The organism is Trichocoleus sp. DQ-U1 (assembly GCF_039961925.1).
In the GTDB taxonomy this organism is placed as follows: domain Bacteria; phylum Cyanobacteriota; class Cyanobacteriia; order Cyanobacteriales; family FACHB-T130; genus FACHB-T130.
In genome coordinates this window covers 1-47063 of sequence record NZ_JAMPKB010000045.1, presented here as the reverse complement: position 1 = coordinate 47063, position 47063 = coordinate 1, and the positions used below count along the sequence as shown (strand labels likewise).

General features: G+C 47.4%; 41 protein-coding genes and 1 pseudogene. 25 read left to right on the top strand and 17 right to left on the bottom strand.

From position 1 onward, the window contains the following. On the bottom strand, positions 1-655 hold a 655-nt coding region (locus NDI34_RS18335), incomplete at its 3' end, for a calcium-binding protein (protein ID WP_348233408.1). 433 nt (positions 656-1088) lie between these two features. Then, positions 1089-1790, bottom strand: a complete 702-nt coding sequence (locus NDI34_RS18330; protein WP_190434981.1) for a calcium-binding protein — start codon at positions 1788-1790, stop codon at positions 1089-1091. Positions 1791-1833: 43 nt separating this feature from the next. On the opposite strand from NDI34_RS18330, the gene NDI34_RS18325 reads away from it, so the two are divergent. The 11 genes from NDI34_RS18325 to NDI34_RS18275 all read left to right on the top strand — a co-directional run bounded on the left by NDI34_RS18325 (position 1834) and on the right by NDI34_RS18275 (position 19403). Further along, positions 1834-1983: a hypothetical protein gene (locus NDI34_RS18325; protein ID WP_190529744.1), complete on the top strand. Its 150-nt coding sequence runs from the start codon at positions 1834-1836 to the stop codon at positions 1981-1983. Positions 1984-2506: 523 nt separating this feature from the next. After that, positions 2507-3157 (top strand): sigma-70 family RNA polymerase sigma factor, encoded by a 651-nt coding sequence (locus NDI34_RS18320; RefSeq protein ID WP_190426806.1) that lies wholly within the window; start codon positions 2507-2509, stop codon positions 3155-3157. A gap of 23 nt (positions 3158-3180) precedes the next feature. Beyond that, positions 3181-4176: a DUF1822 family protein gene (locus tag NDI34_RS18315; protein ID WP_348233407.1), complete on the top strand. Its 996-nt coding sequence runs from the start codon at positions 3181-3183 to the stop codon at positions 4174-4176. A gap of 221 nt (positions 4177-4397) precedes the next feature. Beyond that, positions 4398-6659, top strand: a complete 2262-nt coding sequence (locus NDI34_RS18310; RefSeq protein WP_348233406.1) for a CHASE2 domain-containing protein — start codon at positions 4398-4400, stop codon at positions 6657-6659. Between the two features lie 32 nt (positions 6660-6691). Then, positions 6692-7750, top strand: a complete 1059-nt coding sequence (locus NDI34_RS18305) for a DUF928 domain-containing protein (protein ID WP_348233405.1) — start codon at positions 6692-6694, stop codon at positions 7748-7750. A 374-nt stretch (positions 7751-8124) separates the two neighbouring features. After that, positions 8125-8661, top strand: a complete 537-nt coding sequence (locus tag NDI34_RS18300; protein ID WP_348233404.1) for a hypothetical protein — start codon at positions 8125-8127, stop codon at positions 8659-8661. Positions 8662-9107: 446 nt separating this feature from the next. Further along, positions 9108-9635 carry a calcium-binding protein gene (locus tag NDI34_RS18295; RefSeq protein ID WP_348233403.1) on the top strand — a complete coding sequence of 176 codons (528 nt, stop codon included), beginning with the start codon at positions 9108-9110 and terminating at the stop codon, positions 9633-9635. 161 nt (positions 9636-9796) lie between these two features. Beyond that, the gene (locus tag NDI34_RS18290) at positions 9797-12427 is read left to right on the top strand and encodes an S-layer family protein (protein ID WP_348233402.1); all 2631 of its coding nucleotides are present in this window, start codon (positions 9797-9799) and stop codon (positions 12425-12427) included. A gap of 148 nt (positions 12428-12575) precedes the next feature. After that, the gene (locus NDI34_RS18285; protein ID WP_348233401.1) at positions 12576-14981 is read left to right on the top strand and encodes a filamentous hemagglutinin N-terminal domain-containing protein; all 2406 of its coding nucleotides are present in this window, start codon (positions 12576-12578) and stop codon (positions 14979-14981) included. Then, the gene (locus NDI34_RS18280; protein ID WP_348233400.1) at positions 14971-16743 is read left to right on the top strand and encodes a ShlB/FhaC/HecB family hemolysin secretion/activation protein; all 1773 of its coding nucleotides are present in this window, start codon (positions 14971-14973) and stop codon (positions 16741-16743) included. The genes NDI34_RS18285 and NDI34_RS18280 overlap by 11 nt, the downstream gene beginning before the upstream one ends. 23 nt (positions 16744-16766) lie before the next feature. Continuing rightward, positions 16767-19403 carry a CHAT domain-containing protein gene (locus NDI34_RS18275; RefSeq protein WP_242030370.1) on the top strand — a complete coding sequence of 879 codons (2637 nt, stop codon included), beginning with the start codon at positions 16767-16769 and terminating at the stop codon, positions 19401-19403. Between the two features lie 84 nt (positions 19404-19487). Here the strand turns inward: NDI34_RS18275 and NDI34_RS18270 are convergent, their stop codons facing one another. The 6 genes from NDI34_RS18270 to NDI34_RS18245 all read right to left on the bottom strand — a co-directional run bounded on the left by NDI34_RS18270 (position 19488) and on the right by NDI34_RS18245 (position 23684). Then, positions 19488-20273, bottom strand: a complete 786-nt coding sequence (locus NDI34_RS18270) for an ATP-binding cassette domain-containing protein (protein ID WP_190434952.1) — start codon at positions 20271-20273, stop codon at positions 19488-19490. Between the two features lie 25 nt (positions 20274-20298). Next, positions 20299-21072 (bottom strand): cobalt ECF transporter T component CbiQ, encoded by a 774-nt coding sequence (cbiQ, locus tag NDI34_RS18265; RefSeq protein WP_190529765.1) that lies wholly within the window; start codon positions 21070-21072, stop codon positions 20299-20301. A 19-nt stretch (positions 21073-21091) separates the two neighbouring features. Beyond that, positions 21092-21481 (bottom strand): PDGLE domain-containing protein, encoded by a 390-nt coding sequence (locus NDI34_RS18260; RefSeq protein ID WP_190529767.1) that lies wholly within the window; start codon positions 21479-21481, stop codon positions 21092-21094. A 43-nt stretch (positions 21482-21524) separates the two neighbouring features. Next, positions 21525-22280: an energy-coupling factor ABC transporter permease gene (locus NDI34_RS18255; protein ID WP_190434947.1), complete on the bottom strand. Its 756-nt coding sequence runs from the start codon at positions 22278-22280 to the stop codon at positions 21525-21527. Between the two features lie 305 nt (positions 22281-22585). Continuing rightward, entirely contained in the window at positions 22586-23038 is a 453-nt protein-coding gene (locus NDI34_RS18250) for a VOC family protein (protein ID WP_190411033.1), read from the bottom strand. 136 nt (positions 23039-23174) lie between these two features. Next, positions 23175-23684, bottom strand: coding sequence for a TIGR02652 family protein (locus NDI34_RS18245; protein ID WP_190411032.1), 510 nt, complete (start codon positions 23682-23684; stop codon positions 23175-23177). A gap of 126 nt (positions 23685-23810) precedes the next feature. On the opposite strand from NDI34_RS18245, the gene NDI34_RS18240 reads away from it, so the two are divergent. Together NDI34_RS18240 and NDI34_RS18235 are read left to right on the top strand one after the other, a co-directional pair. Further along, positions 23811-24365 carry a gamma carbonic anhydrase family protein gene (locus tag NDI34_RS18240; protein WP_190986457.1) on the top strand — a complete coding sequence of 185 codons (555 nt, stop codon included), beginning with the start codon at positions 23811-23813 and terminating at the stop codon, positions 24363-24365. Positions 24366-24486: 121 nt separating this feature from the next. Beyond that, entirely contained in the window at positions 24487-24609 is a 123-nt protein-coding gene (locus tag NDI34_RS18235; protein WP_190411030.1) for a photosystem II protein Y, read from the top strand. A gap of 303 nt (positions 24610-24912) precedes the next feature. Here NDI34_RS18235 and NDI34_RS18230 read toward each other — a convergent pair whose 3' ends face one another. Together NDI34_RS18230 and NDI34_RS18225 are read right to left on the bottom strand one after the other, a co-directional pair. Continuing rightward, positions 24913-26733 carry a right-handed parallel beta-helix repeat-containing protein gene (locus NDI34_RS18230; protein WP_190986459.1) on the bottom strand — a complete coding sequence of 607 codons (1821 nt, stop codon included), beginning with the start codon at positions 26731-26733 and terminating at the stop codon, positions 24913-24915. Positions 26734-27424: 691 nt separating this feature from the next. Next, entirely contained in the window at positions 27425-27640 is a 216-nt protein-coding gene (locus tag NDI34_RS18225) for an NAD(P)H-quinone oxidoreductase subunit O (protein WP_190411028.1), read from the bottom strand. A gap of 535 nt (positions 27641-28175) precedes the next feature. Between NDI34_RS18225 and NDI34_RS18220 the strand changes: the two genes are divergently transcribed. Next, entirely contained in the window at positions 28176-29618 is a 1443-nt protein-coding gene (locus tag NDI34_RS18220) for a methyl-accepting chemotaxis protein (protein WP_348233399.1), read from the top strand. Positions 29619-29677: 59 nt separating this feature from the next. Here NDI34_RS18220 and NDI34_RS18215 read toward each other — a convergent pair whose 3' ends face one another. The 6 genes from NDI34_RS18215 to NDI34_RS18190 form a co-directional block, all read right to left on the bottom strand. After that, positions 29678-30523: a DNA-formamidopyrimidine glycosylase gene (locus NDI34_RS18215; RefSeq protein ID WP_348233398.1), complete on the bottom strand. Its 846-nt coding sequence runs from the start codon at positions 30521-30523 to the stop codon at positions 29678-29680. 3 nt (positions 30524-30526) lie between these two features. Further along, entirely contained in the window at positions 30527-30904 is a 378-nt protein-coding gene (locus NDI34_RS18210) for a photosystem I reaction center subunit IV (protein ID WP_190684087.1), read from the bottom strand. 81 nt (positions 30905-30985) lie between these two features. After that, positions 30986-31645 carry a DUF6391 domain-containing protein gene (locus NDI34_RS18205; protein WP_190666869.1) on the bottom strand — a complete coding sequence of 220 codons (660 nt, stop codon included), beginning with the start codon at positions 31643-31645 and terminating at the stop codon, positions 30986-30988. 161 nt (positions 31646-31806) lie between these two features. After that, positions 31807-33273, bottom strand: coding sequence for an ATP-binding protein (locus NDI34_RS18200; protein ID WP_348233397.1), 1467 nt, complete (start codon positions 33271-33273; stop codon positions 31807-31809). Between the two features lie 385 nt (positions 33274-33658). Beyond that, on the bottom strand, positions 33659-34252 hold the full coding sequence (locus NDI34_RS18195; RefSeq protein ID WP_348233396.1) for a biopolymer transporter: 594 nt from the start codon (positions 34250-34252) through the stop codon (positions 33659-33661). A 387-nt stretch (positions 34253-34639) separates the two neighbouring features. After that, positions 34640-34915: a LuxR C-terminal-related transcriptional regulator gene (locus NDI34_RS18190; protein WP_190411022.1), complete on the bottom strand. Its 276-nt coding sequence runs from the start codon at positions 34913-34915 to the stop codon at positions 34640-34642. A gap of 212 nt (positions 34916-35127) precedes the next feature. Here NDI34_RS18190 and NDI34_RS18185 point away from each other — a divergent pair, with 212 nt between their 5' ends. Then, positions 35128-36135, top strand: a complete 1008-nt coding sequence (locus NDI34_RS18185) for a carbohydrate kinase (RefSeq protein WP_348233395.1) — start codon at positions 35128-35130, stop codon at positions 36133-36135. An 11-nt stretch (positions 36136-36146) separates the two neighbouring features. After that, entirely contained in the window at positions 36147-37355 is a 1209-nt protein-coding gene (locus tag NDI34_RS18180) for a class I SAM-dependent methyltransferase (RefSeq protein WP_348233394.1), read from the top strand. Positions 37356-37360: 5 nt separating this feature from the next. Here NDI34_RS18180 and dndE read toward each other — a convergent pair whose 3' ends face one another. After that, complete coding sequence (gene dndE, locus NDI34_RS18175; protein WP_190666860.1) at positions 37361-37768, bottom strand: DNA sulfur modification protein DndE; 408 nt, start codon at positions 37766-37768, stop codon at positions 37361-37363. A gap of 215 nt (positions 37769-37983) precedes the next feature. Here dndE and NDI34_RS18170 point away from each other — a divergent pair, with 215 nt between their 5' ends. The 9 genes and pseudogenes from NDI34_RS18170 to NDI34_RS18130 all read left to right on the top strand — a co-directional run bounded on the left by NDI34_RS18170 (position 37984) and on the right by NDI34_RS18130 (position 46973). After that, positions 37984-38157, top strand: coding sequence for a hypothetical protein (locus NDI34_RS18170; protein ID WP_190434928.1), 174 nt, complete (start codon positions 37984-37986; stop codon positions 38155-38157). Beyond that, positions 38154-40220 carry an AAA family ATPase gene (locus NDI34_RS18165; protein ID WP_348233393.1) on the top strand — a complete coding sequence of 689 codons (2067 nt, stop codon included), beginning with the start codon at positions 38154-38156 and terminating at the stop codon, positions 40218-40220. Before NDI34_RS18170 ends, NDI34_RS18165 begins: the two co-directional genes overlap by 4 nt. Further along, complete coding sequence (locus tag NDI34_RS18160) at positions 40210-40863, top strand: Uma2 family endonuclease (protein ID WP_348233392.1); 654 nt, start codon at positions 40210-40212, stop codon at positions 40861-40863. Before NDI34_RS18165 ends, NDI34_RS18160 begins: the two co-directional genes overlap by 11 nt. A 72-nt stretch (positions 40864-40935) precedes the next feature. Next, positions 40936-41682 (top strand): SAM-dependent methyltransferase, encoded by a 747-nt coding sequence (locus NDI34_RS18155; protein WP_348233391.1) that lies wholly within the window; start codon positions 40936-40938, stop codon positions 41680-41682. Positions 41683-41932: 250 nt separating this feature from the next. Next, positions 41933-43879 carry a DUF3370 family protein gene (locus NDI34_RS18150; RefSeq protein ID WP_348233390.1) on the top strand — a complete coding sequence of 649 codons (1947 nt, stop codon included), beginning with the start codon at positions 41933-41935 and terminating at the stop codon, positions 43877-43879. A gap of 6 nt (positions 43880-43885) precedes the next feature. Then, complete coding sequence (locus NDI34_RS18145; protein ID WP_348233389.1) at positions 43886-44437, top strand: Uma2 family endonuclease; 552 nt, start codon at positions 43886-43888, stop codon at positions 44435-44437. 51 nt (positions 44438-44488) lie between these two features. Next, a pseudogene (locus NDI34_RS18140) lies at positions 44489-45042 on the top strand (Uma2 family endonuclease). Between the two features lie 370 nt (positions 45043-45412). After that, on the top strand, positions 45413-45880 hold the full coding sequence (locus NDI34_RS18135; protein WP_348233388.1) for a DNA phosphorothioation-associated protein 4: 468 nt from the start codon (positions 45413-45415) through the stop codon (positions 45878-45880). Between the two features lie 181 nt (positions 45881-46061). Continuing rightward, on the top strand, positions 46062-46973 hold the full coding sequence (locus NDI34_RS18130) for a DEAD/DEAH box helicase family protein (RefSeq protein WP_348233387.1): 912 nt from the start codon (positions 46062-46064) through the stop codon (positions 46971-46973). The last annotated feature ends 90 nt before the right edge of the window (positions 46974-47063 follow it).

Sequence of the window (47063 nt, the reverse complement as noted above, 5' to 3'; positions counted from 1 at the left end):
CCGTGGTGCCTCCGAAGTCATAGCTCTTACTCAGGGTGTAGTCAGTGTAGCTGCCCTTGACCTGAATCTTGTCGCCCTCATTCCACTTGAAGTCAGTGATGGTTGCGTAGCCACCACCCAGGTAAGAGACGCCACCGTAAGCGGTACCTAGTACGAAGGTGTCACCTTCGCTGCCACCACTGAGGGTGTCGTACTCACCAACCGTGCCGCCATAACCATTCAGGTAGTCCTTACCGGCTTCGCCATAGAGTTTGTCACTGCCAGTGCCGCCATACAGGCTGTCGTTGCCATAGTAGCCCAGCATCGTGTCGTTGCCTGCACCACCGGATAGGTAGTCATCCCCATACCAGCCATCCATGTGGTCGTTGCCTGCTTCACCATAGAGGCTGTCGTTGCCGTAGCCGCCATTGATGTAGTCATCGCCGTCATAGCCGAGGATAGTGTCATTACCATCTTCACCATAGAGGCTGTCGTTGCCAGTCCAACCATCTACGTAGTCATTGCCTGCGCCAGCTTTCACAATATCGTCACCGGCTCCAGCATAGATAGAATCGTCGTAGGCAGTGCCGATGATCTGACCGTGATAGTTGAAAGGATAGCCGGGGCCGTTGTAGGTGTTGTTGTCGTTGTAAGCGGTGCCGTTAATAATCGCCATAATCTTTGCTCTTTAGGATTGCTTAGGATTGGTGTTGGTCGGGGTGTTGGAATCAATCGCTTGAATCGGTTGATTGGTGGTCAGTGATGTCCAAAAGGTTTGTATTCTCAGGAAATGTTATTGTTCGCCGTTGCACTTCTAGAGAGCTTTTGGATCTTGCTGGTTGCTCTATCGACTGGAGGCGGTTGATGCTGCTGGGAAAACCAGAATTTACTTTGTTTTTTCCCTGGTGCATTTTGTTGACCTCTATGCACTTGTCAGCCTGAGTAGCGCTAGTTATGCAAGTTGTTACAAACGTTTACATGAAATTGTGCAACCATACAGTTTAAGTAAGGGTAGCGATCGCGTAAACAGAAAAGAAAAAAGCCCCCCAGAGATTCATGTCTCTGAGGGGAGGTGAAGTTATCGAGTCAAGTTATCCCGATGTGTCAACCTAGACGCTGACAAAGTCAGCAGAAGCGTAAACATTGGTCGTATCCTGAACCACCGCAATCAAGTCATTGCCCTTATAGATTGCTGTATCCAGCGCCGTGGTGCCTCCGAAGTCATAGCTCTTACTCAGGGTGTAGTCAGTGTAGCTGCCCTTGACCTGAATCTTGTCGCCCTCATTCCACTTGAAGTCAGTGATGGTTGCGTAGCCAGTACCTAGGTAGGAGACACTACTAGCGGTACCCAGAACGAAGGTGTCACCTTCGCTGCCACCACTCAAGGTATCGTATTCACCAACCGTGCCGCCATAACCATTCAGGTAGTCCTTACCGGCTTCGCCATAGAGTTTGTCACTGCCAGTGCCACCATACAGGCTGTCGTTGCCATAGTAGCCCAGCATCGTGTCGTTGCCTGCACCACCGGATAGGTAGTCATCCCCATACCAGCCATCCATGTGGTCGTTGCCTACTTCGCCATAGAGACTGTCGTTGCCGTAGCCGCCATTGATGTAGTCATCGCCGTAGTAGCCGAGGATGGTGTCATTGCCATCTTGACCATAGAGGTTGTCGTTGCCATACCAGCCATCAATGTAGTCATTGCCACTTCCGCCATAAACTGTATCGTTCCCGTCTTTGGCGTAAATGGAATCATTGTAAGCGGTGCCGTTGAGTGTGTCGTTGTAAATGGTGCCGTTGATAATCGCCATAATCTTTGCTCTTTAGTAAGGATGAGAATTGGTGTTGTTTGGTGTGTTGGAATCAATCAATCGCTTGAATCGGTTGATTGGTGGTGGCGGATGTCCGAAAGGTTTGTATGTTCAAGAAGTGTTATTGTTCGCCGTTGCACTTCTAGAGAGCTTTCGGACATCGCTCGTTGCTCTGTTGACTGGAGGCTGGTGATGATGCGTGGGAAACCAGAAGTTGGGTTGTTAATCTCCCCGTTGCATTTCGTTGACCTCTATGCACTTGTCAGCCTGAGTAGAGCCAATTATGCAGGTCGTTACAAACGTTTACATAAAATTGGCAAATATGGGTGGTTGTGCCTCAGATCAGTGGGGAGATAGGAAATGAAAACCCTTCCTACATAGGCTTTTCAGCTTTGGCACTGTAGATAAATGTTGTTCAAAGCGGCGTTAACAATTGCTTTTGACGTTGAAACATATCTTGGATCGCTCAAATGAGTGTCACTGAATCGTGCGACAGTTGGGCTATTTACTTTCAACCAGAGCGATCGCTATCCTTGAAGAACGCATAATTACGCGCCTAGTTCTTCCTTGCCACCTGCCGGAATCCTCACTCATCAGCCATCGAGAATCCGTAATCTCTAACTGTATGGAGTAGACATCAAGAGGAAAGTTATCTTAAATAGATAGGCTTCCAGACAAAATTGGCGCTGTATCAACCGAAGGGGCGATCGCAAATTATGGATGGACTAGAGTCAAAGCTTCGCTATCTGGTGAAAGAAGCCTGTATGCACCCGCATGGAAGTGCCCAGCGCCAGAAAAACTTAACTAGGGTGATCCGCTTAATCGCACACAAGCTTTGGAAAGAATATACGCCTTACTATGAAGATGCACTGCAACAGACCTGGGTGTATTTCTGTCAAAACATCTGTGAAGGGAATACCGGCGAAGCTTATGACCCGAATCGCAGCAGTGTCATCACCTGGCTGAATACCTACCTGAAACGGCGGCTTCAAGATTTCTATATTGACGGTAAAAAACAAGAATCGAGAACCGTTACGGGTCAAGCCAAAAGGTCAAAGTCGGGCGATATCGGTGAAACGACTGACCCGGTGGATAGTCTGGAAGCCACTCCGGATGTTCCCCCCTTGTTGGACGACATCATAAAGTGGGTGGAAGCCGATTCTCAAGGTGAGTTGCGCCGCACGCACATTGCCGGTCGTCCCGAAGTGAATGCTCAAGCGTTAATTTTGCGGCGCTTACCCCCAGAAGCTGGTTGGAAAGAGCTTTCAGCGGAATTTAACCTCCCCATTTCCACATTGAGCAGTTTTTATCAGCGCCAATGTATCCCTCGCTTGCGTAAATTTGGTGAATCGGAGGGATATCTATAAATAAAGAACGGAGCCTCCCAACAATGACTTTTAACCCCCACGAACTAGAAGATTTTGCCCTACCGTTACCGATTACCCAAGCCGCACGCACAATAGCACAGCAGTTTGCCACTCAGCAGCCGACGCCGCACAAAGCAGAGCAAGTTCTGTTGAATACCCTATCTGTCTGTGTGGTCAATGATTACTTGCAGATGATGGGGATTCCCACCAATCTTGCAGCCAGTGATAGCTGGAATCCCATCGTGCGCTTATGTTCTGATGTAGCTGACCTGGAAGTGCGGGGAATTGGTCGCTTAGAATGTCGTCCGTTGAGAAGCACCGAACAAATCTGCCACATTCCCCCCGAAGTTTGGTCAGATCGAATTGGCTATGTGATGGTTCAAATCGATGAATCGATGCGAGAGGCAAGTGTGTTGGGATTTACCCCCAGCGTCACTACCTCAGAGTTGTCGATCGGTCAATTGCGATCGCCTGAAGATTTACTCGATCGCTTGCAGGAATTAATGCATCCGATTACAGCGGCTGCATCGTCCCTCACCCCTGCCTTCCGCAGAACCCAAGCCAACTTGAGCCAGTGGTTCAACAATGTTTTTGAAGCCGGTTGGCAAACCGTTGAAACCTTGCTAACTCCACCTGAATCAAATCTAGCCTTTAGTTTTAGAGGCGATGTACTTGCTCCCAGTTTGGAACAGCCAGAAGCTGCCGTTCGCAAAGCAAAATTGATAGACTTAGGGGTAGAGATTGCCGACCTTTCTGTTGCTTTAGTTGTTGAAATCAATCCAGAATCTGAGGAGAAAATGAATATTCTTCTTCAGGTGCATCCTAGGGGTAATCAAGCTTATCTACCCCCTTCTCTCCAATTGATTGTCCTTGATGAATCTGGCTCTAATTTTCTAGAAGCTGAGTCAAGAGATGCAGATGATTACATTCAATTAGAGTTTAGTGGCAATTCTGGAGAACAGTTTAGCGTTAGAGTCGCTTTGGGGAATGCCAGCATTCAAGAAGACTTTGTTATTTAGCGATTATTTGTAAACTTGAGACACCTCTTGTAATCCAAGAGCAATTTTTCCAGTTATCTGGAAACAACCCTTACATTTAATTGCTGAAAACTAATCGTCCTACCGTCAAAATGGTTAAATTAGTTGTTATAAAACTATGGAGTGGTTCTTTTGAAGAAGGTTTCCCAGTCTCATTACAAATTGGGAACGATGGTGAACGCCCTTCGATAGAAAGCGTTGGAATGTTACCTCCCGCTCCAGAAATTCCCCAACACTACACCATCTGGACAACCGCTTATCGTCGCTTGGGAGTGCCCTACAGACTAGAAGCAAAAATTAGTCAACCGACTAATGTTGCCAAGATGGATGACTGTAGTTTGGCAGCCAATGTATTGCGCGATCGCTTAAATGTTTGGCTGAATTCAGAACCGTTTCGGGCAATTCGAGAAAAACTATTAGAACAATTAGTTCCTGCCGATGAAATTCGGTTCATTATCCAAACCGAGGACGTTCAGCTACGGAAATTACCTTGGCATCTTTGGGAATTATGCGATCGCTACCCAAAAGCCGAAATTGCTTTAAGCGCTCCAGTCTACGAACGTGTAGAACAACTCTCATCGCCTATCGAGAAGGTGAGAATTTTAGCAATTTTGGGGAATAGTACGGGAATTAATACCCAAGCCGATCGGATTTTATTAGAGCAATTACCCAACGCAGAAATCAGATTTCTGGTAGAACCACAACGGGAAGAATTAACCGAACAGCTTTGGAAACAAGGCTGGGATATTTTATTTTTTGCGGGTCATAGTTCCAGCCAGAAGAATGGCGGGACGGGACAAATTTATATTAATCAAACAGAAAGTTTATCAATAGAAGAACTTAAATATGGATTAAAAAAAGCGGTTGAACGCGGGTTGAAAATCGCGATTTTTAACTCTTGCGATGGGTTAGGTTTGGCAAAAGATTTGGCTTCTTTACATATTCCGCAAATTATTGTGATGCGGGAACCCGTACCGGATAAGGTTGCACAAGAATTTTTGAAGTCTTTTCTCGAAGCCTTTGCTCGTGGTGAGTCGTTTTATTTAGCAGTACGGGAAGCACGGGAAAGATTGCAAGGACTAGAAGCTAAATTTCCTTGCGCGACTTGGTTGCCAATCGTTTGCCAAAATCCGGCTGTGTTGCCACCGACTTGGCAAGGAATTGTTGGAAAAAGGAAAGAAGAATTCCCGATTCTCGATTCCCCACTACCATCCCCCTCCCGAACCTCCCAGACTCAACCTCAAACCTGGCGGGGACGACTGCGGGCAGCGTTGCTTGCCAGCGTAGCGATCGCATCATTGATTGCGGGGGTGCGGCATCAGGGAATGCTGCAATCAATAGAACTAAAAGCTTTTGACCAAATACTGACCAGGCGACCCGATGAAAAGCCAGATCCGCGCCTTTTGGTGATTACCATTACTGAAGCAGATGTTCAAGCTCAGAATCCAGAACAGAGGCGTGGGTCGTTGTCAGATCCGGCACTCAATCAACTGTTGCAGAAACTAGAGCAGTATAAACCGCGAGCGATTGGCTTAGATATTTATCGAGATTTTCCAGCATTACCCAGTCAGAAAGATTTAGCCAATCGGTTACGCCAAAGCGATCGCTTAATTGGTATTTGCAAAGTCAGCGATCCGCAGGCGGAGGAACCGGGGATTCCACCACCACCAGAAATCCCGCCAGAACGCTTAGGGTTTAGTGATTTCATGGTCGATTCCGATGGAGTGGTTCGTCGCCATCTGTTATCGCTGAAACCAGATCCCGCCTCTCCCTGTACGGCTTACTACGCCTTCAGCGCCCAATTAGCATTCCGTTATTTAGCGGCAGAAGGCATTGTACCGACAATTAATTCAGAGGGGTTCTTGCAACTGGGTAAGGTGGTTTTTAAGCCTTTGGAGAGTTTTACAGGTGGCTACCAAGGAACCGATGCCTGGGGTCATCAAGTGCTGCTGAATTATCGCTCCCACCGCTCCCCGGAAAATATTGCGGATCGAGTGACCCTCAGAGAAGTTCTCAACGGTCAGATCGATCCCAATTCCATCAAGGATCGGATTGTTTTGATCGGCACGAGTGCTAACAGTTTTCATGACTATTGGCTCACACCCTACAGTCAAGGTCAGTGGGCTGAAAAGCAAATGCCGGGAGTATTTGTGCAAGCGCAAATGGTGAGTCAAATGATTAGTGCAGTGAAAGATGGGCGATCGCTATTATGGGTGTGGCCTCAGTGGGGCGAAGTTTTTTGGATTTGGGGCTGGTCTTTACTGGGAGGCTTGTTCGTCTGCTATCTGAAGTCTCCGCTACACTTGGGAATCGCGATCGCCGCCGCACAAATCTTGTTATATGGTTTATGCTTGGCACTGTTAATACAAAGCGGTTGTTGGGTGCCTTTGGTTCCACCAGCGCTAGCCTTGGTAGCGAGCAGCACCAGCGTAGCCGTGTATGCAACCTTTCGAGCTAGACGATAGTCACTCACCTTAAAATTCCTTCGACTAGCTATATGAAGTTCCCTTTTAAACAGATAATCCTTGCCAGAGCGATCGCGCAGCGTGCCAAACCTTATATCTTGCACCTGAAAAACCTAAGCCCCCCTTCGCCTTCCCTGCAAGGCAAGACTGAGTCGGACTCCCCTCGCCTTGCAGGAGAGGGGTTGGGTCAGAGGTCTCCTAATACAAGCGGTGCCAAATGGCCTACCCTCTTCCTAGTTGCTTTTATCGGCAGTTTGACGCAAATCCCCGTAAAACCTGCTTTCGCAGAAGTCTTAACCGTACAGTCCAACGCGCCACCACCACCAGCAGACCGTAGCGCCCCCACTGGACGACGGCAAGGAGGCGCTAGCCGTAGCCCTGGCACCCTTCTGTTCAAGGCACCCCCACCACCAGCAGACCGCAGCGCCCCCGCTGGACGACAGCGAGGAGGGGCTAGCCGTGGTACGTGTCCAGCCGCGATCGGCGAGGAGCCTCTGACTGCCTTGGTGCCTGCGACTCAGACAAGTTTGAATGAAGGACAATCTGGGAACTTACCCTTAAAAACCTTTGAGTCCGTATGGGCATTAACGGCTGCTGAGGCTCCTACCTTTTGGTATTACATTCCTTATGCGCTCACACCCGACCTGCCTGTGGAATTCATCCTACAGGATGACCAAGGTAACAATGTCTATCAAACCAAGTTCATCGCATCCCAAAAGCAGCCTGGTGTAGTCAAAGTGCGTCTTCCGGCTACAATAGCGCCCCTAAAAGTGGGCAAGATGTACCGTTGGTTTTTCATGATTGATTGCGATCCGGATGCTCCACCCTTGGTTGAAGGATCGGTTCAACGGATTGCACCTTCTGCCACTTTGATGAGTCAGTTACAGAAAGCAACCCCACGGGAACGTGTGGTTCTTTATGCCAAACAAGGAATCTGGCATGATGCCCTCACTGCTCTTGCTGAACTCCGGAGTGCGAATCCCAACGATGCTGCCCTCACGAATGATTGGGTAAGTTTATTAAACTCTGGTGGCTTGGAAGCGATCGCTCAAGAACCTGTAATTGATTGCTGCACCGCTCAACAACAGTAAACAAACAAGTCTAATTTGGCCTCAAGGCTTTGGCAGGCGATCGCGGATTATGCGGTAATTCACCGGATTTGACATCGAAGCGATCGCACTCCTCAATGATTCGTGAAGGCGAGATACCCGACTTCAAGAGAGAAGCCGGGTATCTGAAGGGCTAGCTCACCATTAAAACAAGATTCCTATCAATCGATGCTGTTAGCTTCCGCCCTGCTTACATAACTAAATTGCACTTTTGTTCAAAAAATACTAAAGAATCCGGAAGCTAAAAATTCGGTTTGTAGATAAATGTGTTCCTAAAAAAGTAGAAAACTTCAGTGTTGTATATTTCAACACTAAAATCACAGCCAAACCACTAATTTTTTCAAGGACTAATTAATATGGCACTTATCAATGGCACTTTGGGAAACGACCCTAATTTGACGGGAGGCACAGAAAATGACACCATCAATGGTTTTGCCGGAAACGATAACCTCTATGGCGGCAATGGCATAGATACCCTCAACGGTGGAGAAGGCAATGATACCTTAGTTGGAGGTGCTGGCTTTGACACTCTCACGGGCGGTCCTGGCGCTGATATCTTTGTATTTAAAGGCTATATTAACCACACTCCACCGTCGGGCGGCGTTGTCCATGTTCAGAGTGCGGATGGTTTTGACACCATTACAGACTTTAATCCAGATCAGGATGCTATCAAAGCATTTGTTTCTGAGCCTGGTATTCCTCCCCATTTTAAACACGTTACAGGCCCACCCATCATACCTCCAGGGGATGTTCTTGGCGCGCTGACAAATAGCGGCTTTGTCAGCACATTTCCAACGCTTGACGTTAGTAGTTTTTTGATCGATCGCATAAGTTATGTAAATCAATTTGAGTCGGGATTCAACGCGATTTTCACACAATCGTTGCTGTTTTAATTTTCCGAAATTTGAGCGCTAGACATGACCTAGTAAAAACGCTTAGCTGTCACTGTTCTAGCGCTCAGATAAATATGCCAGATAAGATTGAATTATCTCAGTTAAGTGTCACCTAATTGGGTGACACTTAAACGAGCTATCACAAATATGTTTTGCCAAAACAAGCGACTGGCAACAAGTCCTGAAAACAGTTAGACTTATAAAATAAAAGTTTAAAACTTGTCGCTCAAGAGATTAGTTTCAATCAGTTCTATGCCCTTAGTCTAATTCCAATGGCAAATTGTCACTCAATGCCTCCAACCCTTGAATTGCTATACAACTAATCTCGCATTTAGCCGCACAAGGATAGAGTTTTTAACTGAGTGAATTTGTACAAAAACGGGCGTTTATCATTGTATTTTTTTACACTAAACTACCAACAAAAATATTAATGAAGAGGAATTAACATGGCAATTATCAACGGCACTTCTGGAAATGACCCGAATTTAAAGGGGGGTGTAGAAAATGACACCATTACTGGTTTTGAAGGAAAGGATGACCTTTATGGTTACAAGGGCATTGACGATCTCATCGGTGGCGCTGGCGATGATACCTTAGTTGGAGGTGCTGGCTTTGACACTCTCACGGGCGGTGCTGGCAGTGATATTTTTATCTTTACCAACGTTATTAGCTGGGGCATACAGCCGGGAGTTGGCTATTATGTCCAAAGTGCTGATGGTTTTGACATCATTAAAGACTTCAATCCAGCTCAGGATGGCATCAAAAGTTATGTGCCTGCTACTCCTAACGTTCCTGCCCACTTTAAACATATTCTAGGGGCAATGCTTAACGTGCGGCCTCAGGTCGGGCTAACTCTGGCAAATAGCAGTTTTGTCAGCCAAACGCTAAAGATTGACTCTAGTAGTTTGGTGAGCGATCGCGTAACTTTCGCAACTCAATTCGAGTCAAATTTGAACTTGAGCTTCACGGAATAGGTGCTATTGAAAATTTGGGTCAATCTAGGAGTATTTAAACGCTAAATTTCCCTTTTTAAGGTGGGTCAGGAAAGAGCGAAAACTTTCTAGACATCTTACAAGCTTTGTTGCAGTGAAATACCCAACTCAGTTTTTCACTTACCTGAATGGAGACAAATCCCGTGAACCCTAAACGCTGGCTCCAGCAGACTTTGCAGTTGGGGCTGGTATGCTCGTTGATTATAATAGGGGCTTTTTTCAAAGCTAGCCGTGTAGGTGCCCAGATCGTACCCGATGAAACTTTAGGAACCGAAAGTTCTGTAGTGGTGCCTTTTGCTCCTGGCTTCCCAGTTGAATTCATTTTTGGCGGAGCAACGCGGGGTTCCAATTTGTTCCACAGTTTTAAACAATTCGATATTGGAGAAATCCGAGCCGCCTATTTTCTCTCTCCTCCAGAGATTAAAAACATACTGAGTCGGGTGACAGGAGGGAGTCGTTCCGAGATTCTGGGGACGCTGGGAGTAATTGGCGATGCCAATCTATTTTTAATGAACCCCAATGGGATTCTCTTTGGATCAAAAGCTTCTCTGGATATCAGTGGTTCGTTTGTAGCAACGACAGCGAATGCAATTGCGTTTGACACTCAGGGTGTTTTCAGTGCTTCTGCGCCGAATGTTACCCCAATTCTGACGGTTAATCCTTCAGCTTTTTTATTTAATCAAATTGCCCCTCAGCCGATTGTCATTCAATCTGAGATAGGTTTACAAGTTCCTGATGGTCGGAGTTTGTTGTTAGTGGGTGGGGATATAGAGTTGCAAGCAGGGCAATTAAAAGCTCCCGGCGGTAGCGTCGAGTTGGGAGGAGTGGCGCAAGCAGCAACCGTAGAGCTAAATGTTGATGGTAACAATCTGCATTTGAATTTTCCGGCAGGGGTGCAACTAGCAGATATTTCCCTAACAGAAAAAGCGGTCATTGATACCAGTGGTGAGGGTAGCGGTGCTATCCAGCTTTCAGGCAAGCGGATTACGCTCACCGATGGCTCAAAAATTGAGGCGAACACCATCGGGTCAAAATCAGGAGGGAAGATTACAGTAACTGCACAGGAGTCCCTCGAACTCTTAGCAGGAAGCCGCTTGTTAACGCAGACTATCGGAGATGGAGCGGCTGGAGACGTAACAATTGAAACGGGACAGTTGATTGTCAAAGATGGGGCACAGATAGGAAGTGTTACTTTTAGCACGGGTCAGGGGGGAACGTTAAGCGTATCTGCGGCAAAGTTTGTGGAATTGATTGGTACTTCAGCAGATGGGGTAGATGTTAGCGGTTTGTTTACTCAAACTGAAGGTGCTGGAGCCGCCGGAAACTTGACGCTGAAAACGGGTCAGCTGACTCTCAAAGATGGGGCACAGGTCTCAGTTTCTACGGTTGATGCAGCAGGTCAGGGCGGGAAATTGAGTGTCACCGCACAAGAGTCCGTACAATTGATTGGCACCTCCGCAAAAGGGAATCCTAGCAGTTTGTTTGCGGTGACTCAAGGCGGCTCCGGAGCTGCTGGAGACTTGACCGTGAAAACCGGACAGTTGATTGTCCAGGATGGGGCAAAAGTTTCCGCTTCCACTTTTGGCGGCGCGACAGGTAAAGGCGGAACGGTGAGCGTCACCGCAGATTCGATACAACTCATTGGAACCTCCGCGAATAGTCTGTCTAGAAGCGGCTTGTTGGTGGGGACAACAGGTAGCGCCGCCGCGGGAGACTTGACGATTGAAACGGGACAGTTGACTGTCCAGAATGGAGCGCTGGTATCGGCGGGAACTTTAGGGGAGGGTCAGGGAGGAAAATTGACCATCACCGCTAAGAAGTCTGTGCAGTTGGTAGGAATATCGGCTCAGGGGCAAGCCAGCAGCTTGCTGACTCAAACATCAGGGGCTGGAACTGCGGGAGACTTAAAAATTACCACGGGGCAGTTAATTGTCCAAGATGGCGCTCAAGTCAATGTCAGCAGTCAAGGGACGGGGAATGCAGGCAATCTAGAAATCGAGGCAGGTTCAATTCTTTTAGACAACCAAGCCGCCCTGACTGCAACAACCAAATCGGGAAATGGCGGCAATATTACCCTACAGGTGCAGGAGTTATTGCAGTTGCGCCACGGTAGTAGCATTTCCACCACCGCAGGCACCGATAAGACAGGTGGAAACGGCGGCAATATGGACATCAATGCCAAATTTATCGTCGCCGTCCCTGAAGAAAATAGCGACATCACTGCGAATGCCTTTGAGGGCCGGGGAGGGAATATCAATATCACCACCTCTGGCATCTTTGGCACCCAGTTTCGCCCCCGCCTCACGCCAGAAAGTGACATCACCGCGAGTTCGGAATTCGGTGTAAATGGCGCAGTCAATATCAATACTTTGGATGTCGATCCCAGTCGTGGGTTAGCGACTTTACCCGCAGAGTTGGTTGATGCGTCTGGATTGGTGGCACAAACTTGTCCGACTGGTGGGGGGCTTGCACAAAGTGAATTAATCTTGACTGGGCGTGGTGGATTGCCGGACAATCCCAGCGAAACCCGAAGCAGCAGCGCCGTTTGGACAGATTGGCGCATTTCTCAAACAAGTCGTCCAAATCGGATCTCGCACGCTGCAAAAGCTTCCCCTCGTTCAACTGCGGTTGCTGAATCTCAGACTCATTCCCCGGCGATACCTTTCGTGGAAGCGACTGGATGGGGGAGAAATCATCAAGGTGAAGTCGTGCTGATGGCTGCTGTTTCTTCTTCCCCTAAGAGTTTAGCGTTAGCGTCCCAGTGTCCTCGCTAATTGCGATCGCGTCTTGATGACTCAGTGTCAGCAAGTTAGTTCAACTTTTATGGAAAAAGGTTAAACGTGAGCATCTAAATGGGTAGGCTGTGTTAGGCTATTGCGTGAATATACGGAAACCTTACCGTCAAGGTAATGCTAGCCAAGCGTGTTAATTCGCAGAGTGCTTCGATCGCTGCATTGCCACCCTTGTTGGATAAGAAGCGCGATCGCGCTGGGTACGATCGCCGCTGGGAGCGATCGCGCGATCGCCCAAAATATCACCCTTGATGGCAGCCTCGGCTTGGTAAAAACCTTAACGGGTCCTAATTACGTTATTCCTCAATCAGCGGGTCCAACCGTCGGCAGTAATCTGTTCCACAGCTTTGGAAAATTTAGCCTCAACGCAGGCGAGGTAGCGGGTTTTAGCAGCGCCGCCAATATCCAGAATATTCTATCCCGTGTTACAGGGGGTTCTCCCTCTTTGATTAACGGCTCAATTTTTACCGATCAGCCGGTCAACTTCTTCTTGATCAATCCCAGTGGCATTCACTTCGGGCCAAAGGCTCAACTCAATGTCGGCAGCACCACCAGAGGCTCTTTTGTTGCCACCACGCTGGATGCTTTGGTGTGGGCGGATGGTAGTCAGTTTAGCGCCACCAATCCAGAAGGAGCGAGTAGCTTACTGACGATGGTTGGCGATCCGAGTGGGTTCATCTCTTCACAACTGCCGAAACCAATCGTGGGTTCTGCTAGCACCCTGAAAGTCGCAGAAAATCAGACTTTGTTGTTATTAGGCGGTGATGTGAGTTGGAAGGGCGGGCTTTTACAAGCGCGGAGTGGTCGAGTCGAGTTGGCAGGAGTCGCAGAACCAGGAACCGTAAAGCTGAATGTCGAAGGCAATCGTTGGCGCTTGAAATTTCTAGATAGTGTCGTCCAAGCAGATATATCCCTCACGAATCAAGCAGCGATTGATGTCAGCAGTCAAGGTAGCGGGGCGATCCAGCTTTCCGGCAGACAGGTGACATTCAGCGATGAGTCAAAAGTGTCTGCAAATACGTTGGGGAATCGAAATGGGCAAGGAATCTTTATCCAAGCGGTGCGGCTAACGATTCAGGGGGGTTCTCAAGTATCTGCAACGACCTCCGGCAAGGGAAAAGGAGGGAGCATCGACATCAATGTCTCGGATTCGGTAGAACTGATCGGCACCTCAGCAGATGGTCAAAAACCCAGCAAACTCGCCAGTGATGTTAAAGATGCAGCAGGAGATGCGGGAAACGTGACAATTACGACCCGGCAATTGCTAGTTCGGGACGGGGCGCGGATATCAGCGAGTGGTTCCGGAACGGGGCAGGGCGGGAGTATCAACGTCTATGCCACCGATCGGGTGGAACTGAGTGGCACCGCACCGAGCGATCGCCGTCCCAGTGGATTGTCGGTTCAAACTTCTAGAGGCAATGGGAAAGCTGGAAACTTAACGATTACAACTCGGAAATTGACGATCCGAAATGGGGCAGAAGTCTCTGCGGCTACTTTTGGGGCAGGTTTCGGGGGAAATTTGGAGGTGAATGCCTCTGAGTTGGTAGAACTGGTTGGGACTTCAGGGAATGGAAAGCTTCGCAGCAGATTATTTGCTGGCACCGGCAACCCCGCCGATGTCATCCGAGACGGAGATGGTTCCCCCTCCGATAGCAGTAATCTTCCGGCATTTTCGACCGGAGATGGGGGAAGTCTGACGGTTAAAACTCAGTTGTTAACGGTTCGAGATCGGGGACAAATCTCTGTGGGCAGTCAAGGGTTAGGAAAAGCTGGGGAACTCGAAATTGACTCTGGCTCTATCCTGCTAGACAATGGGGCAACCCTCAACGCCCAAACTGTATCCGGTGACGGCGGGAATATTCGATTGCGAGTGCAAGACTTATTATTGCTGCGCCGCAATAGTAACCTTTCCACCACCGCAGGCACTGCAAAAGCGGGTGGAGATGGCGGGAATGTGGATATTAATGCCAAATTCATCGTCGCTGTCCCATCTGAAAATAGCGATATTACCGCTAATGCCTTCCAAGGTCGGGGAGGGAGTATCAACATCACCACTTCTAGTATCTTTGGTAGCCAGTTGCGATCGCGCCCAACCTCCCAAAGTGACATCACTGCGAGTTCGGAATTTGGGGTCGATGGCACCGTACAAATTAATACCCTGGATGTCGATCCCAGTCGCGGGTTAGCGACTTTACCAGCAGAATTGGTCGATGCTTCTGGATTGGTGGCGCAAACTTGTCCGGCGAGTGGCAGCAACGTTGCGAGTTCTTTCACCGTGACGGGAAGCGGAGGGTTGCCAGATAATCCTAGCGAAACCCGAACTAGCAACGCCGTTTGGACAGATTGGCGTCAGGTTGCACCAGCTTCCACTCACTCCCCAAAGGATGTTGCCATACAGTCAAACTTGACAAAAGAGCCGTTGGTAGAAGCACAAGGTTGGGTGAAAAACGATCGAGGCGAAGTCGTTCTCACGGCTGCTGTTCCGTACTACTCTCTTCATTCCGGGCTAACAACCGCTAAGTGCCATGTACCGTAATCTTTTTGGAGGCGATCGCTTATTGTATCTTCGGCTGGGTTTAGCAATCCTGAGTATCTGCTTGACGGCGCAAGCAGCGCGATCGCTTCCGGAAACGATTGACTCGGCTCAAGTTCCTCAACTCCCTCCGCCACAAGACATCATTCAACCGCCACCTCCCTCCCCTTCCCCGCTTCCGTCCCCAGAAACGCCTGCGCCACTACCGCCGCCAGAAGACTTACTCCAGTCCCCCACCCAGCCTTCCCCAGACGAGGAGACACCGGGGGAGACGGTTCCTGGCAACATTACGGTGGAAAAGTTTGAATTCATCGGCAATACAGCTTTCAGTTCCGAAAAGCTAGCGGAAATTACCAAGCCGTTTACCAATCGACCAATTTCCTTTGCCGAACTGCTGCAAGCTCGAACTGCTGTCACCGAGTTTTACGTCAACCAAGGGTATATTACGTCAGGTGCCCTGATTCCCGCCAACCAAACAATTCAGAACGGCGTCGTCACCATTCAGGTTGTCGAAGGCGGCTTAGAAGACATTAAAATTAGTGGCACGCGACGGTTAAATTCCAACTACGTGCGATCGCGTTTGGCTGTCGCCACATCAAAGCCTCTCAATCGAGAGCGTCTTCTCGAAGCATTACAACTGCTGCAACTCAATCCGCTGATTGCCAATTTATCTGCGGAACTCTCCGCTGGAACCCGTCCGGGATTCAGTTTGCTGGAAGTTCGGATAACAGAGGCGAAGACCTTTAGCACCCAAATCGGCATCGATAACGGTCGTTCTCCCAGCGTGGGCAGCTTCCGACGCCGCTTGCAAGTGAATGAAGCGAATTTATTCGGTTTGGGAGATGGTTTAAGCCTTGCCTACAGCAATACGGATGGCAGCGATAGCTTCGATACTTCCTACACACTGCCGATTAATCCTTACAATGGCACGTTCAGCGTCAGTTACGGCACCACATCCAGCGATGTGATTGAGCCACCCTTCGACCGTCTCGATATTTATGCCGCCTCGCGCTACTATGAATTGACGCTGCGCCAGCCAATTGTTCAAACCCCTACCCAACAATTCACCGTCGGTTTAACAGCATCTCGGAGGGAGAGCGAAACTTCTTTGCTAGAGATTCCGTTTCCCCTGTCGGCGGGTGCTGATGACGAGGGACGCACGCGGATATCCGCCTTGCGATTTTTTCAAGAATGGACGCAAACCGGGACTCGCCAAGTCATTGCCTTGCGATCGCAATTTAATATCGGACTCGGTGCCTTTGATGCAACTCTCAACGAATCTGGTCCCGATAGTCGCTTTTATTCATGGCAAGGGCAAGCCCAGTGGGTACGTCTCCTGGCTCCAGAAACGTTGCTATTGGTGCGTGGCAACGTGCAACTAGCAGATAGAACGCTAGTCCCTTTAGAACAATTTGGTTTAGGCGGCTTAGAAAGCATTCGGGGTTATCGTCAGGATGCTCTGCTGACGGATAACGGCGTCTTGCTAAGTGCAGAACTTCAGTACCCGGTGCTGCGCGTCCCCCAAGTGCAGGGTGTTCTCCAAATCATTCCGTTCGTCGATTTTGGCACCGCCTGGAACAGTTCGGGCAGAGAAGATCCTGAACCCAATAGACTTTTATCGGTTGGGTTAGGATTGCAGTGGCGGCAATCACCACGCTTCAGCGCCCGCCTGGACTGGGGAATTCCTTTAGTGAATCTCTCTTCGAGGGAAAGAACATGGCAAGAAAACGGTCTGTACTTTTCCGTGCAGTACAATCTTTTCTAAAGTACGGGCTTTTCGGATTAACGTTGACCCTTTTGCTTTTCTGGGGTCAAAAGGTACACTCTCATTCGCTGTTGTTGGATACCTCTCCCCCAACCCCTCTCCTAGTAGGAGAGGGACAAAGAGCGATTCCCCCGTCCCTTGTAGGGAAGGGGGTTAGGGGATTAGGTTTCCCCGATTCGAGGAGCATTGCATTAGACGTTACCGAACTAACTAATACAACTCAAGTACAACAGGGACGTGAATTTTATGAAACTGGGCAGTTTGTTGAGGCGGTAAGGATTTGGCAACAAGCGGCAAAAACTTTTCAAGCCCAAGGAGATATCCTCAATCAAGCTTCTACGTTGAGCTTCCTGTCCTTAGCTTACCAACAACTCGGACAGTGGACGGAGGCAACGGAAGCGATCGCAAACAGCCTGAAACTATTAGAAGCGAGAAATCCCAACAAAGACCACTTGCCGGTTCTCGCCCAAGCTTTCAACATCCAAGGGCAGCTGCAATTGGCACTCGGACAAGCGGAACAAGCTTTAACAACTTGGGAACAAGCGGCGGCTATTTATACGCAAGCAGGCGACAAGGCGGGAATTACGGGTAGCTTAATTAACCAAAGCTTAGCGCTGCAATCTTTAGGGCGTTATCGTCAAGCGGCGAAGGCATTGACTCAGGTAGAGGAGACGCTGGCGAATCAACCCAATCCGATGAAAGCGATCGCGCTGAGTTCTTTCGGTAACACCCTCCGCGTCGTTGGGGATTTAGAGAAGTCCCGGCAGGTTTTGCAGCAAAGTTTGGATGTCGCCCAGCAACTCAAGTCTCCCCCAGACATTAGTGCAGCGTTCCTGGGTTTAGGAAATACCGCGCGATCGCAACAGGATACGGAAGCAGCTTTAAAGTTTTATCAACAAGCTGAATCAACTGCTCCTTCACCAATGACCCGCAACCAAGCCAAACTCAATCAATTGAGCTTGTTGGTGGAAACGAAGCAATTGAGCGCTGCCAAGGCGTTGGGTTCCCAAATGCAAGCAGAAATTGCGAGTTTTCCCCCCAGTCGAACAGCAGTTTATGCCAAGATTAATTTTGCCCAAAGTTTGACGCGGATCAAACAAGCTGACACGGCAAATACTTCCTCCTGGACAGAAATCGGTCAGGTGTTGGCAAATGCAGTTCAACAAGCCAAAAGTATCCAAGATATCCGGGCAGAAGCTTATGCCTTGGGACATCTCGGCGGACTATACGAACAAACTCAGCAATTGCAGAATGCCCAAGACTTGACTCGGCAAGCTTTACTTCTCGCCCAATCAATTAACGCCTCAGATATTTCCTATCGTTGGCAATGGCAATTAGGACGCTTATTGAAAGCGCAGGGAAAAACCAAAGACGCGATCGCTGCTTACACGGAAGCGGTGAATATTCTCCAATCTCTCCGCAGCGATTTAGTCACCATTAATCCTGACGTTCAGTTTTCTTTTCGAGAGGAAGTTGAGCCTATCTATCGGCAACTGGTCGAGTTGCTATTGCAAACAGAGGGAACTTCACAGCCAAGCCAAGACAATCTCAAACTAGCCCGTAACACGATTGAATCGCTGCAACTTGCTGAACTCGATAATTTCTTTCGCACCGCCTGTTTGCAAGGCAAAACAGTCCAAATCGACCAAGTCATCGATAAAGACGATCCGACCGCCGCAGTCATCTATCCGATTATTTTGGCAGACCGATTAGAAGTCATTCTCAAGTTACCTCAACAACCACTACGCCACTACAAAACTGATATCAACCAGAGTGAAATAGAAAGAATTGTCGGAGAATTGCGAAAGCAACTGACCAAACCGTACACGCTGCGAGAAACTCAAGCTTTATCTAAGCAAGTCTATGATTGGTTGATTTTACCTGCATCGCAGGATCTCGCGAGCAACATTAAAACTTTGGTATTTGTCCTAGATGGTTCCTTGCGAAATATCCCGATGGCTGCACTCTACGACGGTCAACAATACCTTGTCCAAAAGTATGGCGTTGCATTAACTCCAGGGTTGCAGTTACTCGGCCCCAAATCTTTAGAACGGGGAAAAATCAAAGCTTTAACTGCCGGAATTACTGAATCTCGCCAAGGGTTTGCTGCGCTCAACAATGTAACCCTGGAATTAAATCAGATTAAATCTGTAGTGCCCACTACGGTACTGCTCAATCAGGAATTTACCAGTACCGCTTTCCAAAAAGAAATGAATGCGGTTTCCTTCCCAGTCGTACATCTTGCCACTCACGGTCAATTCAGTTCTAAAGCTGAGGAGACATTTATTCTGACTTGGGATAATCGGATTAATGTCAATCAGTTGGATAATTTACTCCGCATTAGAGATACGAACCGACCAACTGCGATCGAATTACTCGTCCTCAGTGCTTGCCAAACCGCTACCGGGGACAAACGGGCGGCTTTAGGACTGGCTGGGGTTGCGGTACGCGCTGGGGCGCGGAGTACCCTCGCGTCTCTATGGTCGCTGGACGATGAGAGTAGCGCCCTTCTGATGAGTCAGTTTTATCAAGAGTTAACCAATACAAAGGAGACGAAAGCGGAAGCACTCCGGTTTGCCCAGCTGTCTCTGTTGCAGAATCCGCGATACCAGCATCCCCGTTACTGGGCACCCTACGTGCTAGTGGGGAATTGGCTATAGTTGCGGGAAGATTTCAAATCTATAGCAATATCTCGTTTGAATGCAGTGGGGAACTATCGGTAATTCACCGAAAAGTATTAAATTTCAAACAAGAACGCGCTTTTTAACCGGCGCATCTTCAAGCTGGCAGTAAGGGCGACTGTAGCAGAGGGGCGACTCTAGAGAGTGCTGAACTAAGAAGTCAGGATCGCTCATCACCTGCTCAGTTGCACCATCGTAGACGACCTGACCCTGACTCAAGACTACCGTGCGATCGCATAACTCCAAGGCTAAATCTAAGTCGTGGGTGGCAATCAGTTGCGTCAGCGGCAAGCTTTTTAACAACTCGATCAACTGGCGACGAGAACGGGGATCTAGCTGAGCCGAGGGTTCGTCAAATACCAACACTTGGGGGTTCATTGCCAGCACGCCTGCGATCGCAATCCGCTTCTTTTCGCCTCCAGATAAATTATCTGTATTCCTCTGTCCATAGCGTTCTGGATCGATATCCACCGCTGCCATCGCCTGAAGCACTCGTGCGGTAAGTTCCTTGTCTCGCAAGCCTTGATTCATCGGACCAAAGGCAACGTCTTCCCAAACTGTGGGCATAAATAACTGATTATCTGGATTCTGAAATACCAGCCCCACAAAATTCCGAATTTTTTGCAAATTCTCCTTTCTGACAGGCCATTCTCCAATGATGATTTCTCCCGCTTCGGGTAAGAGAATCCCATTCAGATGTAACTGCAAAGTGGACTTTCCCGAACCATTGGCTCCGATTAATGCCACTCGTTCCGTTGCTTTAATCGATAAATTAATTCCCCTGAGTGCATGAGTTCCATCAGGGTAGATATAGCTAAGATTTTCGATAAATATTGGATTATGGTGCATAGCAACAATTAAAAATTAAAAATTTTTAGAATAAATAAACCACTTGTCCCAGCAATGCCAAAATTACGGTTAAGGTTAAAGCCACAATGTCGCGGCGTCCGCCCGACGGCACCTTCTCGACAGGCGGTAGTCCTTGATAACCCCGCGACAGCATTGCCTGATAAACCCGCTCCCCCCGCTCATAGGTACGGATAAATAGCGTTCCCATCATGTTGCCAATCACCTGGCGTTGCCAGTGGTTGCTGCCCATCAGGTTGCGAGAGGCTGCTGCCCGACGCATGGCGTTAACCTCCCCAATTAGGACGCTAATGTAGCGATACATGGATGCGAGAATCGCCACCAATAGGGGTGGGGTTCGCAAGGCGACTAATCCATTCAGGAGCGCTGCAACCGAAGTAGTTAAAGTCAGCACATTTAGCATCATCAGCGAAAGCAGCGCTTTGAGGGTCACGCTACCCAAAACCATCAGCCCGACGGTAGTAATCCGTAGCACTCCCCAAGACCACAACACCTCGCCGCCGTCCCGAAACAAAGTGCCTAGCAGTACAACGCCAATAAAAGCAAACTCAACGGCGATTCGCTTCAGCAGGATGCTCCATGTCACCCGACTCAGGAGAACAACGCCTAGCACGCCTAACCCATAGATTGCCCAAGTCCACCAGCGTCCGTTTGGCGTCAGGGCGATCGCAAATACAAGGAGTAGCGTACACAGGATTCGAGTCCGGGGTGCTAATGAGTGCCAGGGAGTTTTGCGATCGCTATCAGCATCTAGTTGAACGGCAATAATGTGCAGCAGCATTCGCTTTACGCTTTAGTTCTTATCTATCCAGGGGGCCATCTGGATTATCTGAGGACGAGGGGACTTCATAGTCTGAGGAAGATGAAACAGAATTGCGAACCACCAACTTCCCAATCCCCCAAGCCAAACCAAATGTTGTTAAGGTTCCAATCAAACCGGCTAAGGGTGTGGCGAGTCCTTCTGGTACGCCTCTGAGGGCATATTCTTCAAAAACAGCGTAAAAGGGGAGTTTTTGGGCGGGTGCTTCTTCGGCTGCTTTATCCTCAAACTTTAGATCCTGAGAAACTCGGTCTAATCCGTCTGGATCTGAGCTAGCGAATGGAGACAAAAAAATTGCAATCAGCAAGGCAACACCCAACCCAGTGATGACAAAAGCCCGGTTGCGTTCCCGCGAGAGGTTGCTACTCATAAACGTTTCATCCCTTCCCTATATAACTAGATGCACGCAGTGCTTAACGCTGTGACAACGAACGAGATGCAGTGGAAACAGCTCGGCGGGGTGGATCGAACAACAGATCGGGACGCGATCGCCATACATAACTCACTGCTACGACGGTAATCAGTGATTCTCCAATGCCGATTAGGACGTGCCAAAATGCCATTGCCCCTACGGCTACCCCAAAGGGCACTGTTCCGGACAAAGCTAGTTGTACTGCTGTCAAAATTGAGGCAATAAACACGCTTGCCCAAGCTGCAATTGCCGTACCCACTAACATTCCCCGCCAGTTATCCCGTCCTAAGGCAAACCGAATTGTTTTGTAGAGGTAGTAACCCGCAAAGGTGCCAATGAGACCCATATTGGTGATGTTGGCTCCTAGTACAGTCAGTCCACCATCTTGAAACAAGACTGCCTGGACGATGAAGACTGCCACCATGACGAGCGATCCCGCCCACGGGCCAAGTAAAACTCCCGCGAGCGTCCCACCCAGCAGGTGCCCGGAGGTGCCCCCTGGAATCGGGAAATTAATCATTTGGGCGGCAAAAATAAAGGCTCCACACACACCCATCAGCGGGACTGCCCGTTCCTGGTAGTCAGCCTGCACTCGATTGAGGGCGAGTGCAATCAGTCCGATGGCGAGTACCCATGTCACGAGGCTAACGGGCAAGCTCAAGAAGCCATCTGGAATGTGCAAGGCTAACTGCGGCTGTATTATCCAGTGCAGTAAGCCAGAGGAGACAATACTAGGGAGCGGGGCTGTAATTATCATTAAAAATTGTCCTTTACTGCCAGATTATTTAATAAATCCAACCCTCTAATAAAACATAAATTTTTCAAAAAAAGCAATGCGATAGGGGGGCATTGAGGATTTTTAAGTTAATCATTGTATGGTGAAGAAATCTGTTACTTTTGGCATAATTTGAAGGAATACTCCTCCTCTCTAAGACTGAGATTCAGAAAATCTGCGATCGCAAGGTGTATAAGCGATCGCATCTGCGCGTCAGGACATTACGAAATCAAAAAATAATGTTGCCGGGGCTACCCTACAACATCATTTCCCCTAATTAGTTCCGCTTAATTTGCCGAGTCTCTGCTGCCCAAAACGCGGATAAATTCCAGGGGTAAGCCGTCGGTATCAGCAATGAAAGCAACTTCGTAGACGCTTGAGCCGATCATTTGCTGAGTTGGCTCTAAAAGTACCTTCAGGGGAAAAAACTGCTCTGGAGAAGTCTGCGCTGCTTCATCAAAGCGTTCTTTTAAAGAATTTAACCAACTCGGCAAATCAGATGCCGTATCAGTGATATCAAAAGACAAATGGTAGTACCCGACGTAATGCTCATCTCCAAAAGCGTCGGGGGCGGGTTTCGGTTGCGGAATCTGGATTAATTCAATGCGTCCGAGACTCCCCTCCATCCAGCAGGCGAGGGTGATCCCGGCGGTGAAGCGTTCGCAGACAGTAAATCCCAGATGTTCATAGAAAGCGATCGCGCGATGAATATTTGCCGTGCGGATCGAAACATGATGCATGATTTTTGTCCTTTGTCATTCGTCTTTAGCCCTTAGTGTTTAGTCCTTCGCGATCGTCTGCCAGTCTTTACCCAATTGACAATAACTAATCACAAATGACCAATGACTAATCACAAATGACTAATCACGAACGAAATTATTCAAACAACCGAAAATAAGGATATCTCACAGGGATACCCGGTTCTTTTTCCAAATCGAAATTAATCACTTCCCAGCAGGGTTCTTCTTCCGGTTCCGGGCTAAATTCCACCGGCAATCCGTACAGCCTGGGTTTCGGCGGATCTGACTGCCCCCGCCAAGGGGTACTGCGTTCCAGATAAGCACTAATTAACTCCCGATAACGACTGGCAATAATGACTCGCGTCGCTCGGTAGCCTTGAGTATACAGCCGGTCTAGGGCTTCGTGAATCTCAAACCGAATCCCATCCGGATGGGTGTGCTGCCGGTACCATTCATCACTCCACCGACGCCAGTGACGCCCAGACTGTAAGTGAATCAGTTCACCAGTCTTCGGATCTGCCTCAAAGGCACCATGACGCGGACACAGATAAGTATCCGTTAGCGTCAAGGCCGGAATCGTTTGGCGGCAATGGGGGCAGTGAATCTCCGGCCCAAAGATCGGGTACTGTAAGCCTGGATTCATCATGGAGTGTGTATCGGCATTCTATGTATCTGTCCAACGGTGCCAGTGGCTTTATTATATCTGTGTAGGTGAAGCTTCGCCCTCACCATAAAGAGTGTGGTTATTTTGTGGAGTCACTGAGCGCATCGTGTGAGTAATTTAAACCCGTTTTACGGTTCCGATAATTCTTATTGGCCTAGCCCCGATCTCTCCTTAGCTGCCTTTGTCGCCCCGAATGCTGTTGTCATGGGTTGGGTAAAGATTGGTGCGGGGGTCAGCATCTGGTTCGGGGCTGTGGTGCGAGGAGATGTAGAACGCATTGAAATTGGAGAACGGACAAATATTCAGGATGGTGCGATTTTGCACGGCGATCCGGGCAAGCCAACCATTGTGGAAGATCATGTAACCATCGGGCATCGCGCTGTGATTCATTCGGCTCATATTGAACGCGGTTGCCTGATTGGCATTGGCGCAGTGGTGCTAGATGGCGTGCGCGTGGGTGCGGGGAGTCTTATCGGTGCTGGCTGTGTGGTGACGAAGGACGTGCCCCCTTTGTCGCTGATGGTGGGGATGCCTGCCAAGCGGGTGCGCGAACTTTCTGAGGCTGAGACGGCAGAACTGATCGAACACGCGAGGCGCTACGAGAAGCTAGCTTTGGTTCATGCAGGCAAGGGGACGGATCTGGGATTTACGACGCCCCATTGATGTCTGGGAAAGTTAGGGAGTTTGGATAAGTCAAGGGATTGTATCAAACTGTCCCCCGATGCCTAAAAATAAAATATGAGAATTGTTCAAAAATCTTTAAGCAATAAGAGAGGAAACTTCAATGGAGTTTGACTGGCGCGTGTTAATCGTTTTGCTGCCAATTATCGCAGCAGCAGGCTGGGCAGGGTTTAATATTCTTCCGTATGCTCTGAAACAAATTCAGGGTTTTCTCAACAGATCCTGAACGAGACGATACAAGTAATTAGCAGTAACCCCCTTGTTCCCCTTAGTCTGAGAGGATCGAGGGGGTTCTTGGTGGAGAAGACTGGACAAGGAGTACCACCTAACCCTACCCCTGCCCCTCCCCGCTCTTCTTGGAGGGTTTCAATATTCTATTCTCCCCTCTCCGTGGAGGTCGAGGGGCTGGGGGTTGAGGTTCCGAGGGATTTTAGCTCCGAATGCTCCGCTGACGCGCCGCTTCGCGAACAGGAGATTGGCAAGCCGAATCGTTGAACGAAGAATATCCGCCCTATCAGTGCGGAGAATGTTATTTCAGAGACAAATCTTCTTGAGCGATCGCGGCACCAGCGGTCCACGGTTTCTTATTGTATTCAAAAGCGCCAATATCTGGTTGCTTCCCTACAAATCCATTGGTGTAAGGAGAAGCGATCGCACCTTTATCTACAGCCGCAGAAGTAGCAGTGAGTTGATAGTCGTGGTTGCTTCTATTTACAAACTGTACATCGGGAACAGTGATTTGACCCGCCGCATCTTTTTCCATGACAATATTGTTTTCCACTGTCATCCCCCCTGCGGACTGGGTATCTTTAAATTCTTTAGCAATATTATTTTTGAGGATAGTGCCTTTCATATTAGATCGAGACGGTTCCCACCAAATCTCTCCATCTACAGTGTTGTTATACACTTGCCTATTTGTATTTAAACAGGGAGTGCCGTGACTGTTAATCGCAATCCCATGCTTGGGAATATTCCACAGAACATTGTGATGCACTACATAGTTAGAACTGTTGCCGTCTAAATAAATTCCCATGCTGCCAAAATAATGCAAACTGGGGTTGTATTCTGCTTGACTATCGTGAATTTTGTTATAGGCAATCTCAGTCCCTTTGCCATCGTGTCCCCATGCCTGCACCGTACCTCCGTCGCTATTTTGCCGCCCCATATTAAATGCTTCGTTGTACATCACCTTGCCCTGCGTCAATTCATTGATGTTGATCGCGCCCGGAGTTCCTAAATCAAATAAGGTGTTGTACATAATTGCATTGACTGCGCCTTTAATATGGATGGCGCTGCTAGTGCCGGAGTAATTTGTATCGTGGATAATAGAATTAGTAATTTTACTCGAATTGCCTTCAATTCTAATTCCCGCTCCTGCCGCATACCTAATTTCGCTATTTTTTACTTCGTTATTATTTCCTCCCAATAAAATAGCTGGCGCTCCTTGGTCGTACCAAAGATGGGGAATCACTGCGAAATTAGAACCATACAAAAGCTTGACTTTATTAATTAAAATATTTGAACTATTATTTGAGTGGATGCCTGCCGCGAAAATATTGATATTTTCTATGCTTATATTAGATTTATTATTAATCTCAAATGCCCATTGCCTTTTTTTGACTTCTACACGGTTGCTTGCAGGATTGCTTCCATCTATCGTCCATAAATATAAATTTCCCGAAGCATCTCTAAACCATTCTTTTGGTGCATCCAAAGCTTCATATTTACCCCAAATATAGTAGTAATTACCCGCTTTTGGAGCATAGCCTAGAGAGTTTGCATAATATTGATAGTCGCTAAAATTAATAGTTTTAGGGGTGTGACTGGTAATCGTGCTGGTATGGGGTGCCCAATTTGGACCAGGAACGTGATTGACTTTGGCGTTATTCCAAAAACTAGTAGGAAAGTCACTTAAAGCTTCATCTAAAATTGTGCCGCTGACTCGTGAATTGTCAGCAGCATTTGGGTTGCTAATTGAACCACCATCAGCGATCGCTTTGTCTTTACTGGTAATTTGTGCTGGGTTTTTGTTAATATTAGGCCATCTAGCCTCGACCATCATTTCATCATTTACAAAAACCTGGTTATTCCCTTCACCTAAATCCCAGTTCATTGTTGCTTTGTAGACTTTTCCACTGGGGTGATTGTGCAGAGTCCAATTAGAAACCGGATCTGCACCGCTAATTGTTACTTGTTCGTTTTGATAAGCTTTAAAAATAATGGGTTTTCCCGCAGTTCCAGAATTAGCGGGGATAACAGTTTCTCGATAAATCCCGCCTTGAATCAAACAGGTATATCCAGCCGTCGCTACACTGGCACACTTTTGGATATTTTGAAAGGGTTTAGACAAAGTTCCTGAATTAGAATCTGCGCCAGAGGGCGATACATAGTAAACTTTTGAGTCTTGTGCAGAAGCTGAACCAGGTAAATTGACTTTGCTACTTATCAAAACTAGGCAGAATACTGTAACAAAAATTGAAAATAACTTCCCAGTAATACAAAAGTTTTTATTTAAATAATTCATCGTGGAAATACCATTTATTGTTTAATAATTCAAGTATTTTTAGCCGAAAATTGTATCAATTTTCGGCTAAAAACTTAGGTCAAAAGCCAGAAAAAAGCAAACTGAACCAATCTCCTTTCTCCCGATAATCGCCTACTAAAAGTGCTTAAATAAACGATTCAGAATAGAGCCTAGTATGCGGTACATCATAGCCCTCTGGAGCTTTACTGAAATCCGTAAAAATTCGGACGATCAAAAAACTTCAGCGTCTCCGGAACGAGAATTTACTGAAGGGTTTTTCTCACTCATTGAAAGTTGGTGGACACGGTAGCGAAGCGGTGTTGCTCTTAGAAAATCGCTCTATTGCAATCATTAGCGAATTGTTAGCGTTGAGGGTAAGGGCGGGTGATAACTGCCTGTACAGCACGTCAGCTGTCAACAGGGACATTTTCAACCCGCCCACGGAAGTCGGCTCTCCCTAAGCTAAAACCTTACTTAGAGGTTCGTCTCCCTACAAGGTTGCAGCTACCCGTTGAGTTTACTTAAAGGGTTCCAGCTGATCAGCACGTAACCAGACATTTGGTGCTGGCACCTGACCAAATTTGACGAGTGCGTAGTCACCCCGCAATTGTACAACTTCACCCTTGGTTTCAAATATGTAGGAAGGGAAGCGCGAGTCGCTAGCTTGAGCTTCCACACTGTTTTCTAATTTTTCTCGCACAGCACGAACCAAATCGCCACTTTTGACTGCCATATTTTTGTTCTGCCCTTGTGTCTAGTTCATCACTATTTTAGTTTCTATGAGGGCGGGAAAATCATCTGAAAGCAAATTTACTTAGAGGATGCCTGAAAAAGTCCTAATTGAGACGCTTAGATGGTGGAGATCCCCCTTGAAAAGAAGGAATTTGAGCTGAATTATCCCCTTTCTAAGGCGGGATAAACAGATAATATCAACTTTTGATACTTTTCAAACATCGTCTAAACGCTCGCTCTTTCAAAGCCAGTTCACGAACGCGGACGTCTATTTGCTCTTTGCGGCTTGTGGTTCAATAACACCCCGAAGCTAGTTTCGTAAATCATTGAGAATTTTTGCACTAATCGAAATAAAATGAGCTAAGTTAATAAATATACTAATACTAAATATAGAAGTACATTTGGTTTGCAAGATTAAAAGTTTTTCTAACTAATTATTTTATTTTAAACTGAACCAAGTTATCTTGGATTATCTCAGTAATCAATAACACTCAAACAGGCAATTAGCAGCTAGTCGCCAGGAAAGGAGTAACTCGGTGAATAAGCCATTAAAACTGAAGTCCCGCATTTTGCTAGGATATTCTGTTCCAATTTTATTGGCAATGGGCGTGGCTGGAGTGGTGCATTACAACATTCACAAAGTCGCTAAAGTTGCGGAAGAGGTCAAATCCATACAAAACAATATTATACAAATAGATGAAATGATTCTTGGAATATCCGTAATGGTACGGAATACTAGAGGTCATGTGGTTTTCCCCAAGGAGAAAAGCTACGAGAAAACCTACGAAGAAGGAATTAAGTTATTTCGAGAAGCATCTAGATTTTTAGAGGGAGAGATTCAAGACCCTCAGCAACGAGAAAATTTGACTAAAATTATTGAGGCGGGTCAGAAAATTGATGAGGCGTCTAGAAAGATATTCAACTTGCTCGATAGCGGTAAGATTGCCGAGGCTGTTGAGTTAACGAAGTCTATACGAATGCTGGGAATTAATGACTGGCGTGAGGATATGCTTAAACAAGCAAATTATCAGTTAGCGGCACAAGCTAAACAACAAGATACTGCGATGTACTGGCTCACGATTGTAGTTTGGCTCGGTGCCGGATTATCCGCAATATTTGCTTTGGGAATTGGTTCGTTAATCGCTTCGCGCATCAGCCAGCAGATTAATGAGATCGTCGATGCGATCGCGCACTCTTCCAGAGCGATCGCTAGCACCGTTGAACAGCAAGAACGCATCGCTGTCTCTCAAGCCAGTTCGGTGAATCAAACCACGACAACGATGGATGAGTTGGGGACTTCTTCCCTGCAATCAGCGCAACAAGCCGCAGCAGCCTCTGCGGGGGCGCGTCAGGCTCTGATATTAGCAGAAGGGGGAACCGAAGCCGTGCAGCAAACTCTGGGAGGGATGGCGATGCTCAGCGAGAAAGTGGCAGCGATCGCAGCTCAAATTCTGCAACTGAACGAACAAACTCATCAAATTAGCAACATTACAAACTTGGTAAGCGATCTCGCGAACCAGACAAATATGCTAGCGCTGAATGCTGCTGTAGAGGCGGTTCGGGCTGGAGAACATGGTAAGGGATTTGCGGTGGTGGCGGGGGAAATTCGGAAACTCGCCGATCAAAGCAAGAAATCCGCGCAAGAAATCAACACCCTCGTCGTTGACATCCAACGCGCGATTAATTCAACCGTGAAAGTGACAGATGAGGGCACGAAGACGGTAGAAGAAGGGGTACAGTTTTCTTATCAGACGGCGGACGCTTTCAAGGGGATGACGAACGCCATCAACCATGTAGTTACAAACAGCCAACAAATTGCCTTGAGTGCCCAACAACAAGCGATCGCGATTCAACAAGTCGTTGATGCCATGAACGTCCTCAACCAGGGAGCAAAAGAAACGGCGAGTGGAATCGGTCAAACCAAAGCAGGCACCCAAAACCTCAACGAAGCAGCCCTAAACCTGAAGTCAATTGTCTAGCTAATTGATAACTCCTTCCCCTGCACCCCTGCCCATCTGCATTTTATAGGGCTGACATTCTAGCCCTGACACTTGGGACAAAAATGAGCGGAGCGTCCCGCTAATCTAATGCGCTCAATCGGTGTGCTACAAACTCGACAGGGGACACCCGTGCGGTTATAAACCCAGGCGACCCCGCCATAGTTGCCGTTAACGCCCTGCACGTTGAGAAAGTTACTAAAAGTCGTTCCCCCAGCCTCAATACTGGCTTGCAACACTTGAATAATTGCCCCTCTCAAACGCTCAATTTGCGCTAATTTTAGATCGGCACAAAGGGTTTTGGGTGGCACACCACTGAGAAACAACGCTTCATCAGCATAGATATTGCCGACTCCAGCGACCAGCGATTGATCTAGCAAGGCGGTTTTGATGGGACGGCGGCGATTTTGCAGTGCCAGCGCCAGGTACTCCACGGAAAACGCTGTGGAAAAGGGATCGGGGCCTAAAACCTGTAAACCAGTGATGATGCTTTCTGGCGGTGTTCCTGGCGGTACCCACCACATCTTGCCAAAGGTTCGCTGGTCAACAAAGCGCAACTCCTTCTCACTGGTCTTCTCACTGGTAAAGAACAGCCGCACTCGCGTATGTTTCTGTAATGGTTCCTGCGAGTCAAGCCACAGCATCTGACCCGTCATCCGCAGGTGAACGCCCAACCAGGCAGATGAGGAGAGTTCTGCCAGCAGGTATTTACCACGCCGGTGCCACTGAGTAATAACTGAACCGGCAAGCCCAGCCAAAAAATCTACAGAGGAAAGGGGGTGGGCAATTGTGCGTTCAAGCAACACATCGCCACCCCATATTTCCTGATTCAGGGTCAATTTATTTAGACCCTGGCGAACTGTTTCAACTTCAGGCAGTTCTGGCACAACTTAACGTGAGTCAGTTCCCTGGTTGGGAGCGCCTTGTACGACTGAGCTACCTTCTCCAGACTCTGGGGCAGCGCTGGCCTTCCCATCAAGAACTCGGTTGCCCTGACCTGTTCTGCGAGTCCGCTCGTCGATGGTGGTTTGTTTGCCACCGGAAGCGGCAGTAGTGGGTTTCTTCCCTGCTGCCTTGGGTGCTTCAACCTCTACCACTTCGTTCATGGCAAAGTTGTTGGTATTAACGCCAGCGTAGTTGACATTATTGAAACGGACAATCACTGGGTATTTGATGCCGCTCTGGTCTATGGAAGCAACAGTCCCAGTATCCTGAAACCAGAAAGATTCTTTGCGGAGAATCTGAACTTTTGAACCACGTTGAACCATAAGTGTTTTTTCCCTTACGTCATTAAGGTACAGCGTACTACTCGATCGGGAGCTGCTGAGCCTCCCAGTCTTTAAGTTTTATTACTGTTCGATCCAACGCAGTCGGACGAAGTGAGCGGGACGACCCCAGATGTCAGGCGTTGCCGAAATGTCTTCTATCGCCAAATTAAAGGGAATGGAGGTTGTAATGTATTGTTGGGCAAGACCGCCCAGATCGGGCGTTAATTGGGCAGCAGCGGTGGTAGCGATGCCTAAACCCAAAAGTTGCTCGATGGGGCCACGAGGCAGGACGAGATGGATACCCAAGGCGAGTCCGGCGGTGACAAGCATCCCGACTGACAAATTCGTGCCGCAACGCGGATGCACGGCGAGGTTCCATTCTCCACGGGTAATGCGCCGGAGGGCAGTGCGAACAGCACGATGCAAATCAGCGCTGTTGACTTGACCGTAGAGGTAAAATCCTTGGTCGGTGGAAAGACCTCCTAGAGTGTTGTTATCTAGTTGCCTGGAGGTTGATGTACCCCTGGCGTTCGGGGAGTTACAGGTGTCGCTCAAGACCCAAACCGTGGCGTGTTCTAAGGCATGAACCTGACGCAGCATCAGGATTTCCTTTAGCCCAGGAACAAAGTTCAGGGTTCTGAGGAGATCGGCATCTTGTGTCGGTTGAGGAGCTGGGGAGTCAAAGCTCCAGTCAAAGCTCCAGAAGTTGCCAGTCTGAGAAGAAGCAGAAGCAGTAGTCATAGAGTAGAACTACTCCAAAAGCAGATAGATTAACTGGGATGTTTTTCAACTTTAGCGTTTACGCCTTTGAGCCGTTGCAAATTTTTGTGAGATTGCCACTCGTGCTACTCGCGCTCAAAAGCCGGTCACGTTGGGGTTTCGTCGGTTGAGTTGTTGAAAGGCTACTCCAGCAAGGTAGATTGATGAGCAGGCTGCTGAATGGGAATTTGGATTGCGAATTCTGTTCCTTTTCCTGGCTCTGAGAAGCATTGCAAGCTGCCACCGTGCTTCTCAACGACAATTTGATAGCTGATGGCTAATCCCAGCCCTGTTTCTCTTTCCACATTTTTAGTGGTGAAAAAAGAATTAAAAATGCGTGACTTTACTTCGGAACCGATACCCGGCCCATTATCGATAATCCGAATCGCTACTTTATCAGCAACTAGGGGCACCGTTGTGCCGTGTGCGTCCTGTTGATTATTTTTTTGATTGTCAGTTGTGTGTTCGCTGACCGCCGAACCCTGAGTGCTGACAATTGAGGTTTGGATGACGATCCGGCTGGGATGGTTTCGGATTTCATCAGGCGATCGCTCTTTGTCATAATCATTCAAGGCATCAATCGCATTGCTGAGAATGTTCAAAAACACCTGATTGAGTTGTCCGGCATAACACTCTACCGGGGGTAATTTCCCATACTCTTTGAGGATCTGAATTCCCGAATGTTCTGTCTTGGCTTTCAGTCGATGCTGCAATATTAGTAAGGTACTCTCAATTCCTTCATGAATATTGACCGGCTTCATCGCTGATTCATCTAAGCGCGAGAAGTTACGCAAACTCGAAACAATCTGACAGATTCTGTCAGCGCCTACTTTCATGGAAGACAACATTCTGGGCAAGTCTTCAATTAGAAAATTTAGATCGATTTCTTCTGCCTGTTCCTGAATCCTTAAAGACGGCTGAGGATATTCTTGCTGATAAACTACCAACAAATCCAATAAAGCTTGAGTATATTCATCTAGATAAGTGAGGTTGCCGTAGATGAAATTAACTGGGTTGTTGATGGCGTGGACAACACCGGCAACCAGTTGGCCCAAACTCGCCATTTTTTCAGATTGAATGAGCCGAGCTTGAGTATTTTGCAGTTGTGTTAAGGCTTCAGTCAGTTGTCGAGATTTCTCGCTAAGCATCTCGACTTGTGCTTCTACTTGGGCGTGCAACCGAGCCTGTTTGATAAAGTTAATATAGGCTTTGGAGTGATAGCGGATACGAGCGATTAGCTCAATTTTGTCTGGCAGTTTTATCAAGTAGTCATTTACATCCAGAGCAAAGGCTTCCGCTTTGACTGCTGGATCTTCTTTCGCTGAAAGTACAATAATCGGAACATCTCGCGTTGCGGAATTAGCCCGAAAAAACCGCACCAACAGTAACCCGTTAATTTCGGGCATTACTAAATCTTGTAAGATGACTGTTGGAGCAATTTCTGTCGCCATTTGAATTGCTTGAGTCGGTTCACTACAATAGTGAAAAATGATATCTTCTTCAGTGGCAAGCATCCGACGTATTGCTACACCGACCAGAGCTTGATCGTCAACGAGTAAGACGGTTAATGGCTGTTCCAAAGAAGAAGCTGATTCTGTTTCCTTAAGCATTGCGAGCATTCATCAACAAGAACATTTCACTTTTTTAGGAAAAATTTCCCTAGTTACGTTGAAGTTTGGTTTGCGATAATTTATTTAATTAGATTGATCAAATAAAATTATTTTTATGATAAGTGATTTTTAATCAATATTCTGATTGTAAAAAATCGTCCGCGATCGCGATTGTTTTTTCGGACTTATGCCTAAAGCAATCGTCAGTGTTAAGTTGGAACGTAATCGCAGATACAAGAACTTCTAGAGCATCGGTTTATTTATCACAAACGAAGCGTAAAGTTACCGAGTCAGCCAAATTTAGAAGGGTTGCAGAAGACTCGCGGTTAATCATGTCTCTACAGCAGGTCAACCCCTGCTATTTAACTTTAGTGGGATGCGTCCATCAATTGGGAGCCGCTGGTGTGGTTGAGGCGGGGGCTTCAGGGCTGTTTAGAGGTGCCGAACGACTGGTAGGTAAGGATAATTCGACACTGGGGCCACGATCGTAAATTTCAATGTCCCACTGCCCGGAACGATTGGATTCAAAGGCAATAAATCGACCGTTCCCGCTAATGGTGGGACGGCGGACTTCACCGAGAATATTGTCGGTAATGACCTCAGATTGCAGGCTTTGGCGGTCATAAACGAAAACATCTGGTTTGCCCCGTTCCTCGGAGATGTAGACGATGTAGCGACCATCGGCACTGATATCTGGCTGTTCGTGGATGACACCCGATTGGTTGAGTCCGGGGAGAGGGATAAGGCGACGGCGCTGAACGTCGTAAAGATAGACGCCGCGATGGGCTTGGCGGCTTGAGGTAAAGACTAGGTAGCGACCATCGTAAGAAAATTGGGGTTCTTGTTCGGCGGCTAAGCTGTTGAGGGAGGCTCCCAGCAGTTGCGGAGGTGGAGTGAGTAAGCCGCGATCGCGACATCCACTCAAGGCGGCAAATAAACCAACTGCTAAAACTGGCAGATAACGTTTGTGTTTAGTCATTTGTCATTAGTTTTTCGGAATAGATATTAAATAACTTCAGTCTGGTCGGGGAAGTACGTCAAAAGGGCGGAGATTCCCCCCGCCCTTTCGATGTGGCGTTTGATGTTACGACCACCCAACCAGAGTGCTGAATGTAGCGTTGGGTAACGCGATCGCTTAACCCAATCTACGAGGTGAAGGGATGTAGGTTATTTAATCCGCGACCCTGATTGATTCGTTTGCTAGCGAATCAGCTATTGACGAATTGAAAAGCAGTTGACAATTCGCCATGAATTCGCTTATCCGTACAATTCGCAATAATTGACTGACCAACAACCCATAACCAACAACCCATGACCAATGACTAATGACGATTGTCTTTTTTCGCAGGGTTTCCCGGTTGCTCGCTTAGGAAATCACTTCATCCGCCGGTGTGGGCAAGGTACAGCAGTTGACTTCATTGATACAAACTTTGCCCCATTGCAAAGCCCAGCGTAGCAGCGCCACCCGATTGTCAGTCTTGGTTTTGGTCAATACATTGCTGATGTGGTTATCCACGGTTCGTTTGCTGATTTCCAGCTTTTGGGCGATGTCATGATTCGTTAAGCCAGCAGCAACTAGCTCAATGATTTGCAGTTCTCGCTCGGAGAGTGTCGCGGGGGTATAAGTCTCGCTACCAGCCATAAGTATTTTTTCCTTAGTTATATCTACTTACTATCTCTTTAATTTTAGAAGATCCTTTGGGGGTAAGCCCGTTCGTGACTGGGATTGAGACAATATCCCCCACATCTGGGAGTCGGAAAAAAGGCTGGGATCATCTTGAGCTTCTGTGAATATCCGGATCTAGGGGGTAGAGGCTCTGGTAGGCTGAGTTCATGTTGACAAGGAGTGCAGTTGTGACCCATCCCCGCGTTCTCTGCCTCGGAGAAATTTTGTTTGATTGTCTAGCCGATCAACTGGGGCGATCGCTTGAAGATGTCGAATCTTGGACGCCTTATCCGGGCGGCGCACCCGCAAATGTGGCGTGTGCTTTGGTCAAGTTGGGAACCCCTTCTGGATTTATCGGCTGTGTAGGTAAGGATCAGCCGGGAGATCGATTGGTGCAGTTGTTGCAGGAAGTGGGTGTGGATAGTACGGGCGTGCAGCGCCATGACACCGCACCGACGCGGCAAGTTTATGTAGTGCGATCGCTATCAGGCGAACGAGAGTTTGCCGCATTTGGCGTTAGTTCCACTTCTGCAAAAGAAACTCGTGACACGACAGAATTTTCCGATACGCACCTACAAGCGTCTGCATTGCCAGAAGCTTTGTTTGAAAACGCTGATTTTCTCGTCCTGGGAAGCCTGGAGTTAGCTTATCCTGATGCGCGAGCGGCAATTACGAAAGCCCTGGAACTGGCAGATCGGTACAATGTCAAAATTGTGCTAGATGTGAATCGGCGCGATATGTTCTGGCCCGATCCCAGCGATTCCAAGCCGATGATTCAGGAACTTATTAAGCACGTCGATTTCCTCAAAATCACTGACGAAGAAGCTGAATGGTTATTTGAAACCACCGATGCTGGCGCGATCGCTTACCGTCTGGATTCAGTAGAGGGCGTTTTAGTAACCGGCGGTGAAAAAGGCTGTGCTTACTGCTTGGGTGGGAATGAAGACAAGGTGCCAGCTTTTTCCGTCAAGGTGGTAGATACCACAGGCGCGGGGGATGGGTTCCTTGCCGGGTTCATCGATCAGTTGTGCAAACACGGCATTCAGTATCTCGCTGATGCTGAAATGGCAAAGCAGGTGGTAACTTATGCAAATGCAGTGGGTGGGATCACCGCAATGAAGCCAGGAGCGATCGCTGCACAGCCAACGGCGGCTGAAGTGGAAGACTTCCTCAAAACGGTAAAGGTTGAAGGTTGAAAGAATCGTTGATGCACGAGTCTGAATCGCTCTTGAGCTTGATTGGTGAGCGCATTGCCAACAGTCCCAACCAGCGGATTACCTTTGCTCAGTATATGGAGTGGGTGCTGTACGAGCCGGACTACGGCTACTATGCCACAAACGCCGTCAACATTGGGCCGGAAGGTGATTTTTTTACCGCTCCCAATCTGGGTGCCGACTTTGGCGAACTGCTGGCTGAGCAATTTGTCCAAATGTGGGACATTTTGGGACGTCCGGCGCAATTTACGCTTGTGGAAATGGGGGCGGGACAAGGACTCCTAGCAGCAGATATTCTGCTGCATTTACACCAGCATCATCCAGCGTTCTTTAATGCTTTAGAGTACCTGATCGTTGAAAAGGCAGCGGGGCTAATTTCTCAACAGCAGCAGGTGTTGCAAAAATTAGCCCCAATATTCGCCCAAACCCAAGGCGCTACACCCGTTAGGTGGTGTTCTCTGGAGGAGATACCCAGCGCTTCCATCACCGGGTGCTTTTTTTCTAACGAGTTGGTGGATGCATTGCCGGTGCATCAGTTTGCGATCGCGCAAGGGAAGCTCAAAGAAATTTATGTCACTACGCCAGATGGAACCCATTTTGAGGAAGTAACTGGCGAACTTTCGACGCCTCAACTGGCTGAGTATTTTGATTTAGTAGGGATTGAGTTGCCCTCTGCTGCCTATGCAGATGGCTATCGCAGCGAGATTAATCTAGCCGCTCAGGATTGGCTGAGTACAGTTGCCGACAAGCTCAATCGCGGGTATTTGTTGACGATTGACTATGGCTACCCAGCTGCTCGATATTACAATCCTCAGCGGAGTCAGGGGACGCTTCAATGTTATTACCAGCATCGGCACCATAACGATCCTTACGTGCAGATTGGGCAACAGGATATCACCGCTCATGTGGATTTTACCGCTTTGGAGCGTTGGGGCGATCGATGCGGCTTGGCATTGGTGGGTTTTACGAAACAGGCGTTGTTTCTGATGGCGCTGGGATTGGGCGATCGCATTGCTGCCCTTTCCCATAGCGATCGTCCGATTGCCGAGCAGCAAAGCATTATGGATGTACTGCGCCGTCGTGACGCCCTACACCAGCTCATCGATCCAACCGGATTGGGGGGTTTTGGCGTACTGGTGCAGTGCAAAGGGCTAAGCGAGGAAGAGAGAAAGCTAAAGCTCAAAGGTTTGACGATGCCATAAAACAATTAAAAATTTGCTTTTTCATTTTTAATTGTTTCAGCAACTTCAATTAAATTTTCAATTTTCTTGATATTCGGATCGCCTGCTAAATAACCAATCCCGCGATGCAAATGCAGGCGAAATTGAGTCGCCAAAGTCTCCCGATCGGTTCCTAATCTATCGTTGTAGCAGCGCTGCTTTAAGGCAATTAACAGAATATCAGACAATTCTCCCCCAAAGACGCGCCAAGTCATTTCGACATTACTATCTGCTGGAATTGGCACCGGCGAAGGGATTGTTGGCTCTGCCAAAGAGCGACAAAATGCCCAGCGGCAAAGAATATTCCACTGATCGATTTTAGTGTTGCGCTTGAGCTTACTTAACTGATCTTTGGCTGTTTGAGACAGGCGAATGCGGTCAATGGGTGGTTCCATCAGTCTTTAAATAGAGCCTTAAACGATAAAACGTGAGGCTTACTCACCCGAAAGCGATCGCTTCCAAGGAGTGCTAAGCACGGAGCCTCCTCTAATTCTTTACATTAAACCGCAATTCAGTAAAAATTCTCTAACAAAATATCTTTTAAAGTTAACCTTTGCATACCTTTGGTTTTGGAAATAAAATAGAATTTATTTGCAGGGTGATAAGCCAAATGACGAAAGAACCCTATTTAAATGATGTACAGGAGCCAATTACGACAGCTCCATCAGAAGTTTATCAAATCATTGAGCGAGTATTACAGGCGGAGAAAGATAAGCTCTACATGAAACAACCGCGCAATATCAATGATGATATTTTGACAATTGTGAAGGAAGTCGTGCGATGAAGCTAACTTCCATTAAATTATGCAATTTCCGGCAATTTTATGGTAAAACTCCTGAAATTTTGCTTTCCTGTGGAGAGGAAGAAAATACTACGATTATCCACGGCAATAATGGTGCGGGAAAAACAACGCTGTTAAATGCATTTACGTGGGTATTGTACGAGAAATTTAGTGCCGCTTTTGCTTCACAAGAGCAGCTGGTGAATAAGCGATCGCTTGCAGAAGCCAAACCAGGCTTTCCAGTAGAATGCTGGGTAGAAGTCACTTGGGAACATAACGATAAACGCTACCGAGCAAAACGCGAGTGTCGCGCTTATAAGGGTGCAACTATTGAGAAAGGCGAAAGCAAGTTGTATATGCAAATCGCCGGAGATGATGGAATTTGGAGATTGCCTACCCAGCATCCAGAAGATATCATTGGGCGAATCTTACCAGAAAGTTTGCATCAGTATTTCTTTTTTGATGGAGAGCGAATTGAGCAAATTGTACGCTCTGAAAAAAAAGAGGAAATTGCCGAAGCAACGAAAAAACTTTTGGGAGTCGAAGTTTTAAATCGTGCTATCAAGCATCTGAAGGATACGAAAAAAGCGCTAGAAGCTGAGTTAAAAGCAATTGGTGACTCTCAAACTCAGCAGTTATTAAAGAAAAAAGAGCAGCGAGAGAAAGAAAGCGATCGCTTATCTAATCGTCAAACTGAAATAGGGGAAGAGTTAGCCGCTCAACAAACGCTGAAAAAAGAAATTAGCGCCCATTTACGGGAACTCGATGCGGCTAAAAGTTTAGAAGAAGAACGAAAATCTCTGGAAGAACAGAAAGCTGTCAATCAACAAAATCTGAAAACAAGCCAGGAAGCCTTAAAACGGGCTATCTCAACCCAAGGTTACACCGTTTTATTATCAGAGACAACAGCAGCATTCCGAGCGATTATTGATAATTTACGACAGCGAGGCGAGCTACCCTCTGGCATCGATCGGCAATTTGTCACTAATTTATTATATCAGCACCGCTGTATTTGCGGTACAGAATTGCATGAGGGAACTGCTGCTTATGGAAGTGTTGAAACCTGGTTAGATAAAGCAGGAATTGCGGCTGTTGAGGAAACTGCGATTCGCATGAGTGCCCAAGTAGATGAAATTGATAAGCAAGCACCGGCATTTTGGGAAGAGGTGGATACAGAGCAAGCGAATATTACTCAGTGTAGACAAACCATTTCTCAAATAGAAACGCAACTAGATGAAATTCGGGATAAGTTAAGAAAAGATCCCAGTGAGGAAATTCGCAACTTTCAAAAGCGGTTAGATGAAATTGAAGCAAAAATTCGAGATTTAACTCTAGAAGAAGGGGAGAATCGCCAGAAAATTGCCGATATTCAAATTGAAGTTGAAAGCTTAGGGAAGCAAATTGCCAAACATGAGATGAATGAGGCAAAGCAAGCGCTAGCCCAGCGACGAATTGCTGCAACCCAGGATGCAATTGAGCGATTAACCGAAGTGCGATCGCGTTTGGATCAACAGTTTCGCGTGCAGCTAGAAAAGCGGGTACAAGAAATTTTTAGTGAGATTTCCTTTACCCCCTATATCCCCAAACTTAGTGAAAAGTATGAGCTAACATTAGTAGAAAATACCGCCGGTTCAGAGTCACCCGTCGCTGCTTCTACGGGAGAAAATCAAATTCTCAGCTTATCGTTTATCGGTAGCATTATCGATAGGGTTCGCGAGTGGAGTCATAAGGAAATGCTGATGGTACCAGATAGCAGCACGTTTCCAATTGTGATGGATTCTCCCTTCGGAAGTTTGGATGAAATTTATCGGCGGCAAATTGCGAAGACGATTCCCAGATTAGCAAATCAGTTAGTGGTTTTAGTCACTAAAACTCAATGGCGCGGTGAAGTAGCCGCAGAAATCGCTACTCGGATTGGTAGGCAATATGTATTGACTTATTACTCTTCTAAGCCGGAATGCGAAAAAGATTCGATTGAATTAAACGGAAACGATTACGATTTAGTTAGGCAAAGTCCTAACGAGTTTGAATATACCGAGATTGTAGAGGTGGATTATGATTTCTAGTTCATCATCGGCTGTACAACAGAATTTAGTGACAGATACCTGGATAAAAGCACCTTGGGAAGAATTTATTGCACTAGCTGATAATCCTGCTTATGAAAAGGGTAAATTTTTCTATCATCACGGCTACATGAGGATTGAAATGGCAGCAGTTGGACCACTTCATGCTAGGGAAAATTCTATTGTTTCTAGCGTAGTGAAGATGTTTGCTACACTTAGAAATATTAGAATTGTAGAGTTAAACAATGCCACTTTTCGCCAAAGAGGGGTAGGCGAATTTCAACCGGATTTGTCTTATTATATCGGCGCTGAGTTTCAATTACCACCACGAACAAACTCGCCAATCAATTTGAATGAGTTTCAATCCCCTGCCTTAGTGATTGAAATTGGGGCGTCATCGGTGAATGACGATTTGGGGATGAAGCGGTTAATTTATGAACGTGTAGGAGTGAGGGAATATTGGGTCGTTGATGCGAGTGCAGATGATGCGATCGCATTCTCGATTTCCGATGGGCGGAGTGGCGAAATCCAAGAGTCGTTGGTATTACCAGGATTGACGCTTTCTCTCGTTGAAGAAGCACTGCAACGCAGCCAATCTGAGGATGATGGGGCAATTACTCGCTGGCTGCTACAATCATTTAGCTAAAAATGCAGTCAAAAGAAAGAGGATAAAAAGAGCGATCGCTCTTTTTAAAATTTATCCGCGAAAGGAGTAGGAATGGAAGTTTCCCCCAACACAGCCCGGATGATTGATTATTGGCTTGGCGGTTCTCATTACTTCCCAATTGATGTGGAAGCAGCCAAAGTTTTTACCGGAGTATACCCTAATTTCCCAACCGTTTTTCGCAAGTTACGAGACTACATTGGTCAGGTATCCCGCTATATCGAATCGCAGGGAATTGACCAATTTATGGTGTTCGGTTCCGGATTACCAACTTGTGGGAATGTGCATGAAGTTGTACCGCAAGCAAAGGTTCTCTATACTGATATCGATCGAGCAAATATCAAACTGGGTCAAGAGATTTTAGCCGAGAACTCGAACGCTGACTACACTTTCTGCGATGCGACAAACCTTGATACGCTCGATCGAGCGGTTGTTGCACAAGTGCTGGGGTCAATTCGGCGTTTAGGTATGGTTTTTGTGGGTGTTGCAGCCTTTATCCCTGATGAAATTATGACCCAGATGCTCGATCAGCTCTATGATTGGGCACCGGCGGGTAGTTTCTTGGCGCTGGATTTTGATGGTGAAGCGGGAATACTATATCCGGAATTGCTAGAACTGTTGGACTCAATGGGGGCGCATGTTTATATGCGTAATCCCGAAACGATCCGATCGCTATTGGGACGCTGGCAATTAACCGAGCATGGTATCCTGCCAGTTGAGGCGTGGCAGGCTGACTTATCGGCAAAACCGATTGAGGCTAGCGAGCCGGTTTTTATGTATGGCTGCGTGGTTTATAAATAAATAAGATTGGTCGGCGCATCCCTACTGCAATGCTGCTGAAGCGTCGATTCAGTAATCAAAGACCTAGCCCCCAACCCTCTTCCCTACAAGGAACGGGGGAAAATTACTACCTTCCTATAGCAGGAAAGAGGTTCTCCCTTGGATTACTGAATCAGCTTTGTAGATACAGGGCGATCGCGCATCGCTTTCCGCTGGCAACAAATTTGTCTAAAAATACTTCAAAGACTCTCGTTGACATTCAAGCCTTTTAATGGTTAAAACTCTCAAATTCTTAACAAATCCTGCCGTTACTTCCGTTCTTTTTGTGTCTTTGTTGGGTTTATCAACACCCAGTACTGCCGCTTTTTCTGACATTCAAAGCCATTGGGCGAAAGATTGCATTACTCAGTTAGCCCAAAGAAAGTTAGTGACGGGCTACCCGGATAGCAGCTTTCGCCCAGAAGCAACGGTGACACGCGCTGAGGCGGCGGTGCTGATGTTGAATGCCTTCCCGAATGCGCCAGTAAAGCGTAGCAGCACAGCTTTTAGAGATGTGCCTGCTAGCCACTGGGCGAATAAAGCGATCGCTACCGCTTATCAAAAAGGCTTTTTTTCGGGTTATCCCGGCGGGATTTTTCAACCGAGTCAAGCCATTCCCAGAGTGCAAGCAATCGGCGTTATAGCAGGTGCGGCGAATTATCCCATCCCGGAAAATGTCAGTCAGACGCTGGGGCAGTATTTTAACGATGCGGCCCAGATTCCAAGTTATGCCCAAAATGCGATCGCTTCCGCCGCCGTGGGCACCCTTGTCGTCAATTATCCCAACGTCAAACAACTCAACCCCAATCGCAGCGCCACCAGAGGCGAAGTGGCAGCGTCCATGTGTCGGGCGTTAAACATTTATACGATTCCGCCGCAGTATATAGCCGGGGTGGAAGTGCAACCGATGGAGGTGCGGGCTTTACCGGGAAAACTGGATGCCGTTCCCACCTTTAACAGCAACAGTCCCGAACTCGTGACAACTGAAGGCATTCTGCTGTCCACCTTCCCCCCAGCAGGCAAACAGGTGCCGGAAGCGCATTTAAATTTCCCCTTCCAGGGACGATTTGATTTATTTTCTCACCACATCGCCAGGGCAGAAAATTCCTCGCAAACGCGCACCCTTTACCAAGGCGTGATTTTGCACAATCCCGGCGATCAACCTGCCACTGTCGAAGTGCTGCAAGCAGCAAGTTACCTTTCCACTCCCGATGCGCCGTTTATTTCCTTGCCAGATATTCAGGATAATCCTAACGGCACCGTCTACGCTGGCCCTGGCAGCCGGACAATGAATGATGTGCTGCGAGGGATTCGGCAGGAAAAATTCTCCCAAAAGGTGACAATTCCACCGGGGCAAAGCCAAATGCTGATGAATCAGCCAATTCCGGTGAAGGCTCCCTCATCGAATGGTCGCACCACGATGATGCGGTTGTCGAGCGATCGCCCAATTTATGTTGCCAATTTAGCCATGAATGCCCCCCGCAATGGCAATGGCAGTGAGAGGACACCCACCTTGGCTGAATGGCAAAAGCTGCTGAATACAGGCGGTTTGGCGGGGAAGCGCGATCCAATTCCCACACCGTTAGATCCTCCCAGAGAACCTACAGTTTTTAGCCGCGTGGCGGGTGTGTCCCAAGGGGCACAATGGCAAGCACAAATGACCGATGGTTCTAATTCCTCAGATTTAACGATTCCTCAGCCGGGGAAAGCGTTTTCTTATGTATTAGGCACTCTGCATCTCATTACCCTCGGCACAAAGCAAATTCAAAGTGCCCCGATGCTAGTTCGCTACCCCGATACGGCGTATTTTGCCCACAGTAACTACGGGGTGGAATACAATCTCACTTTGCCGCTGAAAAACTCTACTAATCAAACCCAAACTGTTACTGTATCCGTGCAAACACCCCTGAAGGATGAGGGAGGAACCGATAGACTTTTGTTCTTAAATCCCCTCACTAAGCAAGTGTTTTTTCGAGGCACAGTCAGGCTGCGTTACAACGATGATAATGGAGTGGAAAAGACGCGCTACGTGCATCTGGTACAGCGACGCGGACAACCGGGGGAACCATTGGTAACGCTGAAGATGCCGTCAGGTGACAAGAGAGTTGTACAGGTAGATTTTCTCTATCCTCCAGATTCCACTCCGCCGCAGGTTCTCACCATCAGCACAAATGGGTAACTCACAATGAATTTAAAAACAGAAACAACAATTGAAGCTTTATACCGCATACCGGAAAATGGCAAAGCGGAAATTGTAAACGGAGAATTGGTACTGATGGCGGCGACAGGTTTTCTGCCAGGACGTGCAGGAGGTGAAATATATGTTAGCCTGCGCGATTACGAACGCAGCACCAAAAGTGGTTATGCTTTGCCTGATAATGTCGGCTTTATTGTCAATCTTCCAAACCGCCGTTCTTTCAGCCCTGATGCTGCATTCTACATCGGCAATCCTAGCGACGGAAAGTTCTTAGAAGGGGCACCCGTTTTTGCTGCTGAAGTGAGAAGCGAGAATGATTACGGTGAGGCAGCAGAAGCGGAAATGGCAGCCAAGCGTCGGGATTACTTTGCGGCGGGTACGCTGGTGGTATGGGATGTAGATGTACTCAAGGCGGAAGTTGTCAAGGTGTATCGTGTTAGCCATCCCTCAAAGCCGCAAGTTTACCGTCGTGGTGAGGTGGCTGAAGCTGAACCCGCTGTGCCGGGATGGTTGATGGCAGTAGACGATTTGTTTGTTTAGACGCCCACTTTTAATAACACTCAATCAAGCTATTTTTACAGCTAAAAATCTATGACTGTAACTGGTAGACGCTTGTGGACTGTAGATGAGTACCACCGCATGATCGAGACAGAAATTCTGACAACTGACGAGCAAGTGGAACTCCTAGAAGGACAGATTCTAGAAATGAGTCCTCAACAACCTCCCCATGCTGCTACGATGCAACGGGCGTTCAACTATCTCAACAGTCTACTGACAAATCAAGCGTTCCTGCGGATGCAGTTACCAATTACGCTGCGCCCCAACTCAGAACCCGAACCCAATATTGCTGTTGTTCGTATCGATCCCCGCATCTTGAGCGTCACCCTACACCCGATGATATCTTCCTGTTAGTTGAAGTGGCAGATTCTACTCTAAATAGAGATTGCAAGCTGAAAGCACGCACTTATGCCAAAGCTGGGATTGCTGATTACTGGGTTCTGGATGTGAACACGCGACGAGTTTACGTTTTCCGCGAACCGGGAGAAGCGAATTATCAACAAGAAATTATTTTGGATGAAGATGCCACGCTTTCTCCGCTTGCCTTTCCAGAGATTGAAGTTCAAGTGAATCAACTGTTTCCCTAATTTGAGGATCGCTCTGTATCTGCATGGGTTCGGCAGATAATATAAAGAAAGTTCATTGTGCAAAGTCTTATTTTCTAATCAGACTATGACTCAAAAGCCTAAAGGATTTGACCCAGCGCCTCGTCAGCCCAAGAAAAAAGAAAAAGTGGATTTGCCTCAAGAAACCGAATTCAAAAAGCCGAAAGGTTTTCTTGAGCTTGGGGGAACAATTTTTAGGCTTGGCAAGGAGTTGGTTAGCTTGGGAAAAATATATCTGGAGCAAAGATTGAAACGTTCCCAAGGCAAAAAGTGAACATTTTAGCTTAGAAGATGAACAGAGCGATCGCTATTTCAATTCGTTATGAGTATTTAAGCAAAAAATATTAACACAATGGGCGCAAACAGAATCAGAATTGCGAAAGATAAAGCTGATTTGGTGCAAGGCTTAGTAGCATCTGATAGCACAACTGGCCCTTTCCAAACCTACGCTGATGCGATCGCGTTTGCAGCAGCCTTGGGGGCAAAGCGGAGAAAGCGATCGCCTTTAGGAGAAATCTCCAAAAGGGAACCGGGTGCGATCGCCCTAGAGGTTTTTGTATCTAGAGGCACCGATCGGGTGATTCAGTTATTATCGATCGCTGAAACTAAAGACATAAAAATTCTCTCTCCTACTGATGAAAATTCCGAAGAACAACGCATCCGGATTTTTGAAGAATATGCCAACGGAGGGTTAGAGATTATACAAGATGAGTTGCGGGGAACAGTAAACTATACAGAGCGACTACTCTTGATATTAATCTCTGATAAATTTAAGGAAGAATTAGGGGAGGACAGCTTTGATTTAAGGAAGTTTTTATGAAAAAAAATTATCAATTATGAGACCGAATAACACATTCAATTTAACAGGACTGTTACAAAATTATTGGTATTCCTACAGATTCACTAATATTAGTGCAATTTTTACCAGTAAAAACACTGAACAATAATAGCTATAAAAGGGACTAAAGTTAAAATACGGGTCGCCTAAAGGAATAACTGGGTTGAGTTTGAGAAATTTGACCGTTCAGGAAGAGTATCGGAGCGATGGGTGTGACCTAATCAGAAACTTCTACATCCCTTGCTTGGAAAACGCTACAGTTTACAAACGAGCGGTAGGATTTTTCTCTAGCACCTCAATGGCAGTTGCGGCTAAAGGACTAACCGCACTGATTCGCACTGGTGGCAAGATGCAGTTAGTTGCATCTCCTTGTTTGTCTCAGGAAGATGCAGAGGCGATCGCTACAGGACTGCGGCAGCGAGAGGAAGTCATTGTAGGTGCTATTCTGCGAGAGTTAGATCAAGAGTTTGAGCAAATTGTCAGAGATCGATTGGCATGTTTAGCTTGGTTGTTGGGGCAGGGGGTGCTGGAAATCAAGTTAGCGGTAGCTAACAACCTCCGCAAACAAGGCATCTATCATGAAAAGCTGGGCATATTTGCTGATGCTGCTGACAATATTGTTGCTTTCACAGGTTCAGCTAACGAGAGTTCAACTGCTCTGATTGATAATTTTGAATGTATTGATGTCTTCTGTTCTTGGCACCCTGGTGTAAGAGAACGGACACTGCGAAAAGCGGAAAACTTTCAGCGGTTGTGGGATAACACTACGCAAAATGTGGAAGTGATGGGTTTTCCGGAAGCGGCGACGCGATCGCTTCTGCGACTACGCCCGGATAAACCACCTGAATGGGAGCCAGGACTTCCATACGAGCCAAAATCACCATTTGCTTCTGAGCGTAAAGGCAGTTACAAAGCAAATTCCTCGAAGGAGAATGACCCTTGGAGACATCAAACCGAGGCAAGGGACGCCTTTTTAAAGCACCATTACGGCATTCTTGAAATGGCAACGGGTACAGGTAAAACACGTACTGCTTTAAGCATTCTAAAGGAATTACAGCAGATTGCAAGTTCATGAAGTACAGTAGCAGCAGTTTGTGAACCAGTTGCGTAGGTGTTTTGGATTGACTAAATCAAGTGCAGTAGCAAGCAAAGTATCAACCATTTT

Coding starts and splice junctions, on each gene's coding strand:
- NDI34_RS18330 (WP_190434981.1), bottom strand. CDS start 1,790: ATGGCGATTATCAACGGCACCATTTACAACGACACACTCAACGGCACC.
- NDI34_RS18320 (WP_190426806.1), top strand. CDS start 2,507: ATGGATGGACTAGAGTCAAAGCTTCGCTATCTGGTGAAAGAAGCCTGT.
- NDI34_RS18315 (WP_348233407.1), top strand. CDS start 3,181: ATGACTTTTAACCCCCACGAACTAGAAGATTTTGCCCTACCGTTACCG.
- NDI34_RS18310 (WP_348233406.1), top strand. CDS start 4,398: ATGTTACCTCCCGCTCCAGAAATTCCCCAACACTACACCATCTGGACA.
- NDI34_RS18305 (WP_348233405.1), top strand. CDS start 6,692: ATGAAGTTCCCTTTTAAACAGATAATCCTTGCCAGAGCGATCGCGCAG.
- NDI34_RS18300 (WP_348233404.1), top strand. CDS start 8,125: ATGGCACTTATCAATGGCACTTTGGGAAACGACCCTAATTTGACGGGA.
- NDI34_RS18295 (WP_348233403.1), top strand. CDS start 9,108: ATGGCAATTATCAACGGCACTTCTGGAAATGACCCGAATTTAAAGGGG.
- NDI34_RS18280 (WP_348233400.1), top strand. CDS start 14,971: ATGTACCGTAATCTTTTTGGAGGCGATCGCTTATTGTATCTTCGGCTG.
- NDI34_RS18270 (WP_190434952.1), bottom strand. CDS start 20,273: ATGCACCATAATCCAATATTTATCGAAAATCTTAGCTATATCTACCCT.
- cbiQ (WP_190529765.1), bottom strand. CDS start 21,072: ATGCTGCTGCACATTATTGCCGTTCAACTAGATGCTGATAGCGATCGC.
- NDI34_RS18260 (WP_190529767.1), bottom strand. CDS start 21,481: ATGAGTAGCAACCTCTCGCGGGAACGCAACCGGGCTTTTGTCATCACT.
- NDI34_RS18255 (WP_190434947.1), bottom strand. CDS start 22,280: ATGATAATTACAGCCCCGCTCCCTAGTATTGTCTCCTCTGGCTTACTG.
- NDI34_RS18250 (WP_190411033.1), bottom strand. CDS start 23,038: ATGCATCATGTTTCGATCCGCACGGCAAATATTCATCGCGCGATCGCT.
- NDI34_RS18245 (WP_190411032.1), bottom strand. CDS start 23,684: ATGATGAATCCAGGCTTACAGTACCCGATCTTTGGGCCGGAGATTCAC.
- NDI34_RS18235 (WP_190411030.1), top strand. CDS start 24,487: ATGGAGTTTGACTGGCGCGTGTTAATCGTTTTGCTGCCAATTATCGCA.
- NDI34_RS18225 (WP_190411028.1), bottom strand. CDS start 27,640: ATGGCAGTCAAAAGTGGCGATTTGGTTCGTGCTGTGCGAGAAAAATTA.
- NDI34_RS18210 (WP_190684087.1), bottom strand. CDS start 30,904: ATGGTTCAACGTGGTTCAAAAGTTCAGATTCTCCGCAAAGAATCTTTC.
- NDI34_RS18205 (WP_190666869.1), bottom strand. CDS start 31,645: ATGACTACTGCTTCTGCTTCTTCTCAGACTGGCAACTTCTGGAGCTTT.
- NDI34_RS18200 (WP_348233397.1), bottom strand. CDS start 33,273: ATGCTTAAGGAAACAGAATCAGCTTCTTCTTTGGAACAGCCATTAACC.
- NDI34_RS18195 (WP_348233396.1), bottom strand. CDS start 34,252: ATGACTAAACACAAACGTTATCTGCCAGTTTTAGCAGTTGGTTTATTT.
- NDI34_RS18190 (WP_190411022.1), bottom strand. CDS start 34,915: ATGGCTGGTAGCGAGACTTATACCCCCGCGACACTCTCCGAGCGAGAA.
- NDI34_RS18180 (WP_348233394.1), top strand. CDS start 36,147: ATGCACGAGTCTGAATCGCTCTTGAGCTTGATTGGTGAGCGCATTGCC.
- dndE (WP_190666860.1), bottom strand. CDS start 37,768: ATGGAACCACCCATTGACCGCATTCGCCTGTCTCAAACAGCCAAAGAT.
- NDI34_RS18170 (WP_190434928.1), top strand. CDS start 37,984: ATGACGAAAGAACCCTATTTAAATGATGTACAGGAGCCAATTACGACA.
- NDI34_RS18165 (WP_348233393.1), top strand. CDS start 38,154: ATGAAGCTAACTTCCATTAAATTATGCAATTTCCGGCAATTTTATGGT.
- NDI34_RS18160 (WP_348233392.1), top strand. CDS start 40,210: ATGATTTCTAGTTCATCATCGGCTGTACAACAGAATTTAGTGACAGAT.
- NDI34_RS18155 (WP_348233391.1), top strand. CDS start 40,936: ATGGAAGTTTCCCCCAACACAGCCCGGATGATTGATTATTGGCTTGGC.
- NDI34_RS18150 (WP_348233390.1), top strand. CDS start 41,933: ATGGTTAAAACTCTCAAATTCTTAACAAATCCTGCCGTTACTTCCGTT.
- NDI34_RS18145 (WP_348233389.1), top strand. CDS start 43,886: ATGAATTTAAAAACAGAAACAACAATTGAAGCTTTATACCGCATACCG.
- NDI34_RS18135 (WP_348233388.1), top strand. CDS start 45,413: ATGGGCGCAAACAGAATCAGAATTGCGAAAGATAAAGCTGATTTGGTG.